The sequence below is a fragment of the Actinomyces denticolens genome (assembly GCF_002072185.1).
Taxonomy (GTDB): Bacteria; Actinomycetota; Actinomycetes; order Actinomycetales; family Actinomycetaceae; genus Actinomyces; species Actinomyces denticolens.
The window spans coordinates 1-57,671 of the sequence record NZ_MVIW01000017.1 but is presented as its reverse complement, the minus strand read 5'-3'; the positions used below and the strand labels follow the sequence as shown (position 1 = coordinate 57,671).

The 57,671-nt window shown below is 72.6% G+C and carries 41 protein-coding genes, 2 tRNA genes and 1 pseudogene (1 of these 44 running past the window's edge); 34 read left to right on the top strand and 10 right to left on the bottom strand.

Going from position 1 to position 57,671, the window contains the following annotated elements:
* Positions 1-99 carry the 5' end (the start) of a leucyl aminopeptidase gene (locus B1H55_RS06535; protein ID WP_073454174.1) on the bottom strand. Its footprint begins 1,446 nt before the window's first position, so 99 of the gene's 1,545 nt are visible here — the first part of the coding sequence; the start codon lies at positions 97-99; the stop codon falls past the left edge of the window.
* A 187-nt stretch (positions 100-286) separates the two neighbouring features.
* Between B1H55_RS06535 and B1H55_RS06530 the strand changes: the two genes are divergently transcribed.
* Complete coding sequence (locus B1H55_RS06530; protein WP_073454176.1) at positions 287-802, top strand: hypothetical protein; 516 nt, start codon at positions 287-289, stop codon at positions 800-802.
* Between the two features lie 42 nt (positions 803-844).
* Here the strand turns inward: B1H55_RS06530 and B1H55_RS06525 are convergent, their stop codons facing one another.
* Both B1H55_RS06525 and B1H55_RS06520 read right to left on the bottom strand, forming a co-directional pair.
* Positions 845-2,836 (bottom strand): chloride channel protein, encoded by a 1,992-nt coding sequence (locus B1H55_RS06525; protein WP_080461648.1) that lies wholly within the window; start codon positions 2,834-2,836, stop codon positions 845-847.
* Positions 2,833-4,845, bottom strand: a complete 2,013-nt coding sequence (locus tag B1H55_RS06520) for an alpha/beta hydrolase family protein (RefSeq protein ID WP_080461647.1) — start codon at positions 4,843-4,845, stop codon at positions 2,833-2,835. Before B1H55_RS06520 ends, B1H55_RS06525 begins: the two co-directional genes overlap by 4 nt.
* Positions 4,846-5,107: 262 nt before the next feature.
* Between B1H55_RS06520 and dxs the strand changes: the two genes are divergently transcribed.
* The 5 genes from dxs (at position 5,108) to B1H55_RS06495 (ending at position 12,243) form a co-directional block, all read left to right on the top strand.
* A complete protein-coding gene (dxs, locus tag B1H55_RS06515; RefSeq protein WP_231952537.1) occupies positions 5,108-7,162 on the top strand; it encodes a 1-deoxy-D-xylulose-5-phosphate synthase in 2,055 nt (684 codons plus the stop codon).
* Positions 7,163-7,507: 345 nt separating this feature from the next.
* Positions 7,508-9,625: a pyruvate formate lyase family protein gene (locus tag B1H55_RS06510; protein ID WP_073454182.1), complete on the top strand. Its 2,118-nt coding sequence runs from the start codon at positions 7,508-7,510 to the stop codon at positions 9,623-9,625.
* Positions 9,626-9,692: 67 nt separating this feature from the next.
* Entirely contained in the window at positions 9,693-9,938 is a 246-nt protein-coding gene (grcA2, locus tag B1H55_RS06505) for an autonomous glycyl radical cofactor GrcA2 (RefSeq protein ID WP_017178723.1), read from the top strand.
* 21 nt (positions 9,939-9,959) lie between these two features.
* Entirely contained in the window at positions 9,960-10,838 is an 879-nt protein-coding gene (gene pflA / locus B1H55_RS06500; RefSeq protein ID WP_073454184.1) for a pyruvate formate-lyase-activating protein, read from the top strand.
* Positions 10,839-11,067: 229 nt separating this feature from the next.
* The gene (locus tag B1H55_RS06495) at positions 11,068-12,243 is read left to right on the top strand and encodes a lipid II:glycine glycyltransferase FemX (protein WP_231952536.1); all 1,176 of its coding nucleotides are present in this window, start codon (positions 11,068-11,070) and stop codon (positions 12,241-12,243) included.
* Between the two features lie 26 nt (positions 12,244-12,269).
* On the opposite strand, the gene B1H55_RS06490 is transcribed toward B1H55_RS06495, so the two are convergent.
* The 5 genes from B1H55_RS06490 to glgX form a co-directional block, all read right to left on the bottom strand.
* Positions 12,270-13,511 (bottom strand): HRDC domain-containing protein, encoded by a 1,242-nt coding sequence (locus B1H55_RS06490; protein ID WP_231952534.1) that lies wholly within the window; start codon positions 13,509-13,511, stop codon positions 12,270-12,272.
* Between the two features lie 44 nt (positions 13,512-13,555).
* A complete protein-coding gene (locus B1H55_RS06485; protein WP_096519583.1) occupies positions 13,556-14,113 on the bottom strand; it encodes a DUF3000 domain-containing protein in 558 nt (185 codons plus the stop codon).
* A 787-nt stretch (positions 14,114-14,900) separates the two neighbouring features.
* A complete protein-coding gene (gene treZ, locus B1H55_RS06480; RefSeq protein ID WP_080461646.1) occupies positions 14,901-16,715 on the bottom strand; it encodes a malto-oligosyltrehalose trehalohydrolase in 1,815 nt (604 codons plus the stop codon).
* Positions 16,712-19,423, bottom strand: a complete 2,712-nt coding sequence (gene treY, locus B1H55_RS06475; protein ID WP_080461645.1) for a malto-oligosyltrehalose synthase — start codon at positions 19,421-19,423, stop codon at positions 16,712-16,714. Before treY ends, treZ begins: the two co-directional genes overlap by 4 nt.
* A gap of 65 nt (positions 19,424-19,488) precedes the next feature.
* Positions 19,489-21,843 carry a glycogen debranching protein GlgX gene (gene glgX, locus B1H55_RS06470; protein WP_231952531.1) on the bottom strand — a complete coding sequence of 785 codons (2,355 nt, stop codon included), beginning with the start codon at positions 21,841-21,843 and terminating at the stop codon, positions 19,489-19,491.
* Between the two features lie 166 nt (positions 21,844-22,009).
* Here glgX and B1H55_RS06465 point away from each other — a divergent pair.
* The 21 genes from B1H55_RS06465 (at position 22,010) to B1H55_RS06365 (ending at position 43,104) form a co-directional block, all read left to right on the top strand.
* Positions 22,010-22,082, top strand: a tRNA-Gly gene (locus tag B1H55_RS06465).
* 1 nt (position 22,083) lies between these two features.
* A tRNA-Val gene (locus B1H55_RS06460) sits at positions 22,084-22,155 on the top strand.
* A gap of 209 nt (positions 22,156-22,364) precedes the next feature.
* Complete coding sequence (locus B1H55_RS06455; RefSeq protein ID WP_077241040.1) at positions 22,365-23,603, top strand: carboxylate--amine ligase; 1,239 nt, start codon at positions 22,365-22,367, stop codon at positions 23,601-23,603.
* A 76-nt stretch (positions 23,604-23,679) separates the two neighbouring features.
* The gene (locus B1H55_RS06450; RefSeq protein ID WP_073454198.1) at positions 23,680-24,744 is read left to right on the top strand and encodes a lipid II:glycine glycyltransferase FemX; all 1,065 of its coding nucleotides are present in this window, start codon (positions 23,680-23,682) and stop codon (positions 24,742-24,744) included.
* A 79-nt stretch (positions 24,745-24,823) separates the two neighbouring features.
* Complete coding sequence (gene thrS / locus B1H55_RS06445) at positions 24,824-26,881, top strand: threonine--tRNA ligase (RefSeq protein ID WP_077241041.1); 2,058 nt, start codon at positions 24,824-24,826, stop codon at positions 26,879-26,881.
* Entirely contained in the window at positions 26,874-27,485 is a 612-nt protein-coding gene (locus B1H55_RS06440; RefSeq protein WP_073454202.1) for an HIT family protein, read from the top strand. The genes thrS and B1H55_RS06440 overlap by 8 nt, the downstream gene beginning before the upstream one ends.
* A 54-nt stretch (positions 27,486-27,539) precedes the next feature.
* The gene (pgsA, locus tag B1H55_RS06435; protein WP_077241042.1) at positions 27,540-28,190 is read left to right on the top strand and encodes a phosphatidylinositol phosphate synthase; all 651 of its coding nucleotides are present in this window, start codon (positions 27,540-27,542) and stop codon (positions 28,188-28,190) included.
* Positions 28,187-29,191, top strand: coding sequence for a phosphatidylinositol mannoside acyltransferase (locus B1H55_RS06430; RefSeq protein ID WP_073454206.1), 1,005 nt, complete (start codon positions 28,187-28,189; stop codon positions 29,189-29,191). The genes pgsA and B1H55_RS06430 overlap by 4 nt, the downstream gene beginning before the upstream one ends.
* Positions 29,188-30,369: a glycosyltransferase family 4 protein gene (locus tag B1H55_RS06425; protein WP_077241043.1), complete on the top strand. Its 1,182-nt coding sequence runs from the start codon at positions 29,188-29,190 to the stop codon at positions 30,367-30,369. The genes B1H55_RS06430 and B1H55_RS06425 overlap by 4 nt, the downstream gene beginning before the upstream one ends.
* A gap of 11 nt (positions 30,370-30,380) precedes the next feature.
* Positions 30,381-31,013 carry a hypothetical protein gene (locus B1H55_RS06420; RefSeq protein ID WP_077241044.1) on the top strand — a complete coding sequence of 211 codons (633 nt, stop codon included), beginning with the start codon at positions 30,381-30,383 and terminating at the stop codon, positions 31,011-31,013.
* Positions 31,010-32,209, top strand: coding sequence for a PrsW family intramembrane metalloprotease (locus B1H55_RS06415; protein ID WP_096519467.1), 1,200 nt, complete (start codon positions 31,010-31,012; stop codon positions 32,207-32,209). Before B1H55_RS06420 ends, B1H55_RS06415 begins: the two co-directional genes overlap by 4 nt.
* A gap of 24 nt (positions 32,210-32,233) precedes the next feature.
* On the top strand, positions 32,234-32,914 hold the full coding sequence (locus B1H55_RS06410) for an NUDIX hydrolase (protein WP_073454212.1): 681 nt from the start codon (positions 32,234-32,236) through the stop codon (positions 32,912-32,914).
* Between the two features lie 196 nt (positions 32,915-33,110).
* Positions 33,111-33,875, top strand: a complete 765-nt coding sequence (locus B1H55_RS06405) for a YebC/PmpR family DNA-binding transcriptional regulator (RefSeq protein ID WP_073454214.1) — start codon at positions 33,111-33,113, stop codon at positions 33,873-33,875.
* A gap of 80 nt (positions 33,876-33,955) precedes the next feature.
* Entirely contained in the window at positions 33,956-34,558 is a 603-nt protein-coding gene (locus B1H55_RS06400; RefSeq protein WP_073454269.1) for a crossover junction endodeoxyribonuclease RuvC, read from the top strand.
* 64 nt (positions 34,559-34,622) lie between these two features.
* Entirely contained in the window at positions 34,623-35,258 is a 636-nt protein-coding gene (ruvA, locus tag B1H55_RS06395) for a Holliday junction branch migration protein RuvA (protein WP_080461644.1), read from the top strand.
* A 4-nt stretch (positions 35,259-35,262) separates the two neighbouring features.
* Complete coding sequence (gene ruvB, locus B1H55_RS06390) at positions 35,263-36,282, top strand: Holliday junction branch migration DNA helicase RuvB (RefSeq protein ID WP_077241148.1); 1,020 nt, start codon at positions 35,263-35,265, stop codon at positions 36,280-36,282.
* 252 nt (positions 36,283-36,534) lie between these two features.
* Positions 36,535-36,894 (top strand): preprotein translocase subunit YajC, encoded by a 360-nt coding sequence (locus B1H55_RS06385; protein WP_073454218.1) that lies wholly within the window; start codon positions 36,535-36,537, stop codon positions 36,892-36,894.
* A gap of 102 nt (positions 36,895-36,996) precedes the next feature.
* Positions 36,997-38,967 (top strand): protein translocase subunit SecD, encoded by a 1,971-nt coding sequence (secD, locus tag B1H55_RS06380; protein WP_077241045.1) that lies wholly within the window; start codon positions 36,997-36,999, stop codon positions 38,965-38,967.
* Complete coding sequence (gene secF / locus B1H55_RS06375; protein WP_077241046.1) at positions 38,964-40,067, top strand: protein translocase subunit SecF; 1,104 nt, start codon at positions 38,964-38,966, stop codon at positions 40,065-40,067. Before secD ends, secF begins: the two co-directional genes overlap by 4 nt.
* On the top strand, positions 40,064-40,609 hold the full coding sequence (locus tag B1H55_RS06370; protein WP_073454225.1) for an adenine phosphoribosyltransferase: 546 nt from the start codon (positions 40,064-40,066) through the stop codon (positions 40,607-40,609). The genes secF and B1H55_RS06370 overlap by 4 nt, the downstream gene beginning before the upstream one ends.
* A gap of 125 nt (positions 40,610-40,734) precedes the next feature.
* Positions 40,735-43,104, top strand: a complete 2,370-nt coding sequence (locus tag B1H55_RS06365) for a RelA/SpoT family protein (protein ID WP_077241047.1) — start codon at positions 40,735-40,737, stop codon at positions 43,102-43,104.
* A gap of 770 nt (positions 43,105-43,874) precedes the next feature.
* Here the strand turns inward: B1H55_RS06365 and B1H55_RS06355 are convergent.
* Positions 43,875-45,443 (bottom strand): DUF349 domain-containing protein, encoded by a 1,569-nt coding sequence (locus B1H55_RS06355; RefSeq protein ID WP_077241048.1) that lies wholly within the window; start codon positions 45,441-45,443, stop codon positions 43,875-43,877.
* Between the two features lie 396 nt (positions 45,444-45,839).
* Here B1H55_RS06355 and B1H55_RS06350 point away from each other — a divergent pair, with 396 nt between their 5' ends.
* The 6 genes from B1H55_RS06350 to B1H55_RS06325 all read left to right on the top strand — a co-directional run bounded on the left by B1H55_RS06350 (position 45,840) and on the right by B1H55_RS06325 (position 52,978).
* Positions 45,840-46,418, top strand: coding sequence for a hypothetical protein (locus B1H55_RS06350; RefSeq protein ID WP_073454234.1), 579 nt, complete (start codon positions 45,840-45,842; stop codon positions 46,416-46,418).
* 21 nt (positions 46,419-46,439) lie between these two features.
* Positions 46,440-47,105: an RES family NAD+ phosphorylase gene (locus tag B1H55_RS06345; RefSeq protein ID WP_077241049.1), complete on the top strand. Its 666-nt coding sequence runs from the start codon at positions 46,440-46,442 to the stop codon at positions 47,103-47,105.
* A gap of 114 nt (positions 47,106-47,219) precedes the next feature.
* Positions 47,220-48,047, top strand: coding sequence for an MBL fold metallo-hydrolase (locus B1H55_RS06340; RefSeq protein WP_073454238.1), 828 nt, complete (start codon positions 47,220-47,222; stop codon positions 48,045-48,047).
* 34 nt (positions 48,048-48,081) lie between these two features.
* On the top strand, positions 48,082-49,485 hold the full coding sequence (gene hisS / locus B1H55_RS06335; protein WP_077241050.1) for a histidine--tRNA ligase: 1,404 nt from the start codon (positions 48,082-48,084) through the stop codon (positions 49,483-49,485).
* 8 nt (positions 49,486-49,493) lie between these two features.
* Positions 49,494-51,302 carry a dynamin family protein gene (locus B1H55_RS06330; RefSeq protein ID WP_080461643.1) on the top strand — a complete coding sequence of 603 codons (1,809 nt, stop codon included), beginning with the start codon at positions 49,494-49,496 and terminating at the stop codon, positions 51,300-51,302.
* Positions 51,299-52,978 carry a GTPase gene (locus B1H55_RS06325; RefSeq protein WP_080461642.1) on the top strand — a complete coding sequence of 560 codons (1,680 nt, stop codon included), beginning with the start codon at positions 51,299-51,301 and terminating at the stop codon, positions 52,976-52,978. The genes B1H55_RS06330 and B1H55_RS06325 overlap by 4 nt, the downstream gene beginning before the upstream one ends.
* A 126-nt stretch (positions 52,979-53,104) precedes the next feature.
* Here the strand turns inward: B1H55_RS06325 and B1H55_RS06320 are convergent, their stop codons facing one another.
* A complete protein-coding gene (locus B1H55_RS06320; protein ID WP_073454241.1) occupies positions 53,105-55,615 on the bottom strand; it encodes a DEAD/DEAH box helicase in 2,511 nt (836 codons plus the stop codon).
* Positions 55,616-56,254: 639 nt separating this feature from the next.
* On the opposite strand from B1H55_RS06320, the pseudogene B1H55_RS06315 reads away from it, so the two are divergent.
* Positions 56,255-57,671 (top strand): annotated as a pseudogene (locus B1H55_RS06315) (hypothetical protein); the annotation flags it as partial.

Genomic DNA, 57,671 nt, shown 5'->3' with positions numbered 1-57,671 from the left:
GCTGGGAGCGCCCCCGCCGGTCGGAGACTCGGCCGCGAGGACGAGGACGTCGGCGTCGATCCCCGCCGCGGGCGCTGGTGCGATGTGGAGAGTGCTCACGGATGGAGATGGTATGCCCGGTGGTACCGTCATGGTGCCGAAGGGGCTCTCGCGGCGCGGCAGCCCCTGAGCCGCCCGGCGAGCGCCGGACGGCCGGCGGCGCGGGTCGGGCCGATCGGGCCGGGCAGTGCCCGTGCCCCCAGCCGCGACCCACCGCGCCCGACGCGGATGAGCACGAAGGAGCACGATGGACGATCGCCCCGAGGTCCGATCGACGGAGGACCGTCGTCGACCCGCGCGAGGCCTGAGCCGCATTCTCGTGGGCGTCACGGCGGTCTTCGGCCTGGCGGTGCTCTGGCCCGCCCTCGTCTCCCTCATCCGGCATCCCGATCAGGCGCCCGTCCTGGACTCGATCGATGCCGTTGCCGGTGGTCTCTACCTCATGCTCGCGGTGTGCATGGCCCACAACGGCCGCCGGATGCGGATGATCGGCTGGGTCTGCCTGGGCGGGCTGCTCACCGGCGCGATGCTGCTGGGGCTGCTCACGATCACGGGGACCGCGCCGGAGCTCGAGGCCTCCTTCCTGGCCCACGGGGGGCGCGGGCACGGTTATCTCCCCCTCGTGCTGCCCGTGATCGCGGCGATCTGGATGTGGATGAGCGATCCCCGGCGCATCGTCGTCCACGCGGAGATGATCACCGACCTGGCCTCCGCCCGCTCGGACAAGGCCGGCAGGGGCCGCTCCAGCGGCGGGGCGGAGTAGACGGGGCCGCCCACTGGACGGGGCCGCCCACGGCCGACCGGTTCACCGGTGGCGGTCCCGCCACCGCGCCTGGACGCGCGACCCCAGCGAGGTCCGCAGCCGCGAGGCCTCGAGGGCGGCGTGCTGGTGGCGGTAGAGGCGCCGCACCATCTCGTCCTGGTCCACCCAGCCCAGCAGCACCCGATCGCCCCTGTCGTCCCGGGCGGCCCCCGTTCGCAGCCGGCCGGGGCCCGCCCCCGGAGCGCCCGCCTCGACCACCGGCAGACCGGAGGCCCTGGAGTCGACGAGCGCCTTCAGGACCGCCGTCGTGCCGCTCGAGACGTCGATGACCTCTTGATCGAGTGGCAGTTCGCCGACCGTCCGGGGCGCCTGGCCCCGACGCTCCTCCAGGGCCGCCTGAGCCAGCGCCACGGCGCTGACGCAGCCGAGCAGGCGCCGGTGGGCGGCTGCTGGGCCCGGACCGCCATCGCCGCCTCCCGCGCCCCCGCCCGCGGCGCCCGGCCCCTCGGCATCGTCAGGGGCCCCGGCGTCGGCCACGACGGGCAGGCTCGTGCTCCCCGAGGCCCGTACGACCCTGGCCGCCCGGGCCAGGGACGTCGAGGCCGTGAGAACCGCGGGGGGCTCGTGCATGAGGTCGCGGGCGGTCGCCCGGCCGACGATCGTCGCGTCGACCGGATCGTCGATGTCCTCGCCCCGGCGCCGCAGCTCCTCGGTGTAGATCGTGGTGCGGGTGAGGAACCTGCTGGTGACCGTCGCGATCGCCACGGCGAGCATGAGTGGGCTGAGCAGGCCGTACTGACCGGTCATCTCGATGATGAGGATGACGGCGGTCAGCGGGGCCCTCGCCGATCCGGTGAACACCGCCCCCATGCCGACCACGCCGAACACGGCGACGCCGGTGGGGGTGGGCGCCACGAGGGAGCCGAGCCATGCGCCGAGGGTCCCGCCGATGAGGAGCGAGGGCGCGAACACGCCCCCCACGAAGCCCACGCCCATCGTGAGCGAGGTGGCCGCGATCTTCGCCGCGGTCAGGGCGAGGAGGGCCGTCGTCGTGTACTCGTTGTCCAGGGCCCGGCCCAGGACGGCGGATGATTCCCCGTACATCTCCGGGATGGCCAGGAGCAGCGCCCCGAGGGCGAGGCCGCCGACGGCCGGGCGCGCCCACTGCGGCAGGCGCATCGCGTCGAGGAGATCGCGGCACCCGTCTGCGGCCAGGAAGCGGCAGCGGGAGAAGGCGATGCCCACCAGGCCGCCCAGTGCGCCCAGGAGCGCGACCCAGCCGAGCTGGGCGTCGCCGTCGAGGGACAGCGAGGGCAGCGACAGGGACAGGGTCGTGCCCAGGAGGTGGTGGGACAGGACGGAGGAGGACACCGAGGCCAGCACAACGAACGCGAAGGCATCCACCGTGAAGTCCACGAGGATGACCTCCATGGCGAAGAAGGCGCCGGCCAGGGGCGCGTTGAAGGCCGAGGCGATGCCCGCGGCCGTTCCCGCCGCGGTGAGCATCCGGGCCGATCTCACGGGCAGCCCCAGGGCGCGCCCGACGACGCTGCCGGCCGAGGCGCCGAGCTCGGCGATCGGCCCCTCGGGACCGACCGCCCCGCCGCCCCCGATGGTCAGGATCGCCGCTCCTGTCGAGGCGAGCGCCGGGACGGGCGCCACGGTGCCATCGCCGCGCCGCGCCGACCAGATGACCCCGCCGACGCCGTGGCCCGTCGTCGTGCGCCCGAGGACCGCCATGAGCGGGCCCACGAGCGCGCCGGAGATGACCGGGGCCAGGAGCACGAACCATCGTCCGGCGAAGGAGAGGAGGCCCTGGGAGGGGCCCATGGCCTCGGTGTAGTCCTCGGCCCCGGTGAGGAGACGGGTCCAGGAGTCGATGCCGATGCGGAACAGGACCGCGCCGCCCCCCGAGACGAGCCCGACGACGACCGCCAGGGCGAGCAGCCCCGAGCGGTGGTAGCGCAGGAGGCGCAGGGCGGCCCCCCTGGCGCGCACGGCAGTGGCGGCGCCCCCTGGCGCGGGCGGCGTCATTCCCCGCGGGGCGCGAGGTTCTCCACCGCGATGGGCGTGGCCTCGTCGTCCCGGGCGATGCCCCACACCTGGCTGTAGAAGGACAGCTCGTCGGCCAGGGCCTTGCGGATGTTCGCGCCCAGGCGGAAGCCGTGGCCCTCGCCCTGGAAGACCTCGAGGGCCACCGGCAGGCCCTTGGCGCGCGCCGCTTCGAACATGGAGGTGGCCTGATCGGCCGGGACGATGGAGTCGTTCGAGCCCTGCAGCAGCAGGAGGGGCGCGTGGATGGAGTCCACGTGGTTGATGGGGGAGCGCTCGGCCAGCAGGGGATCATCGATGCCGTCCGCCCCGATGAGCTCCTGGACGTAGTGCGACTCGAACTTGTGGGTCTCCTGGATGAGCATCCGCAGGTCGGCGACGCCGTAGAGCGAGGTCGCCGCGGAGAACACATCGGAGCGGGTGATCGCCGAGAGCACGGTGAACCCTCCGGCCGACGAGCCGCGCACCGCGACCCTGGAGCCGTCGACCCGGCCCGCCTCGATGAGGTGGCGGGCGCCGGCGACGACGTCCTCGACCTCGCCCACGCCCCAGGCGCCGTTGAGGGCCCGGCGGAAGGCGCGCCCGTAGCCGGTCGAGCCGCGGTAGTTGACCTCCAGGTAGGCGAAGCCGCGGGACGTCCAGTACTGCACCTTGAGGTCGTAGACCGAGCGGGACATGGCGGACGGGCCGCCGTGCACCTGGACGATGAGCGGGGGCAGCTCGTCCTCGGGGCCCGCGTGCTCCACCGAGGCCGGGGGGTAGAAGAAGCCATGGGCGGTCACGCCGTCGGAGGAGGGCCACGAGATCGTCTCCGGCAGGGACACGCCGCGCTCGGCGGGCCCGAAATCGCTCGAGCCGCGCAGCACGGCCACCTCGCCGCCGGAGATCTCGATGATCCCCGGCAGCTCGCGCTCGTTGCCCGCCAGCATGACGACCCGGCCGTCGGTGGCGGCCACATTGCCCAGGGGCTGCCAGCCGGTCGCCCACTCCTCGAGCTCGCCATTGGCCAATTTGATGGTGCCCAGGTGCCACACGGAGTCCCTCGTCCACGAGGCGATGAGGCGCTCGCCGTCGAGGACGTCGAAGGAGTGGGGCCCCAGCTGCCAGGCCGGCTGGGTGAAGGTCGCGTCCGTGGGGTGCAGGGGACGGGTCCGCAGCCGCTCGCTCCAGCCGGTCCGCGCGGTTCCGCGCCGGGGGAACCCCTCCGTGCGGTACAGGTTCCAGAAGCCGGAGGCGTCCGAGACGTGGATGAGCTCGCACTCCTCCGTCCAGCGCGGCTCGGCGGCCCCGTGCCCATCGCCGCCGCCGACCAGCGCCTGCTCGCCCAGGGTCCCGTCGGGCAGCAGGTCGCCCACGTGCAGGGCGGCGTTGTCCCAGGGCATCCACGGGTGGTCCCAGGACAGCCAGGCGAGGTGGCGCCCGTCGGGCGAGAGCGTGGGGGAGGAGACGAAGTCGGTCCCCGACACGATCGTGCGCACCGGGGCGTCGTCGCGCGCGGCCGAGCCGTCCAGAGGGATGGCGACCAGCGTGTTGATGGCCCTGCCCTCGCCGCGGTGGTCCTCGCGCACGGCGTAGACGAGGCCGCGCTCGGTGTCGATCTCCAGATCCCCGTGGCGCACGTCGCCGTAGATCGTCAGGGGGACCAGGCCGCGCAGTCTGTGCGCGACGTCGAAGCGGTAGAGGCGCCCGTCGCCCGCGTGGGAGACCACGATGATCCCGGAGTCGACGGCGTAGGCGCGCCCGCCGTACTCGTGCACCCGGGTGCGCGCGTCGACCAGCTCGTCGCCGGGGGTCAGGGGCAGGACCTCCCCGATGCGGCCCGCGCCGTCGCGGCGCAGCAGCACCTGGCGGCCGGAGTCGGTGGCGCGCCGCTCCACCCAGTAGGTGTCGGGGCCATCGACGCGCACCTGCGAGAGGTTGATCGTGCGGCTGGTGATCGTTCCGGGCGAGATGGGCGAGGGCCAACTGCCATAGGGCGCGATCGTGGTCATGCTTCCTCCTCGAGGGCGGCGATGGTCGGCGTGCGGGCGCGTGCCGGCGCGCTCCGGGCGCAGTGCGGGGCCCTGGGGAGCGGGGCCCTGGGGCCTGCGCCGGTCCCGGGCCAAGACTACGTGCTCGTCGGCACCGCGCGCGATGGCGCGCAGGCGCATCGACGGCGCCTATGCTTGCCACGCCGCCGCGGGGGCCCGCCCACCACCGGCCAGGCTGATCATCACCACCCATCCGCCGTCGAGTTCCTGGAGGTCCGTGGCAATGACACCTCCGACACCCCCGTCGTCCCAGCGCGATCGGGCGCGCCGGGCGGGCGCCGGCGAGGACCCCGCGCCGGCCCCGCTGCTCGCCTCGATCCGCGGGCCCGAGGACCTGCGCAGGCTGACCTCCGACCAACTCGTCCAGCTCGCCGCCCAGATCCGCGCCTACCTCGTCACCAGCGTCTCGCGGACGGGCGGGCACCTCGGGCCCAACCTCGGCGTTGTCGAGCTGACGATCGCCCTGCACCGGACCTTCCGCTCCCCGGCCGACTCCCTCATCTTCGACACCGGGCACCAGGCCTATGTCCACAAACTGCTCACGGGGCGCCAGGACTTCTCGGCGCTGCGCTCGCGCGGGGGGCTGTCGGGATACCCGGACCGCGGGGAGTCCGCCCATGACGTTGTGGAGAACTCCCACGCCTCCACCGCGCTGTCATGGGCGGACGGCATCGCCCGGGCCAACAGGATTCGGGGCCACGAGGACCGGCACGTCGTCGCCATCATCGGCGACGGGGCGATGACGGGAGGGATGGCCTGGGAGGCCCTCGACAACATCGCGGACTCGGGGGACAAGCACCTCGTCATCGTCGTCAACGACAACGGCCGCTCCTACGCCCCGACCATCGGCGGGCTCGCCCACCACCTCGACGCCCTGCGCACCAACCCCGGCTACGAGCGCATGCTGTCCGGGATCAAGCGCGGCCTGCTGGCGCAGGGGGCCCCGGGCCGCGCCGCCTTCGACGCCCTCCACGGCCTCAAGGCCGGCATCAAGGACGTCCTGGTCCCCTCGGCGTTCTTCGAGGACCTGGGGATCAAGTACACCGGTCCGGTGGACGGCCACGACATCACCGCACTGGAGTTCGCGCTGACCCGGGCCAGGGAGTACTCCGAGCCCGTCATCGTCCACGTCATCACCGAGAAGGGCCGCGGCTACACCCCCGCCGAGGAGGACGTGGCCGATCGCTTCCACGCCGTGGGGCGCATCCACCCCGAGACCGGCCTGCCCGTCGTGCCCTCCGCCTTCGGATGGACCGCCGTCTTCGCGGAGGAGATCCTCGCGCTGGCCCGCCGCGACGAGCGGATCGTGGGGATCACCGCCGCCATGCAGCAGCCGGTGGGCCTCCAGCCGCTGGCCGATGCCATGCCGGAGCGGGTCATGGACGTGGGCATCGCCGAGCAGCACGCGCTCACCGCCAGCGCCGGCATGGCCTTCGCCGGGCTGCACCCCGTCGTGTCGCTGTACGCGACCTTCCTCAACCGGGCCTTCGACCAGGTGCTCATGGACGTCGGCCTGCACCGGGCCGGGGTGACGATCATGCTCGACCGGGCGGGTCTGACGGGCAACGACGGCGCGAGCCACAACGGCATGTGGGACATGGCGCTGCTGGGCCACGTGCCCGGGCTGCGCCTGGCCGCGCCCCGCGACGAGGCCTCTCTGCGCACGTGCGTGCGCGAGGCGGTGGGCGTCGACGACGGCCCGACGGTCGTGAGGTATCCCAAGGGGGCGCTGCCCGCCCCGCTGCCCGCAGTGCGGACGCTCGAGGGGGATGACGGCGCCTTCGGCCAGGTCGATCTGCTCCTGGAGCACCGGGCGGGCGGCGATGCCGGCCGGACCGCCGGTGAGGGGGCGGGCCGGTCGCCCGGCGCCCCGGCCCTCATCGTCGGCGTGGGCGCCATGGCGCCGGCCGCGCTGGCCGCCGGCCGCGCGCTGGCCGCAGAGGGCCGTGACGTGATCGTCGCCTCTCCTCGGTGGGTGATCCCCGTCCCGAGCGCCCTGACCGAGTTGGCCCTGACGGCCGGTCGCGTCGTGGTGGCAGAGGACGGGCTGGTCGACGGCGGTATCGGTTCGCAGTTGCGCGACGCGATGGATGACGCCCTCGACGTCCTGACCGCCGGGGGCGGGGGCGACTCCCGGGGTGCGGCCCCGGCGCCGCCCCCGACCACGCGGATAGGGGTGCCGAGGCGGTTCGTGCGGACCTGCGACCGGGCCGCCCTCCTGGAGGAGTTCTCCATGACCGCCGAGGGCGTCGCCGCGGCGGTCCGTGCGCGGCGCTGACCGGGGCCGCCGACGCCCTGCCCAGGAGGGCTCGGATCATGGGACGGGTGTCCTATTGTGCTCATGCGCCCGCGCTATGCGCCCTTGCGGGGACGGGTGAAGACCGCAGGCTATCCGATGTCTGACGGTGTGGACCGGAACAATGTCCCCATGGGACTAAAGGCCTAAATTAGAGTGGTCTAGAACGCTGTGTGAGTCATCGCACCGACGAGGCCCCGATCGTCTTGGCCGCGCCGGGGCCGAAGGGCCTACGCTTGGGGTGACGGCGCAACGATGTACCGCCACGCCTCACGAGGGCGACGACATAGCCGGGCGGGACCGCCGCCCACATACAGGAGGACACGGATGACAACTGAGGTCACTTCATCCACCACCGCGGAGGGCACCCGGACCGACGCGTGGGAGGGATTCGCCACCGGCCCGTGGACCGAGGACATCGACGTCCGCGACTTCATCCAGCGCAACTACACCCCCTACGACGGCGACTCCTCATTCCTCGCCGGCGCCACGGACAAGACCCTTCGCCTGTGGAACACCCTGGAGGAGAAGTACCTCAAGGAGGAGCGCAAGGTCCGCATCCTCGACGTCGACACCCACACCCCCAGTGACATCGACGCCTTCGCCCCCGGTTACATCTCCGAGGACGACGACGTCATCGTCGGCCTCCAGACCGACTCCCCGCTCAAGCGCGCCATGATGCCCAACGGCGGCTGGAGGATGGTGGCCCAGGCCATCAAGGAGGCCGGCAAGGAGGTCGACCCGGAGGTCGCCAAGATCTTCACCCGCTACCGCAAAACCCACAACGACGCGGTCTTCGACATCTACACCCCGCGCATCCGCGCCGCGCGCTCCAGCCACATCATCACCGGCCTGCCCGACGCCTACGGCCGCGGTCGCATCATCGGCGACTACCGCCGCGTGGCCCTCTACGGCGTCGACCGCCTCATCGAGCTCAAGGAGATCGCCAAGGACAAGGTCGCCGACCAGCCCTTCTCCGAGCACTGGGCCCGCTACCGCGAGGAGCACTCCGAGCAGATCAAGGCCCTCAAGAAGCTCAAGAAGATGGCGGCCGACTACGGCTTCGACATCTCCGGCCCGGCCAAGAACGCCCACGAGGCAGTGCAGTGGACGTACTTCGCCTACCTCGCCTCGGTGAAGTCCCAGGACGGCGCCGCCATGTCCATCGGCCGGCTCTCCGCCTTCCTCGACTGCTTCTTCGAGCGCGACCTCAAGGCCGGCGTCATCGACGAGGCCCGCGCCCAGGAGCTCATCGACAACATCGTCATGAAGCTGCGCATCACGCGCTTCCTGCGCACCACCGACTACGACCAGATCTTCTCCGGCGACCCCTACTGGGCGACCTGGTCCGACGCCGGCTTCTCCGACGACAACCGCCACATGGTCACCAAGACCTCCTTCCGCCTCCTCCAGACGCTGGTGAACCTCGGCCCCGCCCCGGAGCCCAACATCACCATCTTCTGGGATGAGAAGCTCCCCAAGGGCTACAAGGACTTCTGCGCCTACATCTCCATCACGACCTCCTCCATCCAGTACGAGGCCGATGAGCAGATCCGCGAGCACTGGGGCGACGACGCCGCCATCGCCTGCTGCGTCTCCCCGATGCGCGTGGGCAAGCAGATGCAGTTCTTCGGCGCCCGCGTCAACTCCGCCAAGGCGCTCCTGTACGCCATCAACGGCGGTCGCGACGAGATGACCGGCAAGCAGGTCGTCACCGGCCTGCCCGGCATCGAGGGCGATGGCCCCCTGGACTTCGACGAGGTCTGGGACAAGTACGAGAAGATGCTCGACTGGGTCGTCGCCACCTACGTGGAGGCCCTCAACATCATCCACATGTGCCACGACCGCTACGCCTACGAGGCCATCGAGATGGCGCTGCACGACTCCGACATCGTGCGCACCATGGGCTGCGGCATCGCGGGCCTGTCGATCGTCGCCGACTCCCTGAGCGCCATCAAGTACGCCAAGGTCACCCCGGTGCGCGATGAGACCGGCCTCGTCGTCGACTACGTCACCGAGGGCGACTTCCCGATCTACGGCAACGACGACGACCGCGCCGACGACATCGCCGCCACCGTGGTCCACACGATCATGTCCAAGATCAAGGCGCAGCCCATGTACCGCGACGCGATCCCGACCCAGTCCGTGCTGACGATCACCTCGAACGTCGTCTACGGCAAGGCCACCGGCTCCTTCCCGTCCGGCCACAAGAAGGGCACCCCCTTCTCCCCGGGCGCGAACCCGGAGAACGGCATGGACACGCACGGCATGGTCGCCTCCATGCTCTCCGTCGGCAAGCTCGACTACAACGACGCCCTCGACGGCATCTCACTGACCAACACCATCACCCCGCAGGGCCTGGGCCGCACGCTCGACGAGCGCGTCTCCAACCTCGTGGGCATCCTCGACGCCGGCTTCGTCCCGGACGACTGCGCCGAGGTCTGATCGCACCGCGCGATCCCCTGGACCATCACGGCTCAGAACACAACTCACCACACAGAAAGGGGCAGACATGCCCACCTACGAAGAGCGCCTCGAGTCCATGAAGGCGCAGCGCCAGGACAACGGCGGCGTCAAGGGCCTCTACCACGCCAACATCAACGTCCTGGACCGCAACACCCTTGAGGACGCGATGGAGCACCCGGAGAACTACCCGAACCTCACGGTCCGCGTCTCCGGCTACGCCGTCAACTTCGTCAAGCTGACGCGCGAGCAGCAGCTGGACGTCCTCAACCGCACCTTCCACGCCGGCGCCTGATCCGGCCGGGGCGGGGCTCAGATGACTGAGACCATGGCCCCCGCGACGCCGGGCGGCCGGGACCAGGATTTCCTGGCCCCGGCCGCCCGTCTGCGCGGGGCGGGCATCGGCGGGCTCGAAGAGCTCACCGACATTCAGCGCTCGGAGCGACTCGCGCGCATGCGCGAGGGGACTCTGGGCTCCATCCACTCCTGGGAGCTCGTCACAGCGGTGGATGGTCCCGGCACGAGGATGACCATCTTCCTCAACGGCTGCCCGCTGCGCTGCCTCTACTGCCACAACCCGGACACCTTCCTCATGAAGGACGGCGAACCGGTCGAGGCCGATGAGCTCCTGCGGCGCATGAAGCGCTACAGGAACGTCTTCAGGGCCTCGGGCGGCGGCATCACCCTCTCCGGCGGCGAGGTCCTCATGCAGCCCGCCTTCGCGGCGCGCCTCCTGGCCGGCGCCAAGGCGATGGGGATTCACACCTGCATCGACACCTCCGGCTATCTCGGACGCAACGCCACCGACGAGATGCTCGACAATGTCGACCTCGTGCTCCTCGACGTCAAGAGCGGGGATGAGGAGACCTACAAGAGGGTCACCGGCCGGGAGCTCGCCCCGACGATCGACTTCGGCGACCGCCTGGCCGCCAAGGGCATTGAGATCTGGGCCCGGTTCGTCCTCGTCCCCGGTCTGACGGATGATCCGGGGAATGTGGAGAATGTCGCGCGGATCATCGAGCGCTGGGGCTCCGTGGTCAGCCGCGTCGAGGTGCTGCCCTTCCACCAGATGGGCACCGACAAATGGGATGCGCTGAGGTTGGAGTACAAGCTGCGCGACACGCGTCCCCCCGAGCCCGAGCTCGTGGAGTCCACGCGCGCGATCTTCCGCTCCCACGGATTCACCGTGCACTGAGGATCGGGCGCCCCTCGGCCCCCGGAGGGGGCTCACAGGATCGGTCAAGGTACGGCACAGGGCCCCATCATGTGATGCTCTTACCGTTCCTCCCGGCAGCCGGTGGTCCGCCCGGCGCCCTACCGCGCCGGGCAGCATCTCCAGGCGCGGATCGGCGGTTGCTCCGACTCGTACCGAACCCGCCCCCCCCGCCGGGGTGAGAAGAGGCCTCACCATGCTCTCCACGTCCGTGAATCCGCCTGCGCGCCCGGGCTCACTGGAGCAGATCGACTGGGAGGCCTTCCGGCTCGCGGCCAGTGAGGCCGGGCAGACGCTCCCCATCGAGCAGACCGAGGTCTGGGACCGCTTCGACCTCGCCCAGGACGGAAGGCAGCCTTGGGGTCGGCTCGTCTACCGCGACGTCGACGGGCGGGACCGGGCCCTCATCTCGCTGACCCGTATGCAGGTTCGCGGCTTCCCCTACCTGTGGGCCCGGCACGCTCCCGTCTGGCTGGGGCCCGCGCCCACGGCGGCCGAGGAGGCCGACCTGCGAGGGCGGCTCGTCCGCCATGTCCGCCATGCCGATCCCTCGACGGTGTTCGTGCGCATGCACGCCTCGTTCGTCGGCGAGGACTGCCACGAGCTCCTGCAGACCATGACCTACGACCGCACCGTCATCCTCGACCTCGACCGCCCCACCGATGAGGACCTCCTGGCGAGCTTCAAAGCCCGGGGCCGCAGGGATGTGCGCAAGGCCCTGCGCAATGAGGCGATGCGCTTCGCCGATGAGACCGGCCGCGCCCAGGAGGCCTTCACCGAGCTCTACGAGGTGCTCCTCGAGACCGGGGAGCGCGATGGGTTCCGGCCGGCTCCCGAGCAGACCTACCGGACGATGCTGGCCGCTCTCGGCCCCGAGCACGCCCGGCTCTACGTGGGCCGCGACGGGGAGGGGCGGGTGCTCGCATGGTCGATCGTCACGGTGTACGGCGACGGCGCCATGCGCTACTACGCCGCCTCCTCCTCGCAGGGCCGGAGGCTGCGGGCCGCCGACGCCCTGCTCTACCGCGAGGCCTGTTGGCTGCGCGCCGAGGGCGTCACCCGCTACGACCTCATGGGAGTGGACTCGGAGCGCGTTCCCGAGCTCGCCGGTGTGCGGGAGTTCAAGAGCAAATTCACCCAGAGCGGCCCCGTCGACGTGCCCGGCGCCTGGGACATCCCGGTCAAGCCCTCCGTGTACAAGACCCTCGCCATGGCGCTGGGCGCCAAGCGGGCCGTGCGATCGGCCATGAGCCCCGTGCGCCGCCGGATCTCGACGACGTCCATGCGGGGCCTCCGAGCGCCATCACCGCGGCCGGGGCAGTGCCCGGCCCGATCCTCGCTCTCCGGTGGGCGCCCCGCCCCGGCCCTCACGCGCACCCGGGGATGATGAGGCGGCCGAGCCCGATCGGGGGCCTAGACGGCTCGGCGCAGCGCTCGGGACAGGGGATCGGCGCACTGCTCGACCTGCCAGGGCCGGGCGTCGAGATCCTCCAGGCGCGCCGCCACGGACTCCGGGTCGATCGCCGGATGGCCTCCCCGGGCCATCTCATGGCCGAGGTCCCAGGCGAGGCGGCGCTGCGATTCGGGAGCGAGGAGCAGCTCCTGGGGCACGCGGATCCGCTCGCCGTGCGCCCGTACGCAGGAGCGGACGACGTCGAGGAGCCGCGCGGCCTCGGGGTGGCGGCGCGCCCATGAGCGCGGCTGGGGCAGCTCGCCGGGCGCGAGCGGGGAGCGCAGCGGTGGGAGCTCCTCGTCGGGAAGGCTGAGTGCCCGCTCCACCGCCCGCCACCACACCTCGGAGTGCTGGCGCGCCTGGCGGGAGGAGAAGTCCTTGAGCGCGAAGAGCTTGCGCCGCGAGGTCGGGCAGGCGATCGCCGCGGAGACCACGGCGCGGTGGGAAAGGATCTTCGACGGCGTCCGATCGAGCTCGGCGGCGAGGTCCTCCCGGGCGGTCCAGACCTCCCGCAGCACCGCCAGCGAGCGCCTGGAGCGGACGGCGGTTCCCGCGCGCGGCGTCCTGCGCCAGGGGTCGGTCTTCGGCGGTCTGGGGCCGCGCGTCCGCACCGCCTCGAACTCCTGCATGGCCCACTCGAGTTTCCCCGCGTCGGCCAGCTCGGCGGCGAGGGCCTCCCTCAGCTCGGCGAGGAACTCGACGTCGAGGGCGGCGTAGACGAGCCAGGAGTCCGGCAGGGGGCGGGTGGACCAGTCGGCGGCCGCGTGGTCCTTGGCCAGCCTCAGGCCGAGCGTCTCCTCGATGACCGCGCCGAGGCCCACGTGCTCGCGGCCGAGCAGCCTGGCCGCGAGCTCGGTGTCGAAGACCTCCCGGGGGGTCAGTCCCACATCGGCCAGGCAGGGCAGGTCCTGGTCGGCCGCGTGCATGATCCACTCGGGCCCGTCCAGGGCCGCGGCGAGGGCGTCGAGGGGCCCGGCCGAGACCGGGTCGACCAGGACGGTTCCGGCGCCGGCGCGCCGCAGTTGGATGAGATAGGCGTCCTGGCCGTAGCGGAAGCCCGATGCCCTCTCGGCGTCGACGGCGATGGGTCCTGCGCCCCCCGCGATCGCGGAAGCGGCCAGCGCCAGCGCCCCGGGGGAGTCCGTCAGTGGGGGAAGCCCTTCGGCGGGTCGCCGGTAGGGGACGACCTCATCGGCGGGCACCGGCTCCTCGGTCGTTCCGAATCGGCTGACCGGTACGGCCCGCCTCACCGGGCCCATCCCGCGAGGGCGAGCATGGGGAAGGCCATTTCGGGCTCATGCCCCGCGGCCGCGTGGAGCGCCTGGTACCAGGCGGCCAGGTGCGGGGCGAGGTCGGTGGTGGATGGCGACCAGGAGGCTCGGATCTCCGCGTGCGCGCAGGAGTCGGTGAGCTCCAGGCCGCCGAAGGTCTCGGAGACCACTCTGGTGACGGTTCCCACGAGGGCGCGGTGGCCGGCGCCGGCCTCGTCGAGGGCATCGGACAGCCACGTCCAGGCCGCATGGCCCAGGAGCGGGTCGGAGCTGACCTCGTCGTCGATCCGGGAGCGCACCATGACGACGACGCGCAGGTCGCCGCCCCAGGCGGCCTGCCCCGCGGGATCGTGCAGGACGATGAAGCGGCCGGAGGCCACCGGCGTGCCGGAGTCGGTCTCCTCCGTCTCCGCCGACAGGGCTGCGGCATAGGGGGCGAGCCGACGGGGCGCGGGAACCTCCTCCAGGATGAGGCCGCGGGGCCGGTCGGCCCCCCTCATCGACAGGAGCACCGCTTCGAATAGCTCAGGGATCTGCGCGGCCGCCTCCGGGGACGAGGCAGGACCGTTCGTGTCGTTCACGGCCTCAGGGTACCGGCGCTCAGGCCGAGCCCGTGCTGCCACGCCGCAAGAAGCCGTAGCCGGGGGCGCCTCAGGTTCCTATGACGGCGGATCGCGGCGCATCCGGCTCGGGGATGCGGGGAGGCCCGGCGCGAACCAGTGGGCGCATGTCGGTCTTAGCGGGATTGTCAGGCCTCACCGCCGTGGCGCGTCCCGCCGGCATAGGCGCTTTGTTCGTGCGCGAATAAGCATGCGATCCCTCTCGCCAGTCCTCCGGTCCCCGGCGGCTCGGGTCCTACTAGCCGTGAATTATCTGAACGGGATGATTCTGCTGCGGTCCTCGGTGGCTCGGGTCCTTCCCCGCTGCGCCCTCGTCCCCGGGGTACCGTCTCGGCCCGGGGAAACCGTCTCGGCCCGACGCTGCGCCCTCAAACTGCGAGAATGAGGGCGCAACGCCGAGCTGAGACGGTATGTGCGGGCTGAGACGGTATGTGCGGGTCGAGGTGGACGCGCTGCGGGCCATGGGCGCGCAGTGAGTGGGCCGCGGCTCCTGAGGATGACACGACGGTTGCGCCCGCATCGCACAGGTTCGTCACGGTCGCTCATGCCGAAAGGATCATCGTGATAGACGATGGTGCGGTGGTCAGCGTCGGCGCCCATGCGGAACTGATGCGGATATGCGCGTTATCGTGAGATGTATGAGGCTGAGATCCTGTGAGCTGTTCCCATGGATGCGGGTATGGGGGAGGGCGTGCGGCGATCAGCGCCGGGCGATGAGCGTCTGGCCCGCCGCGAGGACGCCCGGGCGGCGCGAGCCGACGCCCGCCTCCCCGGGCTCCCACGAGGCGAGGGCCTCACCATGATCCGGCGCCGGGCGCTCCTGGCCGGACAGGTTGACCGCGACGATCACGTCGTCGTAGGCCACCGTGATGACGCCGTCGGCGTCCTCGACCCCGGGCCATTGCCGGCGCTGCGACCATTCCAGCGCGCGGCGCAGCGCGATCAGGCGGGTGAACCAGTCCAGCATCCGCGTGTGCTCCGGCGCGCCGGGCTCGTCCCAGTCCAGGCGCGAGGCGGCCACCGTCGATGGCGACTGCGGGTCCGGGATGTCCTCGGACGACCAGCCGAAGTCAGCGAACTCCCGCTTGCGCCCCTGGCTCACGCCCGCTGCCAGAGCGGGGTCGTCGTGGTCGGTGAAGAACTGGAAGGGGCGTCGCGTGCCCCACTCCTCGCCCATGAACAGCATCGGCGTGTAGGGGCTGAGCAGTACGAGTGCCGCCTGCCCCGCCAGCGCGTCATCGCCCAGCGAGGCGGCCGGCCGGTCCCCGACGGCCCTATTGCCGACCTGGTCGTGGTTGGAGGAGAAGACGACGAAGCGCCGGGGGTCCGTGCCCTCCGGGACCGGCGCGCCCCACGGGCGCCCCCGGAAGCTCGACCACGACCCGTCGTGGAGGAAGGCGCGGGAGTACGCCTTCAGCCAGGCTCCCGGGGCGGCGAAGTCGGCGTAGTAGCCCTGGGACTCGCCGGTGAGACGGGCGTGCAGGGCGTGGTGGACGTCGTCGGCCCACTGGGCGGTCATGCCCAGCGAGGGCACGCGCGCGGGCGGTGGCTCATCGGTGGGGGTGATGACGCCGACGTCGTTGAGATCGGACTCGGCGATGAGGCTCAGCGGTCGGCCGAGCTCCCCGGACAGCGCCGCGACGGCGTCGGACAGCTCGGCGAGCACATGGCGGGGGGAGTCGTCGACGATGGCGTGGATCGCGTCGAGGCGCAGGGCATCGACGTGGAAGTCCCTCAGCCAGCGCAGGGCCGCGTCGATGACATAGGCGCGCACCTGCTCACCGCCGGCCTGGTCGAAGTTGACGGCCTCGCCCCAGGGCGTGTGGTGCGCGGCGGTGAAGTAGGGGCCGAAGGCGCCCAGGTAGTTCCCCGAGGGGCCGAGGTGGTTGTAGACGACGTCCAGGCACACGGCGATCCCCTCGCGGTGCGCGGCGTCGACGAAGCGCGCCAGGGCCTCGGGCCCGCCGTAGGGCTCGTGGACCGCCCACAGGCTCACGCCATCGTAGCCCCAGCCCGAGGCACCCGGCGACGGCGCCAGCGGCATGAGCTCGACCATGTCCACCCCGAGCCGGACCAGGTGCCCCAGCCGCGCCGCCGCGGCGTCGAGCGTCCCATCGGGCGTGAACGTCCCCACGTGCAACTCGTAGATGACCGCGCCGCGCGCGTCCCGGCCGCGCCACCCGTCGTCGGTCCACAGACCCGCCCGCGCCGAGGGATCCACGTAACGCGAGAGGCCGTGGACGCCATAGGGCTGGCGGGCACTGCGCGGATCGGGGAGGTCGGGGGAGCCGTCGACCCGGAAGGCGTAGTCCGTGCCGGGGTCGAGCGCGCGGGGGCTCACCCACCAGCCGTCGCCGACGCGCTCCATGGGCAGCGCCCGCCCGGTGGCCGGCAGGCTCAGCTCCACTTCGGCGGCACCGGGCGCCCACACCGGGACCCGCTCGCCGATGGGCAGGGCGGGGCTCTTCCAGGGGCGGCGCGCGCCCGCGGCGGGGGTCCTTCCCGCGCCGGTCACGGCCGGGCCTCCCCCCGCCCGTGGGCCCGCGCCCCCTCGGCCGAATCACCGGCTCCCCCCTCATCCGCGGCCGCGGGGGAGGCCTGGCGGGCCAGGACGACGACGGGCGCATCACCCATGAGATCGGCCAGGGGGAGCGTGCCCCCACCGGTCCGGGCATCGGTGGTCACCGAGCACCACTGCCCCTCGGGCAGGACGATGGAGTGCTCGCGCCAGCCCCCGAGGGTCGCCAGGCGCCTGCCCAGGCGCCGCACGACGACGATGACATCCTCCTCGCCGTCGAGCGTGCGGGCGAAGGCGAAGGCGTGGGATGTGGTCACGGGGATCGCCCGGTAGCCGGAGCGCGACCCGACGAAGGTCTCGGGGCGGCTCCTGCGCAGGCGCAGAAGCGCGGCGGTCAGGGCGAGCTTCTCCTCATCCAGGCCGCGCGCGGGGGTGCCGGAGTCCAGGTGGGACAGCATCCGCTCCAGGCCGGCCTCGCCGCGGTAGTCCACCGGTCGGCGGTTGTCCGGGTCGACGAGACTGGTTCGGGTGATCTCCGAGCCCTGGTAGACGTCGGCCACGCCGAGCCAGGTCAGGGCGAGGGCCTTGTTCGCCAGGATGATCGCGCGGGTCTCGCGGGCGGTGAGCGAGGCGAAGGCCTCGATCTGCTCGGCGACGGCGGGATCGGTGAGCAGGTGGGCGGCGTAGCCGGTGAGCGCCTCCTCGCGGGCGGTGTCCGGACTGGTCCACGTGGTCCAGGTCTTCTGCTCCCGGGAGGCCTTGATGAGGTAGGCCGTCAGCCGCTCGGGGGTCATCGGGTCAGCGCTGCCGGGGGCCCAGGTGCCCCACAGCACCTGCCACAGGAGGAGTTCGCTGCGCCCGTCGAGGTCCATGGGCCGAGCCTCGGCGGTCAGGAGGCGCAGCCGGCGGACGAGGTCGGTCCACTCGTCGGCGTAGGAGGCCAGGACGTCGAGGCGCGCGCGCACGTCCTCCCCGCGCTTGGTGTCGTGGGTGGTGGAGGTGACCATGGTGGCGGGCCAGGTGGCCTGGGCGCGCTCGGCCCAGGCATGGGCCTCATCGGGGTCCAGGGCGAAGCCGGAGGGGTTCCCGCCGACCTCGGTCAGGCTGGTCAGATGCATCCAGCGGTAGAAGGCGGTGTCTTCGACTCCCTTGGCGGTCACCGCCCCGCAGACCTGCTGGAAGCGGACGATGGCCTCGGCGCGCAGTGGGGAGTCGGACATTCCCTCGCTTCCCACGGGCTCGCCGAGCAGGAGTGCGACGACGAGATCGAGGGTCTCGGCCTGGTCCTCCTCCAGCCGCTCACGGGCGCGCTCGGCGGAGGCGCGCAGGACGGCGGCCTGCTCGGGGTCGGCCGGGTGCCCGGGAACGATGTAGGCCCGGTAGCGGTCCGCGGCCACGAGCAGCTCGACGAGGCAGGCGTGCAGGTCGCGCAGGGTGTGGTCGCGCAGGCGCACGTCCAGGGAGGTGAGGCGGTCGAGGATGTCCGCGAGCCGGTAGACCTCCGCGGCCAGGGAGCCGCCGATGACCTCCCGCTTGGCGGTCTCGACGACGCGCGGGTAGTCGATCGGCCCCTCACCGGCGAGCTCGTGCATGAGCATGCCCAGGCGCGCCGAGCCCGCGGGATCGACCTGCAACTGGTCGATGCGCCAGGCGGCGTCGTAGCCCGTCGTGCCGGCGACCGGCCATGAGGGGGGAAGGGACTCATCGGGCGCCAGGATCTTCTCCGCGGCGATCCACGCCTGGCCGGTGGCCTCGCTCAGGCGCGCCAGGTAGCCGCCGGGGTCGGCCAGGCCATCGGGGTGGTCCACACGCAGCGCGTCGATCGTGCCGTTCCCGATGAGCTCGGTGATGAGCGCGTGCGAGCCCTCGAAGACGACCGGGTCCTCCACGCGGATGGCGGCGAGCGTGCCGACGTCGAAGAAGCGGCGGTAGTTCGTCTCCTCATCGCCGACCTTCCAGTAGGCCAGGCGGTAGAACTGCTGCTCGACGAGCACGGCCATGGGCAGGGACTCGGTGCCCTCGGCGACTGGGAAGACGTGGTCGAAGTAGCGCAGCACCCACTGCTCGCCCCGCTCGGGCTCGGTGGGCACGACGATCCGCTCCAGGCGCAGCTCGTCGTCGGCCAGGACGCGGCCGATGCGCGCTCCCAGGATCGGCATGAGGATCGGCTCATCGACCGACACGTCGAACCAGTGCGCGTAGGGGGACTCGGGGCCATCGCGCAGAACCGACCACAGGGGCAGATTGGACCAGCCGGGAGTGGGAACGGCCATGTGGTTGGGGACGATGTCGACGACGACGCCCAGACCCGCCTCGTGGGCGGCGCCGGCCAGGCGCTCCAGCCCCTCCCTGCCCCCCATGGGCTCGGAGATGCGGGTGTGGTCGACGACGTCGTAGCCGTGGGTGGAGCCGGGCGCGGCCTGGAGGATGGGCGAGAGGTAGAGGTCGGTGATGCCGAGGTCGACCAGGTAGGGCAGGAGGGCCCGGGCGGTGTCGAAGTCCAGGTCCGCGCCCAGCTGGAGGCGGTAGGTGCTCACGGGGGCGCGCCGTCCCTCGCCCGGCAGGTGGCCGGACCAGGGGGCGTAGCCGGTCTGCGGCGCCGCCTGCGCGGGGGAGGGGGTGCCGCCGGTCGGCGCGGGGCCCGCGGGGGGCCGGCGCGGGTCGGCGTGGTCCGGGGAGGTGGTCGAGGTGCGGTGATCGGTCATGCTCTCGGTCCTCCTGGGGGTCAGGACTGCCTCATGGGGTGGTCAGGGCGGTTGCCCGGACCGTATCAGGAACGCCTCGGGCCCGTGCGGGCGGAGCCTCCCCGCTCCTGCGGCTCCGGGCCCTGGTCCGCCTGCTCGTCGGAGACGAGGAAGAGGATCGAATGCGCCTCGACGACGACCTGCTGGCCGGCCCGCAGCGCCCCGGGGTGCACCTCGTCCGTGGCGGGCGCCGTGTCGAGGGCGATCCTCCAGGCCGGCGCGTGGTCGGCGTCGGGGATGGTGAAGGTGATGTCCTCCCCGGCGGCGTTGATGAGGATGAGGATGGAGTCGTCGACGATCCGCTGGCCGCGCTCGTCGGGCTCGGCGATGGCCTCGCCGTTGAGGAAGACGGCCATGGCGCGGGCGTACCAGGTCGCCCAGTCCTCGTCGGTCATGCGCGCCCCGGAGGGGCCGAGCCACTCGATCTCGCCCATGTCCGATTCGCCGCCGTGGCCCGCGGCCCCGGAGAAGAATCGACGACGGCGCAGTACGGGGTGCTCCTGGCGCAGGCGGATCATGTCCGAGGTGAACCGCAGGAGCTCGCGGGCCTCGCCGTCGAGGTCCCAGTGGACCCAGGTCAGCTCGTTGTCCTGGCAGTAGGCGTTGTTGTTGCCGTTCTGGGTGCGGCCCATCTCGTCGCCGTGGCAGATCATGGGCACGCCCTGGCTGAAGAGGATGGTGGCCAGGAAGTTGCGTGCCTGGCGACTGCGCAGCTCCAGGACGGCCGGGTCATCCGTGGGGCCCTCCGCACCGCAGTTCCACGAGCGGTTGGCGTTGTCGCCGTCGGCGCCGCCCTCCCCGTTGGCCTCGTTGTGCTTGTCGTTGTAGGACACGAGGTCGCGCAGGGTGAAGCCGTCGTGCGCGGTGACGAAGTTGACGCTGGCCACCGGCGTGCGGCCGGAGTTCTGGTAGAGGTCGGAGGATCCGGTGATCCGCGAGGCGAAGTTGCCCAGGGTGGAGGGCTCGCCCCGCCAGAAGTCCCTGACCGTGTCCCGGTAGCGGCCGTTCCACTCGCTCCACAGGGCGGGGAAGCCGCCGACGTTGTAGCCGCCGTCACCCACGTCCCAGGGCTCGGCGATGAGCTTGACCTGGGAGAGCACGGGGTCCTGGTGGATGATGTCGAAGAACGCGCTGAGCTTGTCGACCTCGTGGAACTGACGGGCGAGAGTGGAGGCCAGGTCGAAGCGGAAGCCGTCGACGTGCATCTCGGTGACCCAGTAGCGCAGCGAGTCCATGATCATCTGCAGAACCGCCGGGGAGCGCATGAGCAGGGAGTTGCCGGTGCCCGTGGTGTCGAAGTAGTGCTCCTGGGAGCCGTCGACGAGCCGGTAGTAGGCGGCATTGTCGATGCCCTTGAAGGACAGCGTGGGGCCCATGTGGTTGCCCTCGGCCGTGTGGTTGTACACGACGTCGAGGATCACCTCGATATCGGCCTCGTGGAAGGCCTTGACCATGGACTTGAACTCCTGGACCTGCTGACCGGCCTCGCCGTAGGCGGCGTAGGCGTTGTGCGGGGCGAAGAAGCCGATGGTGTTGTAGCCCCAGTAGTTCGACAGGCCCTTCTCCTGCAGGTGCGTGTCGTTGACGAACTGGTGGACGGGCATGAGCTCGATCGCCGTGATGCCCAGTGCCTTGAGGTGGTCGATGACGGGGCGCTGCGCCAGGCCCGCGTAGGTGCCGCGCAGCTCGGCGGGGATCTCCGGGTGCAGCTCGGTCATGCCCTTGACATGGGCCTCGTAGATGATCGTCTCGTGGTAGGGGTGGGCCGGCGGGCGGTCGTGGCCCCAGTCGAAGAAGGGGGAGATGACGATCGAGCGCATCGTGGCGGGCGCGGAGTCGGACTCGTTGCGGGTGTCGGGGGCGTCGAAGTTGTAGGAGTACAGGCTGGGGGAGGGGGACACCTGGCCTGAGATCGCCTTGGCGTAGGGGTCCAGGAGGAGCTTGGAGGGGTCGCAGCGGTGGCCCGAGCCGGGATCGTAGGGGCCGTGGACGCGGTAGCCGTAGACCTGGCCGGGGTAGACCGAGGGCAGGTAGCCGTGCCAGACGCCGGCGTCCACCTCGGTCAGGGGCACGCGGGTCTCGGTCCCGGCGTCGTCGAAGAGGCACAGGTCGACGCCGGAGGCGACGGAGGAGAACAGTGCGAAGTTGGTGCCGGAGCCGTCGAAGGTGGCGCCCAGCGGCGCGGGCCGACCCGGCCAGACGATCGGTGCGTCGGCGGATGCGGCGGGGGCGGTGTCGGGCTTCGCGGGCTCGGGGGAGGGGGCGAGGGGGTCGGCGAGTGCCTCGGGAGCGGGGGGTGCCGCAGGCTCAGGGGACGACGGCTCGGTCGCCGTCGGCAGTGGCGCGCGAGTCGGTTGGGGGGTGCCCGTGCTGGTGTCCATATGCGATACCTTGCCATGGCGCGGCGTCCAGGAGCGGGACCTTGCGGCTTGACGACGCGCGTGAGACGGCGTGACGGAGGTCATGCGCCGGGCGGACGGGGCGGATTTGGCAAGGCCGTGCGGCCCCTGCTACGTTTCTGCCCGCGCCGTGATGCGGTGCGAGCATGCGGATGTGGCTCAGTTGGTAGAGCATCACCTTGCCAAGGTGAGGGTCGCGGGTTCGAGTCCCGTCATCCGCTCGGGCGATTGGCGCAGCGGTAGCGCGCTTCCCTGACACGGAAGAGGTCACTGGTTCGAACCCAGTATCGCCCACTCCTCACGACTCCACCCAGGCCCGGGCGGCGCCCCGGGCCTTCGCTCACCGCAGCGCCGCCTCCCTCATCGCTCTCACGTGCTCATGCGGCTCGGGTACGGCTAGGCTGGCCCCGGTGGGGACACGGCGCCCGTCCCGCCGGCCCTGAACCACGGGCGCGGAGCCCGCTCCAACGGCCCCGCCCACACGATCCCCAGGAGGACCACGGATGACCGCACGGCACGAGCGGATCCTGCCCGTCGTCATCGGCGGTGACATCGGCGTCTACGCCATCGCCCGCCAGCTGCACGAGGCCACCGGTCGGCGGGTCACCGTCCTGGCCAATGCGCCCATCGGCGCCATCCGGCGCTCCACCTACATCGACACCGCGCCCTTGCCAGCCCATGCCACCCGGGACGAGATCCGCGACGCCCTGACCGGCCTGGCGGCCGGGCGCGAGCCCCGCAGCGCCGTCGTCATGGCCAACACCGACGCCATGGCGACCATCCTGGCCTCCCTGCGGAGCGACCTCGAGCCGGTCTACGCCGTGCCCTTCCCGGACGTCGACGTCATCGACCGCGTCTCCGACAAGGGCGCCTTCGGCCGCATCTGCGACGAGGCCGGCGTGCGCAGCCCCCGGCAGGTCGTCGTCGACTTCTCGGGCGCCGACGCCCCCGATTGGGCCGCCCCCGCCATCGGCATCCCCTTCCCGCTCGTGGCCAAAGCGGCCGTGGGCGCCGCCTACGACGCCGTCGAGTTCCCCGGCAAGCGCAAGATCTGGTTCATCGACAGTGCCGCCGAACTCGACTCCCTGTGGGCCGACCTGCGCGAGGCCGGCTTCCGCTCCACCTTCGTCGTCCAGGAGCTCATCGCCGGCGACAACACGGCCATGCGCTCCATCACCGCCTACGTCGGCTCCGACGGCACCGTCAGGCTCATCGGCTCGGCGCGCGTCCTCCTGGAGGACCACGCCCCCACGATGATCGGCAACCCCGTCGCCATGATCACCGAGGCCTTCCCCGAGCTGTGGGCCGGCGCCGAGCGCATCCTCACCGCCGCCGACTACCGCGGCTTCGCCAACTTCGACGTCAAGATCGACCCCGCCACCGGCGAGCCCGTCTTCTTCGAGATCAACCCGCGCATCGGCCGCAACTCCTTCTACATGACGGCGGCCGGTGCCAATCCCATGGTCCCCATGCTCGCCGACCTCATCGACGGCGCGCCCCTGCCCCGCAAGGAGGTCACCGAGGAGATCCTCTACTCCCTGGTGCCTACGCGCCTGCTGCTGCGCTACGTCCGCGACGACGCCCTGGCCGCCCGGGTCCGCTCGCTCGCCCCCGGCGCGGACCCCCTGCGCGATCGCGCCGACCGCTCCCTGGTGCGCGCCGCCCTCGTCGAGGCCCAGCGCCTCAACCACTACCGGAAGTTCAAGCGCTACTACCCTGAGCCCACAGACCTGTCCTACTGACGCGCGGCCCGGCGTCCCGGCGCCGACCGCGCGGCCCCACCCCGTTCCCTGACCAACCCGCGCGAGGAGCACGACGATGACCAGCAACGATCACCCCGCCATCGGGCGCCCCGAGACTCTCAGGCGAGTCGATGGGCGCGAGATGCGCCTGGCCATCGGCAACACGCCGGTGAGCATCGAGCAGACCGAGGCCTGGGAGCGCTACGAGGCCTCCCAGGGCCACGCCCTGTGGGGCCGGTACCTCTACGTCGGTGAGGACGGCAAGCCCGTGGCCGCCATCGCCATCTACGCCGACACCATCGGCGGGCGCCCCTTCCTGTGGGCCAAGCACGGTCCCACCTGGCTCAAGGAGCAGTCCCCCGAGCGCGAGGCCCACCTGCGCGAGCTCCTGCGCGCCGAGATCCGCCGGCGCGACCGCGCGATCCCCTTCCTGCGCATGCACGCCCGCTACAGCGCCCCGGACCTCCACGAGCTGCTCAACACCATCACCTACGACCGCACCTTCATCATCGACCTCACCCCGCGCACGCCCGACGCCATCGCCGCCGCCATGCCCAAGGACGGGCGCCGCGCCGTCAAGCGCGCCCAGCGCGTGGCCGACGAGGCCGGCTGCACCATCAGCGACGAGACGGGCCTGGAGCGCGGCGAGTTCGCCGCCGTCTACGAGGTCCTCGCCGAGACCGCCCGGCGCGACGGCTTCCGCCCCCACCCCGCCGACGTCTACTGGTCCATGCTCACCTCGCTCGGCCCCGAGCACGCCCGGCTCTTCGTGCTGCGCCGCGACGGCGTCCCGCACTGCTGGGACCTCATCACCACATCCGGCAAGGACGCGACCGCCTACTACGGAGCATCCTCCACCGAATCCCGGCGCTTCCGCGGCGCCGAGGCCCTCGACTGGTGGGCCGCCCGGACCCTCGCCGAGGAGGGCTACCGCGGCCTGGACCTCATGGGCGCCGACTCGCCCCGCGTGCCCGAGCTCTACCAGGTCGGCATGTACAAGAAGCGCTACGCCAAGCACCCCACCGAGGTCGACGGCGCCTGGGACGTGCCCGTCAACCGGGCCATGTACGCCGCGCTGCGCGCAGCCAAGACCGGCAAGGGCGCCTACAAGGCCCTTCGCGGGCGTCTCGGCCGGCACTGAGAAGTTCGAGCACTCTGCGTAGACTGCACCGCGTGCCGTCCGCGGCGCGCCCCGCACTCACCAAGCCAAGGAGATCGCAGTGCCCTCCCAGATCCCGCAGACCATCGACGTGACCATCGACGGCGCCGCCCGCGCCATCGCGGCGGGGACGACGGGCACCGAGCTCTTCGCCGAGGAGGCTCGGCTCGGCGCGGTCGCCATGCGGGTCGACGGCGAGCCCTGGGACCTGGCTCGCGAGATCCCCGCCGGCGCCACCGTCGAGCCCATCGCGCTGGACTCCGAGGACGGCCTGGCCATCCTGCGCCACAGCGCCACCCACGTCATGGCCCAGGCCGTCCAGGAGATCTTCCCAGACGTCAACCTCGGCATCGGCCCCTTCATCACCGACGGCTTCTACTACGACTTCGGGGGGATCGACGCCGTCACCCCCGAGCTCATGCGCGAGATCGAGAAGCGCATGAAGCGCATCGTCAAGGAGGGGCAGCGCTTCGTCCGCCGCGACATCTCCGAGGCCGAGGGCCGCGCCGAGCTCGCCGACCAGCCCTACAAGCTCGAGCTCATCACCACCAAGGGCGCCGGCGCAGAGTCCGCCTCCGTGGAGGTCGGCTCGGGCGGCCTGACCATGTACGACAATGTCCGCCGCGACGGCACGGTGGCCTGGAAGGACCTGTGCCGGGGCCCCCACCTGCCCAGCACCAGGCTCATCGGCAACGGCTTCGCCCTGACCAAGTCGTCCTCCGCCTACTGGAAGGGCGACCAGTCCGGCGACTCCCTCCAGCGCATCTACGGCACCGCCTGGGCCTCCAAGGAGGACCTGACCGCCTACCAGGAGCGCATCAAGGAGGCCGAGCGGCGCGACCACCGCAAGCTCGGCGCCGAGCTCGACCTCTTCTCCTTCCCCGAGGAGATCGGCCCGGGCCTCGTCGTCTTCCATCCCAAGGGGGCGATGCTGCGCCACGAGATCGAGAGCCACGTCATCGACCGCCACCGCGAGTACGGCTTCGAATTCGTCCACACCCCCGAGATCTCCAAGGGCGGGCTCTTCCACACCTCGGGCCACCTGCCCTACTACGCGGACACCATGTTCCCGCCCATGCTCGCCGACGAGGAGCGCGACGCGGAGGGCAGCATCACCAAGGCCGGCCAGGAGTACTACCTCAAGGCCATGAACTGCCCCATGCACAACCTCATCTTCCGCTCCCGCGGCCGCTCCTACCGCGAGCTCCCGCTGCGGTTCTTCGAGATGGGGCACGACTACCGCTACGAGAAGTCCGGCGTCGTCCACGGCCTGACCCGCATGCGCGGCTTCACCCAGGACGACTCCCACACCTACTGCACCGCCGAGCAGGCGGCCGAGGAGATCAAGGCCCAGATCGCCTTCTTCATCTCCATCCTCAAGGACTTCGGGCTCACCGACTTCCACCTCGAGCTGTCGACCCGCGACGAGGACGGCGCCAAGAAGGACAAGTTCATCGGCTCCGACGAGGACTGGGAGACGGCCACTCGGGCACTGGCCGAGGCCTGCGAGGCCTCCGGGCTCGAGATCGTCCCCGACCCCGGCGGCGCCGCCTTCTACGGCCCCAAGGTCTCCGTGCAGGTCAAGGACGCCATCGGCCGCACCTGGCAGATGTCCACCGTCCAGTACGACTTCAACCAGCCCGAGCGCTTCGACCTGGAGTACACCGCCGCCGACGGCACCCACCAGCGCCCCATCATGCTGCACTCGGCCAAGCTCGGCAGTGTCGAGCGCTTCATCGGCGTGCTCACCGAGCACTACGCCGGCGCCTTCCCCGCCTGGCTGGCCCCGGTCCAGGCCCGGCTCATCCCCGTGGCCGAGGCCTTCGACGACTACGTCGACGGTATCGCCGACGCGCTGCGCGCCGCCGGGGTGCGCGTCGAGGTCGACCACTCCGATGACCGCTTCGGCAAGAAGATCCGCAACGCCGCCAAGGACAAGATCCCCTTCACGCTCATCGCCGGCGGCGACGACGCCGAGGCCGGCGCCGTCTCCTTCCGCTTCCGGGGCGGCGACCAGGTCAACGGCGTGCCCGTGGACGACGCCGTCGCCCACATCCGCCGGGTCATCGCCGAGCGCCTCAACGACCCGGCCGACGAGAGGCTCGTCGCCCATGAGTGACGACGCCACGCCCGCCGTCGCGACAGCGCTCTCCGAGCGGGCCGGGATCGAGGACCCTCCCTACCACGAGGGGGCGCCCGGAGCCTTCCAGCGCCTGTGGACGCCCCATCGCATGGTGTACATCGGCGGGGCCGACAAGCCCAAGGACTCCACGCCGGGCCAGTGCCCCTTCTGCGCCGCCCCCGGGCGGGGCGACGAGGACTCGCTCATCGTCCACCGCGGCGAGCGCGCCTACGTCATCATGAACCTCTACCCCTACAACACGGGGCACCTCCTCATCTGCCCCTATCGGCACATCTCGGAGCTGACCGAGGCCACCGACGCCGAGCGCGTGGAGATCATCCAGCTCTCCGCCCGCTCCATGGAGGTCCTGCGCGAGGTGTGCCACCCGCAGGGGTTCAACCTCGGCATGAACGCCGGCGAGACCGGGGGAGCGGGCATCGCCGCGCACCTGCACCAGCACGTCGTGCCCCGCTGGACCGGTGATGCCAACTTCATGCCGATCATCGGGCGGACCAAGCCCGTCCCGCAGCTCCTGGGGGACCAGCGCGACATGATCGCCGGCGCCTGGGACTCCGCGCCCGCGACGCCCCGCGAGCCCTGACCGGCGCGGCGCCGGCAGCCCCACACCCCACTGACACGAGACACGAGGCAGCCCATGCTCGGAAACCACGGCAGAGGCCTGACAAAGGCCCTGTTCACCAGGCCGGCCCTGCTCCTGGCCAAGGCCGGGATCACCCCCAACATGCTCACCGTTGCCGGGACCGCCGCCTCCATCACCGCGGCCGTCCTCACCATCCCCCAGGGCCGCTTCATCCTCGGCCCCCTCCTGCTGACCTGCCTGCTCGTGGCCGACTCCTTCGATGGCATCCTCGCCCGCGCCACGGGCGCCTCCTCAGCCTTCGGGGCCTTCCTCGACTCCACCATGGACCGCCTCGCCGACGGCGCCGTCTTCGGCTCGCTCGCCATGTGGGCCGCCACGCACCTGGAGCCCGGGCCCCTGAGGACCTGGACGATCGCCCTGGCCCTGGCGGCGGTTGTGCTCGGCGCGGCCGTTCCCTACGCCCGCGCCCGCGCCGAGTCCGTGGGCGCGAAGGCCTCCGTGGGCATCGCCGAGCGCACTGACCGCCTCGTCGCCATCGGCCTGGCCGTGCTCGCCGTGGGCCTGGGCGCCCCCCAGTGGGTCATCACCGCGGGGCTCGCGCTCGTCACCACGGCCTCCCTCATCACGGTCGTCCAGAGGGTCCTCACCGTTCGGGCCCAGCTCGCCGGCGTGCCCGCGGGCGGCAGCGCGGGAGCCGCCGGGTGAGGCGGCCCCGCGTCGAGGACGCCTACCGCCTCGCCTGGCGGGGCGCCAGGCGCCTGCCCACCGGCCTCGGCTACGCCCTCGCCCACGCCGCCGGCGACGCGCTGTGGGCCCGCCAGCGCGTGCTGCCCTCCCGAGGCGGCGGGGTGGGCCAGCTCGAGCGCAACCTGGCCAGGATCATGCCCGTCGGCACCCCGCGGCGCCGGATCCGCGCGCTGTCCCGCGCCGGAATGCGCTCCTACATGCGCTACTTCTACGAGGCCTTCGCCCTGCCCGGCGTCGGCCAGGAGCGCATCCGCGCCCGTGTCCGGGCCGACCTGCCCCCCACGCTGCGCGAGGACCTCCAGGGTGGCAGCGTCGTCCTGGCGCTCGCCCACATGGGCAACTGGGACCTGGCCGGCGCCTGGGCCTCGTCCGAGCTCGTCGGCGTGCTCACCGTCGCCGAGCGCCTGGAGCCCGCCGATCTCTTCGACCAGTTCGTCAGCTTCCGCACATCGCTCGGCATGCGCGTCATCGGGCAGGGGCATGGCGAGAGGGTCTTCGAGCCGCTCGTCGCCGCGGCCGGAGAGCAGCGCCGCCTCGTCGCCCTCCTGGCGGACAGGGACCTGTCGTCGGCGGGCATCGAGGCGGATCTCCTCGGCCACACGATCCGCGTGGCCGCCGGGCCCGCCGCCCTGGCGCACCGCCTCGGTCTGCCGCTGTATGCCACCGCCATCCACTACGAGCGCCTCAGCGGCGAGCGCCGTCGCCGCGCCGGGGGGCGATGGGGCATCGTCCTCACCCTCGTCAAGGTGCCCGCCCCCCGGGGCGGGGAGGACGCTCGGGGCGACGGCGATGCCCGCGAGCTCATCACCGCCTGGACGAGGGCGTGGGTGGCGGCCCTCGCCCCCAGCCTTGCCGCTCATCCCGAGGACTGGCATATGCTCCAACCCGTCTACGACGCTGACCTCGACCACGAGCGCCTGGCCAGGCGCCACGCCCGGGAGCAGGAGGGACCCGCATGAGGATCGGACTCGTCTGCCCCTATTCCATGGACGCCCACGGAGGGGTCCAGGCCCATGTCATGGACCTGGCCACCGAGCTCATCAGCCGCGGCTACGACGTCGGCGCGCTGGCGCCCGCCTCGGAGGACGTCGAGCTGCCCGACTGGATGACCTCCGCCGGGGACTCCGTCGCCATCCCCTACAACGGGTCCGTGGCCCGCCTCAGCTTCGGGGCGCGCGTGGCCCGCCGGGTGCGGCGCTGGCTGGCCGACGGCCAGTACGACCTGCTCCACATCCACGAGCCGATCACGCCGAGCATCGGGATGCTCGCTCTCCAGTCGGCCACGTGCCCGGTCGTGGGCACCTTCCACGCCGCCATGGACCGCTCGCTGGCCCGGGGCCTGCTCTCCCCGATGGCCACCCCCCTCATGGAGCGCATCACCGCTCGCATCGCCGTGTCCGAGGAGGCCCGGCGCACCCTCATCCAGTACCACGGCGGCGACGCCGTCGTCATCCCCAACGGCGTCAACGTCGCCCCCTTCGCCTCCGCACCCAAGGACGACCCGCGCTTCGCGGGCGCCCACGGGGCCCCCACGATCTCCTTCCTCGGACGGCTCGACGAGCCCCGCAAGGGGCTGGCCGTGCTCGCCGGCGCCATCCCCGCCGTCCTCGATGCCGTCCCGGGCGCGCGCTTCCTCATCGCCGGGCGCGGCCAGGCCGAGGAGCAGCGGCGCGAACTCGCCCGATTCGGGGGCGCCATCACCTTCCTCGGCGGGGTGAGCGACGAGGACAAGGCCGCCATGCTCGCCTCGGCCACCTGCTACGTCGCCCCGCAGACCGGCGGGGAGTCCTTCGGCATCGTCCTCGTCGAGGCCATGGCCGCCGGCACCCGGGTCGTCGCCTCCGACCTGACCGCCTTCTCCGACGTCCTCCAGGGCGGCCGGCTCGGCGCGCTGTTCACCAATGGCGACAGCGCCGCCCTCGCCCGGGCCATCATCGACACCCTCACCCAGGACGAGGCCGCCGATGCCCGCCGACGCGCCGCCGCTGAGGCCGTCGGCCGCTACGACTGGGCCCGGGTCACCGACGCCGTCCTCGACGTCTACGACATGGCGCTGTCCACCGCCCACACCCGAATCACCGTCGCCCCGGGCCAGCGCACCGCGCTCGGGCGCCTGAGAGACGCCCTCGACGATTGAGAAGGATCCCCATGAACGGACTCGAGTCCATCCTCCTGCCGGTCATCGCCATCCTGCTCCTCATGCTGGTGCTCGGCTGGAGGCTCTACGCGATCGCCGTGAGGGTCGACCGCCTCCACCGGCAGGTCCTCGGCGCCCGCGCCACGCTCGAGAAGCACCTGGCCTACAGGGCGCAGGCCGCCGTCGACCTCGGCTCAACGGGACTGCTCGACGCCGCCTCGGCGATGCTCCTCCAGCGCGCCGCCCATGAGGCGCTCGACTGCGAGCACCCGATCGTCCCCGACGGACTCGACCCCCTCGACACCTCCGGGCGCAGGGCGGCGCCCGCCGCCGGCGCCCCGGGGCGCTCCCGGGCCGCCGTCGAATCAGACCTCTCCCGGGTGATCCGCGCCGCCGTCGATGCCGAGGCCAGGGCCGAACTGCGCGGCACCGAGCTGGGCACCGAGGCCGTCGACCGCCTCGAGCGGGCCGGTGCGCGCGTCGTCCTGGCCCGCCGCTTCCACAACACGCACGTCGCCGAGGCCCGCAGGCTGCGCTCCACCCCCGCGGTGCGCCTGCTGCGGCTGGCCGGGTGCGCCCCGATGCCCAGCGCCTTCGACATCGATGACGACATCGAGCCATCCCCTGATCAGGAGGCATCATGACCGCACCCGGAAGCTCTGGATGGGCGCCGCGCGCAGGCTACCGGCGCTCGGCCTGGGCCCCCCGCCCCACACGTCACGAGGACGTTTTCGCCTCCCCCTCCGCCCCCGACTGGGCCGATCCCGTCGCCATGCGCCGCGCGCGCCGGCGCCGCGTCGTCGTCGGCCTGATCGTGGCGGCCGGCGTTATCGGCGCCGGCATCATGCTCTACGTGCTGGCCTCCATCGCAACCAGCGGCTCCAGCCTCGTCCAGATGACCCTCCTCGCCCTCGTGCCGCTGGCCATCGTCCTGACCACCGTGTGGTGGATCGACCGCTGGGAGCCGGAGCCGCTCGGGATGCTCCTGCTGGCCTTCCTGTGGGGAGTCGGCGTGTCCACGGTGATCTCCATGGTGGCCAACACCAGTGCCACCATCCTCCTGGCCGGCGCCACCAACGACTTCCAGTACGTCAGCGCCGTCATCACCGCGCCCGTCGTCGAGGAGAGCACCAAGGGGCTGGGCGTGCTCCTCATCTTCCTGCTCTCGCGGCGCTCCTTCAACGGCGCCGTCGACGGCATCGTCTACGCGGCCGTCGTGGCCGCCGGCTTCGCCTTCTCCGAGAACATCCTCTACTTCCTGCAGAACCAGGACAATCTCGCCCGCACCTTCGTGCTGCGGGGCATCATGTCGCCGTTCGCGCACATCATGTTCACCTCCTGCACCGGCGTGGCGATCGGCGCCTCGGCCAGGATGCGCTCGCGCCTGGCCTGGCTGTGGACCACCCCGATGGGCCTGGCCGGGGCGATCTGCCTGCACGCCTTCTGGAACGGCGCGCTGTCGAGCAACCTCACGCTCTACTTCATCGTCGAGGTCCCCCTGTTCATCGCCTCCATCGCCGTCGTCCTGGCCCTGCGCTGGCGCGAGAGGCTCCGGATGCGCGCGAGGCTGCGCGAGTACGGGCAGGCCGGCTGGTACCACGAGGCCGAGGTCACCATGCTCACCACATCCGCCGGGCGCCGGGCCGCGCGCAGGTGGGCCAGGAGGCGCGGCCCGAACGCCAAGCGGGCCATGCGCGACTTCCAGGCCGCCTCCGTCCAACTGGCCAATCTGCGTCAGGGCGCCATGGAGGGGCACTCCGCGGGCGACTTCGCCGCTTCCGAGAAGGCCCTCCTCGGCCGCGTCGTGGACTCGCGCGCCGTCTACATGGGGCAGCGCTGAGATGGCCGTCGCGGAGGGGCCCGCATGATCCCGTCGGCCCCGCGGGCGCCGCGGCGTCGAGCGGCGGGCCTCGCCCCCGATGGGCGAGACCCCGCCCGGGTGCCCGCCGACTGGCGGGATCTGCTCGACGCCGACGAGTGGCGCCTGGGACCCGAGGGCCTGCCCTTCCGGCGCGCCGCCCGCGTCATCGCCCTGCGCGACGACCCCGAGCCGGGGATCCTCCTCGTACTGGGCCATGACTTCGCCGACCCCGCCCACGCCTGGGCCTTCACGCCCGGCGGCGGCATCGCCGACGGCGAGGGGCCCCGCGAGGCCGCCATCCGCGAGCTCCGGGAGGAGACCGGCATCCGCCTGGCGGCCGATCGGCTCATCGGGCCCGTCGTCGAGCGCACCAGCCTCTTCCACTTCAACCTCGTCACCTGCCGCCAGGACGAGGTGATGTACCTCGCCCGCCTGGAGCGCGACGACACCGCCGCCCTCGAGGGGCCCCGCGGCGAGCTCGACCGCGCCGGGTGGACCGACCAGGAGCGCGAAGTCCTCGACTCCCTGCGCTGGTGGGGCCTGGACGAGCTCGACGCCGCCGCCGGCAACGGCATGACCGTCTACCCCGAGGCCCTGCCCGGACTGGCCCGGCGGCTCATGGAGGGATGGGACGGCGTCGTCCGATCCATCGGCGAGTCGGCGGCGGGCGACGAGGAGCGGTGATCCGACGGTGATGGGCGGTGGGGGACGACGGCCGTCCCGGGCCCGTCACCTGTCGGCCCGCCCGCCCACGGCGGGCGCATCCGGATCCGGTCCCGCGCCCGCGCTAGGATGTGCCCGGTTCGCCGCGCCCGCTCGCGGCACGTCAGAGACATCGAGCCCGGACGCCGAGCCCGTCCGCTACTGCCGAGGAGAACACATGTCGGGTCACTCCAAGTGGGCCACCACGAAGCACAAGAAGGCCGCCATCGACGCCAAGCGCGGCAAGCTGTTCGCACGCCTCATCAAGAACATCGAGGTCGCCGCCCGCACCGGTGGCGGTGATCCCGCCGGCAACCCAACCCTCTTCGACGCCATCCAGAAGGCCAAGAAGAACTCCGTCCCCGCCGACAACATCACCCGCGCCGTCAAGCGCGGCAGCGGCGAGGAGGCCGGCGGCGCCGACTGGCAGACCATCATGTACGAGGGCTACGGCCCCGCCGGTGTCGCTTTCCTCGTCGAGTGCCTCACCGACAACCGCAACCGGGCCGCCTCCGATGTGCGCGTCGCCTTCACCCGCACCGGCGGTTCGCTGGCGGACCCCGGCTCGGTGGCCTACAACTTCACCCGCAAGGGCGTCGTCGAGATCGCCAAGGCCGACGGCATCGACGAGGACACGATCCTCATGGCCGTGCTCGACGCCGGGGCCGAGGAGGTCATCGAGGGCACCGACTCCTTCGAGGTCATCTCCGAGCCCCAGGACCTCATCGCCGTGCGCACGGCCGTCACCGGGGCCGGGATGGACTACGACTCCGCCGAGTCGCAGTTCGTCGCGGGCACGAGGATCGAGGTCGATGCCGACGGCGCCCGCAAGGTCCTGCGCCTCGTCGACGCCCTCGAGGACCTCGACGACGTCCAGAACGTCTACACCTCGGTGGACATCTCCGCCGAGGTCGCCGCCGAGCTCGAGGCGGACGAGGACTGAGCGCCACGGCCGGCGCCTCCCCGGGCGCGCGACGGCGCGCCTCCGGCCGCGCCGTCGTCGCCCAGCAGCGCGTCCTGGGCATCGACCCCGGGCTCACGCGCTGCGGGCTCGGCTGCGTGGACATCGATGCGCGCCGCCGCGTCCGGCTCGTCGAGGTCGGCGTGGTGCGCACCCCGCCCGCTCAGAGCCCCGAGCTGCGGATCCTGGCCATCGCCGAGGCCCTCGATGACTGGATCGCGCGGCTGGGGCCCAGTGCGCTGAGCGTCGAGAGGGTCTTCGCCCAGGACAACCTGCGCTCCGTCATCGGCGTCGCCCAGGTCATGGGCGTGGTCATGCTCGCCGGAGCCCGCGCCGGGATCGAGGTCGCCCAGCACACGCCGAGCGAGGCCAAGGCGGCCGTCACCGGGTCGGGGGTGGCGGGCAAGGCGCAGGTCCAGGCCATGGTGGCGCGCATCCTCGGGCTGTCCGAGCCCCCTAGGCCCGCCGACGCCGCCGACGCCCTCGCCCAGGCCATCTGCCACGGCTGGCGCGGCGGGGGCACGGGCGCGGACGGCGCCACCGAGATGGTCTCCGCCGGGGGAGCGGTGCGCGCCAGCGCCCGGACACCCGCCCAGCGCCAGTGGGCGGCCGCCCAGGCCGCGGCCCGCCGCACCGGCGCCGTCGATCCCCGCCACGCCAGATGAGCGCGGGGCCCGCGCCGCGCGGCCCTGCTACTATCCGAACAATTGTTCGAAGGGAGTCACGCCTATGATCGCCTCGCTGCGCGGCACCGTCGCCGCGGTCTCGCTGACCTCGGCGGTGATCGAGACCGGGGGGGTGGGCATGGCCGTCCTCGCCACCCCCACCACCCTGTCCTCATTGCGCGTGGGCGCCGAGGCCCTCCTGCACACCGAGCTCATCGTGCGCGAGGACTCCCTGACCCTCTACGGATTCGCCGACGCCGACGAGCGCGACTGCTTCCGCGTCCTGCTCGGGGCCAAGGGCGTGGGCGCCAAGCTCGCCCTGGCCATGCTCGCCGTCCACACGCCCGACGCCCTGCGCCGCGCCATCGCCGCCGAGGACATCGCCGCCCTCAAACGAGTCCCCGGCCTGGGCCCCAAGGGCGCGCAGAGGGTCATCATCGACGTCGGCGACAAGCTCGGGCCCCCTCTCGGTCAGGATCCCCCGGCGGAGGACGCCGCGCGGGGCGGGACCGCCGCCGAGGGCGGCGAGCCCCATCCGGATGTCGTCGCAGCGCTCATCCAGCTCGGCTGGAACGAGACGAGCGCCCGCGAGGCCGTCCTCGCCGTCGAGCCCGGCCTCGCGGGCGCGGGACAGGCCCCGGCCGTCCCCGAGATCCTGCGCGCGGCCCTGAGGTGGCTGGGCGGTGGCCGCCGTGGCTGAGGGCATGCCCGGCCGCTTCGTGAGCGGCGAGGCCGATGAGGCCGAGCGCGCCGCCGAGGCGGCCCTGCGCCCCAAGCGCCTGGAGGACTTCACCGGCCAGGAGGTCGTGCGCGGCCAGCTCTCCGTGGTGCTGCGCGCGGCCCTCGCCCGCGGCGCGGCCCCGGATCACGTGCTCCTGTCGGGCCCGCCCGGTCTGGGCAAGACGACGCTCGCCATGATCATCGCAGCCGAGGTCGGAGGATCGCTGCGGCTGACCTCCGGCCCCGCCATCCAGCACGCGGGGGACCTCGCGGCGATCCTGTCCTCCCTGGAGGAGGGCGATGTCCTCTTCATCGACGAGATCCACCGCCTGGCCCGCACCGCCGAGGAGATGCTCTACCTGGCGATGGAGGACTACCGGGTCGACGTCGTCGTCGGCAAGGGCCCGGGCGCCACCTCCATTCCCCTGGCCCTGCCGCCGTTCACCGTCGTCGGCGCCACCACCCGGGCGGGACTCCTCCCCGCGCCGCTGCGCGATCGCTTCGGCTTCACCGGCCATCTCGACTACTACGCGCCGGGGGATCTGGCGCGGATCCTCAAGCGCTCCGCCGGCTTGCTCGGCGTGGGCCTGGAGCCCGAGGCCGCCTCCGAGCTGGCCGGCCGCTCCCGGGGCACGCCCCGCATCGCCAACCGGCTCCTGCGGCGCGTCCAGGACTGGGCCCAGGTCCACGGGACGCCCGGGCGTCTCGACCTTCGGGCCGCCCGGGCCGCGCTGGAGGTCTTCGAGGTCGACGCCCTGGGCCTGGATCGCCTCGACCGGCAGGTTCTGGAGGCCCTGTGCTCCCGATTCGGCGGCGGCCCGGTGGGCCTGACGACGCTCGCGGTGAGCGTGGGGGAGGAGCCGGAGACGGTCGAGACCGTGGCCGAGCCCTACCTCGTCCGCGAAGGCCTCGTGGTGCGCACGCCCCGGGGCCGCGCCGCGACTCCCGCCGCCTACGCGCATCTCGGCCTAGAGCCCCCCGCCGAGGGCGCCCTGTTCGTCTGAGCGCCCCGCGGTCTCCACCGGCCCCCTGCCGGGCGGTCCGTCCCGGGAGGAAGAGCACAGTCGGGCCACGGGGCGATCACGCGCGGGTCTCGGCCCGAGCCGCCCCGGCCCGAACGGGGCGCGTGTCACAGCGCAGTCGGGGTTTCTGCCTCCCCGTCGCCCCCGGCGGTGACCTAGACTCGGTGCGGTTTGCCCCACGTCGGGGCGTCGTCGCCGCAGGAGCTGCGGATCACTCTCGGAACTGGAGTCCCTATGTCCATCATGATCATGCTCGCCGCGTTCCTCATCATCATGTGGCTGTTCAGCGGCTTCGCCCGCCGCCAGCAGCAGAAGATGCTCGCCGAGCAGGACCGGCGCCGCGAGGAGGCCCTCGTGGCGGGCACCTGGGTGCGCACCACCGGCGGCTTCTACGGTCAGGTGGTCGATGTCGACGGCGACGTCGTCGTGCTCGCCACCCAGCTGGGCGACGAGTCCCTGTGGAACAAGAAAGCCATCGTCTGCGCCGAGGAGCCCCCGTTCGCCTCCGCCGGCGAGGACGATGCCACCGCCGGCGACGCGGCCGAGGTCATCGCCGAGCAGGGCGCCGCCGACTCGGAGGCCACCGAGTCCTGAGCCCGACAACGCCCGGCGCCGCCCACTCCCCAGGGCCCACCGGGCGCCTCCCTCACCCCACGCATCCTGCCGCCCAGGCGGCTACCTGATGAAAGGGACCCCGTGCCCACCAAGAAGACCAAGCGCCCCGGAGCCAGGATCCTCCTCCTGCTGCTCATCCTCGCCGTCGGCTTCGGCGCCCTCGCCTTCGGCTCGGCGACCAAGCGCACCACCATGACCCCGGGCCTCGCCCTCGATCTCGAGGGCGGCACTCAGATCATCCTCACCCCGACGACGACCGACGGCTCGGAGATCTCCGACGAGGACGTCAACCAGGCGATCGAGGTCATCCGCCAGCGCGTCGACGCCTCCGGCGTGGCCGAGGCGCAGATCTCCCGCCAGGGCGGGCAGAACATCGTCGTGGCACTGCCCGGGACCCCGAGCGAGGCGACCCTCGACCTCGTGCGCAAGGCGGCGGTCCTCTACTTCCGACCCGTCATTCGCATCATCCAGGGCAACGCCACGCAGATCGCCGAGCAGCGGAACCAGCTGGCCGCCCAGCAGAATCAGGCCGCCCCGGCGGCGCCGACGGACGCGGCCGCCACCGACGCCGCGTCCGCCCCGAGCGCCGACCCGTCCGCCTCGCCCACCATCCCGACGACCACGCCCGAGCAGGTGGCCACCCAGGCCGCCGACGTCAACGGCGACGGCACCATCAGCGAGGATCCGCTGCCGGCCACCAGCGATGACAACTCCTCGGACGCGTGGATCACCGAGAAGATGATCTACGACGCCACCATGCTCGACTGCACCGCCCCGGAGAACCTCACCGGCGAGGCCCAGGACCCCTCCAAGGCCGTCATCTCCTGCGACAAGCAGGGCAACGGCACCGCATACATCCTCGGCCCCGCCGACATCGCCGGCACCGACATCGCCACCGCCGTCTCCGGCACCGAGACCACCGAGCACGGGGGGACCACCAACAACTGGGGCGTATCCGTCGAGTTCAACTCCACGGGAACGGACCAGTTCGCCGCGGTCTCCGAGCGCCTCCTGGCCTACCGCGACGCCGCCAGGGCCGCGCAGCGCCCCGCAGGCGCCAACGGTGCGCCGACCAGCACCACCGATTCCCAGAAGGCCCGGTTCGCCATCGTCCTGGACGGCCTGACGATCATGTCCTCCGGCTTCCGCGACTCCGTCACCTCGCCGATCACCGATGGCCGCGTGCGCATCGACATCGGCCAGGGAGGGGAGGCCCGGGCCCAGTCCAACACGCTGGCCAACCAGCTCTCCTTCGGTGCGCTGCCCATCAACTTCACCGTCCAGTCCGAGCAGCAGATCTCGGCGACCCTGGGAACCGAGCAGCTGCGCAACGGCCTCATCGCCGGGTTCATCGGATTCCTCCTCATCATCGTCTACCTCGCCTGGCAGTACCGGGGCCTCTCCCTCGTCGCCGTGGCCTCCCTCATCATCGCGGCGGTGGGCACCTACCTCGTCATCGCGCTGCTGAGCTGGTTCATCGGCTACCGCCTGTCGCTGGCCGGCGTGGCCGGGCTCATCATCTCCATCGGCATCACGATGGACTCCTTCATCATCTACTTCGAGCGGGTCCGCGATGAGGTCCGCAACGGCCGCACCCTCATCGCCGCCGTCGACGAGGGCTGGAAGCACGCGCGCCAGACCATCGTCGTCTCCGACGCCGTCAACCTCGTCGCCTCGGTGGTCCTCTACGTCCTGGCGGTCGGCGGCGTGCAGGGCTTCGCCTTCACCCTCGGCGTGACCACCGTCGTCGACCTCGCCGTCATCTTCGGCTTCACCCACCCGCTCATGGTGTGGATCCTGCGCTTCCGCTTCTTCGGCGAGGGGCACCGGCTCTCCGGCCTCGACCCCGAGCACCTCGGAGCCCGCTCGCTCGCCACCTACGGCAAGGGCCGCGACGCGCTCATCGAGGGCGCCGCCGGCTCCCTGGCCCGGCGCAAGGCCCTCGCCCGGCGCGGTGGGTCCGGCGGGGCCGCCGACGGCCGTGCCGCGATCGAGGGGGACGACGCCGTCGACTCCCAGGCCCACGATGGGAAGGACGGTGAGTCGAAGTGAAGAACCTCGCCACTCTCGGAAACGAGCTCTACTCCGGCAAGACCTCGATCCCCTTCATCGCCAAGCGGCGCATCTGGTACACGATCGCCGCGATCATCGTCATCGCCTCCGCGGCGCTGCTCGGCACCGTGGGGCTCAACCCCGGCATCGACTTCAAGGGCGGCTCGGAAGTGACCATCACCGGTCTGACCGCGCCTGCCGAGGGCCCGGCCAACACCGTCCTGTCCGACCAGGGCCGCTCCGCGGGCTCGACGGTCACCAAGCTCGGCTCCTCCTCGGTGCGCGTACAGACCACCGCGCTGGACAAGGCGGATCTCGACGCCCTGTCCAGCGGCCTGGCCGATGCCTACGGGGTCGACGCGGGCAGCGTCTCCTCGACGACCATCGGCCCGACCTGGTCCTCCGACGTCACGAACAAGGCCATCCGGGGCCTCCTGCTGTTCTTCCTGCTCGTCGGCGGCCTCATCTGGATCTACTTCCGCACGTGGAAGATGGCGGTCGCGGCCCTGCTCGCCCTGGCCCACGACATCATCATCACCGTCGGCATCTACGCCCTGACGGGATTCGAGGTCACTCCCGCCACGATCATCGGTGTGCTCACGATCCTGGGATACTCCCTCTACGACACGGTGGTCGTCTTCGACAAGATCCGCGAGAACACCGCCTCCTTCACCGCGCAGACCCGCTCCACCTACGCCGAGCTGGCCAACCTCGCGGTCAACCAGACGTTCGTCCGCTCCGTCAACACCTCGATCGTCGGCGTGCTGCCCGTGGCCTCGCTGCTGTTCGTCGGCGCCTTCATCCTGGGCGCCGGCACGCTGCGCGACATCGCCCTCACCCTCTTCATCGGCATGATCGGCGGCACGCTCTCCTCGATCTTCCTGGCCACGCCGCTCCTGGTCGACCTGCGGCGCCGGGAGAAGGGCGTGCGCGAGCAGGCCGAGCGCGTCGAGCGGGCCCGCAGGAGCCGCATCGAGGCCGCCGGCGACGACGAGGGCGCCGTCGAGGCGATCCTGGCCGCCCCCAAGGCCTCGCCCCTCACCCCCGGCCACCACCTCGGACAGGCCGCCCAGCCCAAGAGGAGGAAGAAGCGCCCATGAGCGTTCCCCCATCCCTGCCCGCCGCGCTCACCCGGCTCGTGGCCGACAACCTCCGGGAGATCCCCGACTTCCCCGAGCCCGGGGTCCTCTTCCGGGACATCACTCCGCTGCTGGCCAACGGCCCGGCCTTCGCCGAGCTCATCGACGGCCTCGCCGAGCACTACCGGGGGCGGATCGACGCCGTCGCCGGCCTGGAGTCGCGCGGCTTCATCCTCGCCGCGCCCCTGGCCGTGAGGCTGGGCATCGGGATGCTCACCGTGCGCAAGGGGGGCAAGCTCCCCGGGCCCGTCATCGGCGTCGACTACGCCCTGGAGTACGGCACGGCCCGCATGGAGCTGCGCCCCGAGACCGTGCGGGAGGGGGACAGGATCCTCATCATCGACGACGTCCTGGCCACTGGCGGGACCGCCGCCGCCTCCATCGAGCTCGTCGAGCGCGCCGGGGGCGGTGTCGAGGCGATCTGCATGCTCCTGGAGCTCGCCGACCTGGGCGGCAGGGCCCACCTGGGCGGGCGGGACGTCGACGCCGTCGTCGTCTACTGACGCCCGGCTCCCAGCTCCACTGCTCGGTGCTGGGAGCGGCCGGGCGGGGCCGGCCCGGGCTCTCGAACGGGCCTCAAGGCATCGGATGTCCGATGCGTGGCTCCCCGCGCGGCTATGATGCTGCAATGACCGAGACCAAGGGCGCCACGGACGCGGGGCACGACGCGATCGTGCCCGGCTCCCGCGTCCGCAGCCGCCTCGCCTGGTTCGGCTCCCGGGGGCATTCGACGCCGCCCGCCATCGACCCGCTCCTGCGGGCACTGCGTGCCAACCACCCCAAGGCGGACACCGGTCTCATCGTGCGCGCCTACGAGGTCGCCGAGAAGGCCCATAAGGGCCAGATGCGCAAGTCGGGGGAGCCCTACATCACCCATCCCGTGGCCGTGGCGACCATCCTCGCCGAGCTCGGCATGACGCCCCAGACCCTCGCCGCCGCTCTCCTGCACGACACGGTGGAGGACACCGACTACACCCTGGACAAGCTGCGCGCGGACTTCGGCGATGAGATCGCCCTGCTCGTCGACGGCGTCACCAAGCTCGACAAGCTCCAGTACGGCGAGGCGGCGCAGGCCGAGACGGTGCGCAAGATGATCATCGCGATGTCCCGCGATATCCGCGTGCTGCTGATCAAGCTGGGCGACCGCCTCCACAACGCCCGCACCTGGAAGTACGTCTCCGCCGAGAGCGCCGCCCGCAAGGCCAAGGAGACGCTCGAGATCTACGCGCCCCTGGCCCACCGGCTCGGGATGAACACCATCAAATGGGAGCTCGAGGACCGCTCTTTCAAAGCCCTCTACCCCGGCGTCTACGACGAGATCGAGCGCATGGTCGCGGAGAGGGCCCCTGCGCGTGAGGAGTACCTGCGCCAGGTCCGCCTGCGGATCGAGGAGGATCTGCGGGTCAACAAGATCAAGGGGACCGTCACCGGCCGACCGAAGCACTTCTACTCGATCTACCAGAAGATGATCGTGCGGGGGAAGGACTTCGACGACATCTACGACCTCGTCGCCCTGCGCGTCATCGTGGACTCGGTGCGGGACTGCTACGCGGTCCTCGGCGCCCTCCACTCCCGTTGGACCCCGATGAGCGGGCGCTTCAAGGATTACATCGCCGTCCCCAAGTTCAACCTCTACCAGTCCCTGCACACCACGGTGCTCGGGCCCGGGGGCAAGCCCGTCGAGATCCAGATCCGCACCGCGGAGATGCACCGCATGGCGGAGTACGGCGTCGCCGCGCACTGGAAGTACAAGGAGGACCCCAACGCCAGCGGGCCCGCCCCGGGCGGGGCGGGCGTCGAGGACGGCGGCGAGATGGGCTGGCTGCGCCAGCTCGTCGACTGGCAGAAGGAGACCCAGGACCCCGCCGAGTTCCTCGATTCCCTGCGCTTCGAGATGGCCGGCTCACAGGTCTACGTCTTCACGCCCAAGGGGGACGTCCTGTCCCTGCCCAGCGGCTCCACGGCCGTCGACTTCGCCTACGCCGTCCACACGGAGGTCGGGCACCGCACCGTCGGCGCCCGGGTCAACGGGCGTCTCGTGCCCCTGGACACCCGCCTGGAGAACGGCGACACCGTCGAGGTGTTCACCTCCAAGGCGGCCAATGCCGGCCCGTCGCGGGACTGGCTCAGCTTCGTGGGCTCCACGCGGGCCCGCAACAAGATCCGCGCCTGGTTCTCCAAGGAGCGCCGCGAGGAGGCCATTGAGGAGGGCAAGTCCGCGATCGCTCGGGCGATGCGCAAGAAGGACCTCCCGATTCAGCGCCTCATGAGCCACGACTCCCTCACGGATGTCGCCAAGAGCCTCGACAAGGTCGATATCGACGGGCTCTACGCCGCGGTCGGGGAGGGGCACATCTCCGCCCAGCACGTCGTGGAAACCCTGGTGACCGCCATGGGCGGCGAGGCCGGCACCGAGGAGACCCTCGCCGAGGGCGTCCTGCCCACGCGGGCCTCCACCTCCGCCGGCCACCGTCGCAGCGGGGACTCGGGGGTCGTTGTCGAGGGCATGGACGCCGACGACGTCTACGTCAAGCTCGCCCGTTGCTGCACGCCCATGCCGGGGGACCCGATCGTCGGCTTCATCACCCGGGGCTCCGGGCTCTCCGTGCACCGGGCGGACTGTCAGAACGTCGCCCAGCTCCAGCGCGAGCCCGAGCGGATGCTGCCCGTCTCCTGGGCCGAGCACGCCCACTCGGTCTACCTGGTGCAGCTGGAGGTCGAGGCCCTCGATCGCGGCGGCCTCCTGGCCGATGTCACCCGCGTCCTGGCGGACAACCACGTCAACATGATCTCAGCGACGATCTCCACATCCAGGGACCGCGTGGTCACAGGGCGCTTCGTAGTCGAGCTCGCCGCGGCGAGCCACCTCGACCACACACTCGCCTCCCTGCGCCGGATCGACGGCGTCTACGAGGCCCGCCGCACCACCTCGGGCACTCGGAACCACGGCGCTCGAGCCGCGGCGGGCGGTCGGCGGGACGCCTCCGCGCCGCAGTAGGCCGGCGCGCTCCGGGAACGCGCCCTCGATGCTCAGGATGAGCCGTTGGGCGCGGGGGCGGCCGCGCGCCGCCCCGCCGCGGCAGTGCCCCAGGGCCAGGAGCAGTCCGCGGCGGGTCGCCCCGGCGTCGTAGGCCGCCAGGATCGCCTCGACCGCCCGGGTCGGCGGCGCGGTCCTCGCCACATCGACGGCGGCGCGCTCCAGGGTGGCGCACTCCACGCCCGCCAGGATCACCCGGTCCTCGGAGGGCAGCGACATGCGGTGGGAGTCGAGGCCCCGCCACCCGCCGGGCCTCTCGGCGCCCGCTACGGACAGGATCTCGGGCGGCCCGAGCCCCGTGTGCACCCAGAGCGCGCTGGGGCCGCAGACCAGGTTGCCCCGCGGGACATGAGGAGCCAGAGCCCGGGCGCGCAGTGGGGGAGAGTCGAGCAGGTCACTGGGGTAGTGGCCGCCCAGGAGCGGGGTGAGCAGCTCGTCATCGAGCCCGTGGCAGCGCAGCACCCGCATGTCCTGCGGCGGGAGGGCGCCGAGGGCCGGTTCGATGGGTCGGGGGCGCAGCCATGCGAGAGCCGCGCGGGCGGGGACGTGAGGATGCCTGGCCATAGGACCATGCTGGGCCCGCGCGGGGCGCCGCGGAAGAGGACTCGGAGGATCTGTGGATAACCGGGGCCGTGGGCCTCGCACGGATGGCGGCCGGGCGGGACGGATGATGCCCGGCACCGATCGAGGTGCCGGGCATCATCCGGTTGCTGGGGCGTCGCGCGTCCGGATCAGGCCTGGGCCGAGCGCAGGACCTGGTCGAGCCAGGCGCGGCGGGCGGTGAGCGCCGCCTCGGCCTCCGCGACCTTCTTGGCGTCCCCCGCGGCCTGGGCGGCGGCGAGGTCCTTCTCGAGCTCGGCGATCGAGTCCTGCAGCTGGCCGGCCAGGCCCTCGGCGCGGGCCTTGGTCTCCGGGTCGGTCCGGCGCCATTCGGCGTTCTCCGCCTCGCGGATCGCGTCCTCGACGGCGCGCATGCGCCCCTCGATCCGGCGCACGGCCGAGCGCGGCACGCGCCCCGCCTCCTCCCAGGCGTCCTGGATGGGGCGCAGGGCCTTCTTGGCGGCCTTGATGTCCTTGATCGGCAGGAGGGCCTCAGCCCTGGCCACGAGGGCCTCCTTGGTCTTGAGGTTCTCCGCGAACTCGGCGTCCACGGCTTCGTCCTTCGCCTTGCGGGCGTCGAAGAAGACCTGCTGGGCGGCGCGGAAGCGCGCCCACAGGGCGTCGTCCTCCTTGCGCGAGGCGCGGCCGGCCTTCTTCCACTCGTCCATGAGCCCGCGGTACTTGGCGGAGGTGCCCGCCCAGTCCGTGGAGCCCGAGAGCTCCTCGGCCCGCTTGATGAGGGCTTCCTTGGCGGCCTTGACCTGCGACTGCTTGGCGTCGAGCTCGGAGAAGAACTGGCGGCGGTGGCGGTCGAAGGCGGTGCGGGCGTGGCTGAAGCGCTTCCACAGGGCGTCCTCGGTGGGGCGGTCCAGGCGCGGCCCGCGACGCTGGGCCTCCTTCCACTTCTCCAGGAGGGCGCGCAGCTCGGCGCCGGAGTTCTTCCATTGGGTGCGCGCCGGGTCCTGCCCACTGATCTCCTCGGCGCGCTCGACGATGGCGGTGCGGTCCTTGAGGGCCTGCTCCTTGGCGGCGGCGCGCTCGGCGGCGACGGCTTCGCGGCGCTCCGCGGCGACCCCGCGCAGGGCGGAGAAACGGGCGCGCAGCCCATCGAGATCCCCGACGGCGGCAGGCTCGACGAGCGAGGCCTCGATCGAGGCGATCGTCGTATCGATGTCGTGGATGGAGAGCTGCGGCAGGCGCGTGGCGAAGAGGTCGATCGTCGCCTTGAGGTCGAGGTAGCGCCGCACGTAGAAGGCCATGGCCTCGGCGATCGGGGCATCCGGGAACTGGCCGACCTCGCGCTCGACGCCGCCGTCCTGGACGTAGACCCTGCCCTCGCCGTCGACACGGCCCCACTTGGCGGCGTCCATGGCCTCCTCGGGGTCGATCGGCGCCTCATTCGCCACTGCGGGCGAGGGCCGGTCCGCCGTCGCGGGCTCTTCCGCGCCCTCGGGCTCCTCCGTCTTCTCAGCGAGTGGCTCAGGGGCCTGGGCGGGCTCCTCGGGGGCCTGGGACGGCGTCGACTCTGACGGCGCCTCAGTGCTCTCAGTGCCGGCGCTGTCGGCGGGCTCGATGGTCTCGGCGACCGCGGGGCCGGTCTGCGCCGCGGCGCTCGTGGTCTCGGTGGTGGCGGAGGCCTGCTCCGACTCGGACGTGGCGGTGGGCTCCAGCTCGGGGGAGGGCTGCGTCTGCTCAGTCACGTTGTGCTCCTTCGTGGTTGACGGGGCGAGGGAGGATCCTGATCCCTGTTCCGTTCGCGCCCGGCCTCAGCGGCCGGGTGGTGGTGCGCTGGCCCGGGAGGCGCCAGCAAGCCGAGCCTACCCGCAACATCCCCGAAGTCCGAGCCCTGACCGCCCTGGATCGCGGATGAGGGCGGCAGGATCCCCCGAGCGCGACTGCCGCGCCGCTCCAGGCCTCGATCCCGATCGATAGCATGCTCCTGATCTGCTGCAAGCCATCGGGCATGATCCGGAGGCGGGTCGGGCGCGGGAGGACCTATGGCGCATCTGGGCGCAACTGTGTAGAATTAGTTGCGCAATCCGAGGGACCGCAGAGAACCGCGGGTGTCGCGGACCGGTGGGGAATGGAGGTGCCGGATGACTCTCACCATCGCGGATGTCTACGCCGAGCAGGGCCTCGATTTCGATGAGGAGGCTTACGCCCGTCAACTGCGGGAGATGCTCCGCCGCTCACCCAGGGCCATGGCGGTAGGAGAGACGATGCTGGCCGACCTCGTGGAGCACGGCGGCCTGAGCGACCCCGCCCGCCTGCGGGTCGTGGCCGGGGGGCGCTCCGCGCGATTGGCCGCGGGCCATGCCGAGATGGTCGTGAGCCGGACCCTCGAGCTCACGCTCTCGGCCGCGCAGGCCGCGCAGGAGCTGGGCATCAGCCCTTCCAGGCTGTCCCACCGCGCCGCCTCCACCCCTCTGGCCTCCACGGTGGTGGGCGGGCGCAAGCGCTACTGGCGCTGGCAGTTCGCCGCTGGGCGGGCGCTGCCCCACCTGGGGGAGGTCGTCTCGAGGCTGCCGGGGGACCTGGCGGGAATCGACGTCGCCACCATCATGACCTCGTCGGACGAGTCCCTGGGCGGCCACAGCCCCGTGGACCACCTCCTGCTCGGAGGCGACGCCGAGCCCGTCGTCGCGCTCCTCGACGCCGCCGCCCGCGCCGCCTGAGCGCCTCGACATCGCGCGCCCATGCCCCTCGACGCCCCGAAGAACCCCAGTCGCCCGCCGCGCCCCCTGGTGATCACGCCGGAGGACATCCGCCTCCATCAGGGGCTGCTGTGGCGCATCCACCGCACGGCGGGCGAGCACCCGTCGGCCTGGAACGACTTCCGCTCCTACGGCCCCCTGACCACCATGCGCTGGGACCCCCATCCCGGGAGCGTCGGGGAGCACCCCGGGCACGGCGTGCTCTACACCGCCACGGATCTGCGCACGGCTGTGGCCGAGGTCTTCCAGACCCAGCGCCGGGTCGATCCCATGGGGGCGGGCATCGCCGCGACCACCTTCGCCCCCGTCCGTCCGCTGCGGCTCCTGGCGCTCCTCGCCGAGGACTCGCCCTGGCTGCTGCGCAACGGGGCCAGTCATTCCCTCATGGCGGCTCCCCGGGACACCTGCCGGGCCTGGGCCCGGGAGATCGCGCGGGCCGAGCCCGCCGACGGCCAGGGCCCGGTGGATGGGCTGTGGGCGGAATCCACGATGACGGGTCGCCCCATGGTGGTGCTCTTCGAGCGGGCCGCCTCCGCCCTGCCCGAGGGGCCCCGGGCCAGCGCCCTTCTCGCAGCGCCCGTCATGATGGCGGCGCTGTCGGACATCAGCGCCTCTCTCGGCTGGGAGTTCGCCTGGCCGACGGCGTAGGCACTGAGTGATCGGCCGCGTTACCGGTCCCGGTGCGATGATCGGCCGAGCCATCGCCCCACCGCCCGGGCGGTCGGACGCGCGGGCCCCACGGAGTGGCATTAGCCTGGGCGCATGATCCTCGAGCGCACGATCGCACCCGTCTTCGCCGCCAACTGCTACGTGCTCGCCCCCGCCCCCGGGGCCCCGGCCCTCGTCGTCGACCCGGGAGCGGGATCCGTGCGGGGTGCGATGGCCCTGCTCCGCTCCAACCGCCTCACCCTCGGCGCGATCCTCCTCACTCACGGGCACGCCGACCACGTGTGGGACGCCGCTGCCCTGATCGAGGCCGCCCGCGACGAGGGGGTCCTCTCCATCGCCGACCCTCTCGCCCCGGCCGCCTCCGTTCCCGTCTACGTCCCGCAGCCCGACCTCCACCGCCTCGACGACCCCGACGCCATGACCGGCATCACCGCTCACGGCATGACCTTCGCCGACATGGCGGGAACGCCCTGGGTCCGGCCCGCCGACATCCGCGCCTTCCCCGATGAGGGCTTCGGCGCCGCCTTCGAGGTCATCCCCGGCCTCGCCCTCCAGGCCATCCCCGCCCCCGGCCACACCGAAGGCTCCACGCTCTTCTTCTTCAACTCCCGACTGGCGGACAACTACCTCCTCACCGAGGCCGAGGTCATCGACGACGACCCCAGCCACGCCGATGAGGAGCACGACTACCTCATGGCGCTGGCCGGCGACGTCATCTTCAAGGGCTCGGTGGGCCGCGCCGACCTGCCCGGCGGCGACCAGGTCCAGACCTGGGCGACCCTTCGCCTCCTGGCCAGCGCCGTCTCCCCCCAGACCATCCTCCTGCCCGGGCACGGGGCGGTGACCACCATGGAGCACGAGCACCACGGCAACCCCTATCTCGCCGAGGCCAGGATCCGTGGTGGCGATCGCAACGCCTGACACGCCCCCCACCCGGCGAGCGGGCCGTGACACAATGCCCGCCATGGCATCGAGCGTCCAGGCGCGTCAGGCGCAATCATCCCTGTCCGGATTCCCCGAGTGGCTCCCCGCGGGCCGCATCGTCGAGCAGTCCTTCCTGGACGCCCTGCGCACCACCTTCGAGCTGCACGGCTTCTCCGGCATCGAGACCCGCGCCGTCGAGCCCCTGGCCGAGCTCGCCCGCAAGGGCGAGACCTCCAAGGAGGTCTACCTCCTCAGCCGCCTCCAGGCCGACCCCGCCGACTCCGAGGAGGCCGACCCCGCCAAGCGCCTCGGCCTCCACTTCGACCTCACCGTCCCCTTCGCCCGCTACGTCCTCGACAACGCGGGCACCCTCACCTTCCCCTTCAAGCGCTACCAGATCCAGAAGGTGTGGCGCGGCGAGCGCCCCCAGGACGGCCGTTTCCGGGAGTTCATCCAGGCCGACATCGACATCGTCGGCGACGGCGCCCTCCCACTGCACAACGACGTCGAGATCCCGCTCATCATGCACGAGGCCCTGGCCGCGCTGCCCATCCCGCCGGTGACGATCCACGTGTCCAACAGGAAGGTCGCCCAGGGGTTCTACCAGTCCATCGGCGTGGGCGACGATGAGCTCATCGAGGTGCTGCGCATCGTCGACAAGCTCGACAAGATCGGCCGCGACGCCGTCGCCGCCGAGCTCACCGAGGCGGTCGGGCTGAGCGCCGACCAGGCCGACCGCGCCCTCGACCTCGCCACCATCACCGGGACCAGCCCCAGGGCCATCGACGCCGCCGTGCGCACCGCCCTGGGCGAGGCAGCCCCCTCCGAGATGCTCCTCGAGGGCCTGGCCGAGCTCGCCGGCCTCCTCGATACCGCCAACCTGCGCAGGCCCGGCGCGATCGTCGCCGACCTCAAGATCGCCCGCGGCCTCGACTACTACACCGGCACCGTCTACGAGTCCTTCATGACCGGTCACGAGGACCTCGGCTCGGTGTGCTCCGGCGGGCGCTACGACTCCCTGGCCTCCAACGGCAAGCGCACCTTCCCAGGGGTGGGCATCTCGATCGGCGTGTCCCGCCTCCTCGCCCGCGTCATCGGCGCGGGCCTCATCGAGGTCACCCGTGCCGTGCCCACCGCCGTGCTCGTGGCCGTCACCGACGAGGCCCACCGCGCCGACTCCGACGCCGTCGCCGACCTCCTGCGCAAGCGCGGGATCCCAGCCGACGTCGCCCCCAACGCCGCCAAGTTCGGCAAGCAGATCCGCTTCGCCGACAAGCGCGGCATCCCCTACGTCTGGTTCCCCGGCGCCCCCGGGGAGGGCGACTCCGTCAAGGACATCCGCTCAGGGGAACAGGTCACCGCCGACGCCTCCACCTGGCAGTGCCCAGAGGCGGACCTCGCCCCCCGCCTCATCGCCCCCGGCGGCCGGGCCTGAGGCACGTCATGGCCCCCGCCCGCACGCCGCCCGGAGAATCCACCCCCTCCAGCGATCCAGGAGCACCCGCCGCCACCGCCGCGCTGGGAGGGCTGAGGGCGAGGCTGGGCTCGATCGACCTGCCCTACGCGCTGCCCGGCGCCGAGCGGGCGGCCGAGCGCGCGGCCCGGGTCGCCGACCAACTCGGCGATTACATCCTTCCCCGCCTCGCCAGCATCGACGCCCCACTGCTCGCCGTGGTCGGCGGCTCGACGGGTGCCGGGAAATCCACCCTCGTGTCCTCCCTCATCCGCAGGCGCGTCGCCGCGGCCTCAGCCATCCGCCCGACCACGCGCCGCCCCATGCTCCTCCACGCCCCCGCAGACGAGGCCTGGTTCGCCGATGATCGCGTCCTGGGCTCCCTGGCCCGCCTGCGCGTGCCCGAGGACGCCCCCGCCAGCGTGCCGATCACCCCCGCAGACGGCGACGCCCCCGCCTCCTGGAGGGAGCTGGAGGTCCGCTCCTGCCGCGAGCTGCCCCCGGGACTCGCGCTCCTGGACGCCCCCGACGTCGACTCCGTCGTCGACGAGAACCGCGAGCTCGCCGCCACCCTCCTCGCCTCCGCCGACCTGTGGGTCTTCGTCACCACGGCGGCCCGCTACGCCGACGCCGTCCCCTGGCAGCATCTGCGGGCCGCCGCCGAGCGGGACATCGTCGTCGCCGTCGTCCTCGACCGCGTCCCCGACGGCGCCGCTGCCGCCGTCGAGGCCGACCTGCGGCGCCGCCTCGCCTCCGCCGGACTCTCCACGTCCCCCGTCATCACCATCCCCGAGACTCCTCTGGACGCCGAGGGCCTCCTGCCCGTCCCGCTCATCGCCCCCCTGCGGGACTGGCTCACCACCCTGGCCGCCGACGCCGAGGCCCGCCGCGACGTCGCCCGACGGACGCTCGCCGGGGCCCTGGGCAGCGTCCTGGCGCAGATCGAGCTGCTGGCCGGCGAGCTCGACGCCCAGACCCAGGAGCGCCACGAGCTCGCCGAGGCGGCCATCACCGCCCACGCCGAGGCCGCCCAGCGGATCAACGCCGCCTGCGCCGACGGATCCATGCTGCGCGGCGAGGTCCTGGCCCGCTGGCAGGAGTACGTCGGCGCCTCCGGGATGCTCAAGGGACTCGAGAGCCAGGTCGGGCGCCTCCGCGATCGCCTCAGCGCCGCCCTGCGGGGCCGGCCCGGCCCCGCCCGGCGCGTCGAGGACGCCATCGAGTCCTCCCTGGCCACCCTCATCGTCGCCGAGGCCCAGCGCGCCTCGATCGCCACCGAGCGGGCCTGGCAGCGCGCCGGCACCGCGGCTCCCGCCCTGGACACCGTTCGCGAGCTCCTCCCCGGCCAGGAGGCCCTTACCGATCGGGCCACCGTCCTCGTCCACGAGTGGCAGGGAGAGCTCCTCAGCCTCGTGCGGGCCGAGGGCGCCGACAAGCGCCTGACCGCCCGGCTCATCTCGCTCGGCGTCAACGGGGTCGGGGTGGCCCTCATGATCGTCGTCTTCGCCCACACCGGGGGCCTGACCGGGGGAGAGGTCGGCATCGCCGGGGGCACCGCCCTCGTCGCCCAGCGGCTCCTCGAGGCGGTCTTCGGCGACCAGGCCATGCGCGCCATGGCCGAGCGCGCGCGCACCGACCTGGCGGCCCGGGTCCGGGCGCTCCTCGACGAGCGGGCCTCGCTCCTGGCCTCCGCCCTGCGCCGGCCCTCACCCACGGGTTCCGAGCTGAGGCGGGCCGCGCGCGCCGCCGCCTCCGCTCTCGAGACCGCCGGCGGCGTCACCGGAGAGGACCGCTCATGAGCGGGGCCGTGTCCGAGCCCGCCAGGCGCCCCGCGCGTGAGAGCCCCGCGGCCCGGAGCCTCGCGGAGGCACTCGGGGTGCTCGGGAGGATCATCGAGCTCGGCGACGGCCTCGGCCTCGGAGAGGAGCTCGACGAGACCCGCGAGATCGTCGCGCGCGCGGGAGCGCGGGCCTCACTGGCACCGGGGAGCACCGTCATCGCCCTGGCCGGAGCGACCGGTTCGGGCAAGTCCTCCCTCCTCAACGCGCTCGCCGGGGAGCCCATCGCCCGGACCGCCGTCACCAGGCCCACCACCACCCGCCCCCTCGCCGTCCTGCCGGGCGGGCGCGCCGATGACGAGGCCTCCGCGCTGCTGGACTGGCTCGGCGTCGATGAGCGCGTAGTCGCGCCGCGGGCAGGGGCGATCCCCGCCGATGCGATCATCCTCGACCTGCCCGACGTCGACTCCGACGCACCCGAGCACAGGCTCATCGCCGAGCGCATGGCCGCCCAGGTCGACGCCCTCGTGTGGGTGCTCGATCCCGAGAAGTACGCCGACGCCGTCCTCCACAAGGACTTCATCGCACCCATGGCCGCCCATGCGGAGGTCACCCTCGTGGTCCTCAACCAGGCCGACCGCCTCGATGCCGCCTCACGCGAGCAGGTGAGCGCCGACCTGCGCCGCCTCCTGGCCCGTGAGGGCCTGGCCGGCCTCGATCCGCTCCTGGTCTCCGCCCGCACCGGTGAGGGGATCGACGCACTGGGAGGCGCCCTGGAGCGCATCGCCCGGGCGCGTACAGCCTCGGCCATCCGGCTGCGGGCCGATGCGCGCCGGGCGGCCGCCCGGTTGCGCGAGCGCGTCGGGGGCGGTGGGGCCGGGGTGCCGATCGACGGTCGGCGCCTCGCCGAGGCGGCCTCCCGCGCCGCTGGCGCCGAGGTCGTCGCCAGCGCCGTTCGCGCGGCCACGATCCACCGAGGGGCGCTGCGGGTGGGGTGGCCGCCTGTGCGGTGGATCCGCCGCTTCCGGACGGACCCACTGCGCGCGCTCCACCTGCGGGCCGCCTCCCCCTCCGGCTCGACCGGGACGGGGGAGGACCCCATGGTCGTCGACGCCGTCGCGCGAACCTCCCTGCCCGAGCCGAGCCCCGTGGCCGCGGGGCTCCTGCGCACCGAGGCGCACCGCCTCGCCGCGGACGCCAGTGCCCACCTGCCGGGGGCGGCCCGGGACGCCATGCTCCAGCGCATGGATGAGCGCGCCGAGGTGATCGGCCGTGAGCTCGACGCAGCCATCGCCCGTGCTGACCTGGGGATGCGCGCCCCTCGCTGGTGGTCGGCCGCCTCCGTCCTCCAGTGGCTCGCCCTGGCCGCGGCGGTCGCCGGGGGCGCCTGGCTGGTCGCCCTGCGGGGCATGCGGGACCTGCTGCTCATCACCGTCGACCCGCCGCGCTGGGGCCTCATCCCCTGGCCGGTCGTCCTACTGGCGGCGGGCCTGGCGCTCGGCGCCCTGCTGGGGATCATCGGCGAGGCAGTCGTGCGGGCGGGCGCCAAGCGGCGCGCGGCGAGGGCCGGGAAGCGGCTGCGCGAGGCGACGGACGCCGTCGTCGCCTCACGGCTCATCGAGCCCCTGCGCGCCGAGCGCGAGCGCTGGGACGAACTGGGCGCGATAGCCGCAGACCTCAGTCGGCGCGAGCGCTGACCGGTCTCGACCAGCGCTGACCCGCGCATGCCGGGGCTCTCCAACCCCGGGGGCCGGGACGCGGATCGCCCCCGGCCGGAGCACCGGCCGGGGGCGATCACGCCTTATCACTCTGAGCGCGGGCGCTCAGGAGTCATCGCGCCGCGAGCCCCAGGAACCGCGGTTGTCCCGGTTCCCGCGGTAGCCGCCGCCGCGGTTGCCCCCGAAGCGGTTGCCCCCGCGGTCGTCGCGCCCGGAGCGGTAGCCGCGGTCGTCCCGGAAGCCCGAGTCACGACCGCTGCGGTCCTCCCATCGACGGCCACCGCGATCGTCCCGGTACCCGCCGCGGCGGTCATCGTAGCGACCGCGGTAGCCGCCGTCGCGGTCCCCGCGCTCATCGCGGCCGCGGTAGCCGCGATCACCGCGGTCCTCCCAGCGGCGCCCGCCACGATCGCCGTGCTCCCCCCGGCCGCCGCGGAAGCCGCGGTCGTCCCGCTCCCCGCGTCGGCCGCGGTCATTGGGGCCGGACCAGCCGTGGCCCGGGCCCTCGTCGGGGCGGATGCGCAGCTCGCGCCCGGAGAAGGTCGCGTGCCGCATGGCCTCGAGCTGGTCCTCGCTCAACGGCGCGTGGATGGTAACGAGGGAGAAGGACTGCAGGATGTCGATCTTGCCGATGTCAGAGCCGGAGATGCCTCCCTCGTTGGCCAGGGCCCCCACGATCGCCCCGGGCATGACCCGGTCGCGGTGGCCGACCTCGACCCGGTAGACGGTGCCGGGGCCCTCGTGCTCCCGGCGCCCGCCGCGCGCGGCGCCGGGCTTGCCCTCGGGGCGCTCGCGACGGCGGCCCTCGCGGCCGCCCTCGAAGCTGGCCGAGACGAACGCCCCCTCGTCGTCGACACTCACCTCGCGGCGCTCACGGCCGCGGCGGGGACGCTCGTCGTCGTGACGGCGCTGCGGTCCCTCATCCCCCACCGCGAGGGCGAGCAGCGTGGCCGCGAGCTCCTCGGCGTCGATATCGAGCTCGGCGGTGGTGTCGGCGATGAGCGGGGTGTACATGCCCAGGCGTCCGCGCTCGTGGCGGGCGGCGGCCCTGGCCAGGAGCTTGCGGGCGCGGTGCGCGGAGACGTCGGCGGGGGAGGGCAGGGTGATCTCCTCCAGACGCGTGCCGGTCAGGCGCTCGATCTGCCGGAGCTTGCTCTTCTCCTTGGGGGTGAGGAAGGTGACGGCCTCGCCGTGGCGGCCGGCGCGGCCGGTGCGTCCGATGCGGTGGACGTAGGCCTCTGCCTCGCGGGGAACGTCGAAGTTGACGACGAGCCCGATGCGGTCCACGTCCAGGCCGCGGGCCGCCACATCGGTGGCCACGAGGACGTCGAGGGTGCCGGCGCGCAGTCGCTCGACGAGCCGCTCGCGCTCGCGCTGGGGGACGTCGCCGGAGATCGCGGCGGCCTGGATGCCCCGCCCGGCCAGCTCGATGGCGACGTCCTCAGCGGTGGACTTGGTGCGCACGAAGACGATGGCGGCCTCCGCCTCGGTGACCGCCAGGACGCGGGAGACCGCGCCGATCTTGTGGCGGAAGGGGACCACCGCGTAGGTCTGGTGGACGGTGTCGACGGTGGAGGACTGGCGGGAGACCTCGATGCGCGCGGGGTCGACGAGGTGCTCGGCCGCCACCCGCTCGATGGCGGGCGGCATGGTGGCGGAGAACAGCGCGGTACGGCGCTCGGAGGGCAGGGAGGCGGCGATGGTCTCCACATCCTCGGCGAAGCCCATGCGCAGCATCTCATCGGCCTCGTCGAGCACGAAGTACTTCACCGCGTCCAGGACGAGCGCGCCCTTGTCGATGAGATCGATGATGCGGCCGGGCGTGCCGACGACGACCTGCGCGCCGGACTTGAGGGCGCCGATCTGGGGGCCGTAGGGGGCGCCTCCGTAGACGGCGACGACGTCGAGGCCGCGCGAGCGCGACGCCATGTCCGTGATCGCGTCGGCCGACTGGAGGGCGAGCTCCCGGGTGGGGGCCAGCACGAGGGCCTGGACCTGGCCGCCACGGGCGTCGACGGCGTCGAGGAGCGGCAGGCCGAACGCTGCGGTCTTGCCCGTGCCGGTCTGGGCCACGCCGACGACGTCGCGCCCGTCCAGGAGGACCGGGATGGCCTCGCGCTGGATGGGGGTGGGGGTCTTGTAACCCATGTCGGTGACCGCTTTGAGCAGGTCGGCGGGCAGCCCGAGGTCGGCGAAGGTCACCTCGGCCCGCGCGTCGCCACCGGCGCGGGCGGCGTCCTCGGGCTCGTCATCGTCATCGCCGGAGGGCTCGAATGGCGCGTGACCGTCGACCTCCTCCTCATCGATGTCGGCACCGTCATCCGCGTGCTCGGCCTCGTCGGGCGCGTCGTCCTCGGGGTCGGACTCGGGCCGGGCGCGGTCGACGTCGTCCTCCTCGTCCTCGTGCTCGACATCCTCGGGGTCCTCGGGGGTGTCGGAGGAGGCGGGGGTGTCGAAGGAGGGCGCGGAGGCGGAGGAGTCGGCTGAGACGGCCGTGCCGGTGGCGCTGGTCATCGCCGCGGCCGGCGAGGCGATCCCCTCCCCGGTGGCGCTGAAGAGTGCGTCGAGGCCGAGCGGCTCGCGCTCATCGGAGGCGGACGGGTTCTGAGTAGTCATTGAGTTCTTCCCGGGTTCTGGCCATGCGGCCCTCGCGGAGTGTGGGGGAGTGCCGATCGGCCTCCGCTCTTGCCGCACCTGGCCCACCACACTCGCCCGCCGGCGCCCGCCGCCCGAAGGCACGGATGCGCTGAGGGCTTGACGCACAGACTCACGGGAACACTCACTCGCGCCGCTCCCCATAGCGCTGCCGGCCCCCGGTGGGGTCGATCGCCGCGACGCGGCCGAGCCCGGGAACACCCGGGAATGCTTGGGGAGGAGTGCGGGAGCCCCGAACGGGGTTCTCAGGACGCGGATCGCTCCTGGACACAGCCTAGATGAGGCGGGGAGGCGCTCTGAGACGCGCCGCAGCAGGTCACAAGTGATATAGGTCTCAAGAGTGGGCCTTAAGTCCGGTTGCGCCGAGCCTCACCTGCGAGTATGTGCGGACCACTCGGCGGGCGAAATGGCTGGTCGATGACGATTCGCTGACGATTGGCCCTCGTTTGGGACTCGATATGCCGCAGGATCATGCGACTGGTGCGGTGCGGACGATAGTATGTGGTTGTATCCACATGACCGCAGCCCCGAGCGGTCTTGACGTTCCCGGGCCCGTCGGAGACGGCGGTCCCGCCTGAGACAGGAAGCGCACCCGCCGAGATGTCCCGATCCCTGTGCCGTCCGGGCCTCGAGCCCCCCCGCGCCGCGATGGTTCTACCCGCGGCGCTGGGCATCGTCCTCACCGCGGGCCTCGGCCTCGGCTCCATCGCCGTGAGCCCGACCGCCGGAGCCGATGAGCTCAGTCCGAAGACCGCTCAGACCTCCGAGGCGGTCCCTGCCGCCGCGGATGGCGCTGAGGCCTCCATCCCCCGGGTCACCCGCCCCGTCGACGAGATCGTCGATCATCCCGGGGGTGCCGCTGAGGAGTTCGCCGATGGCCCGGCGGGGCCTGCGGGGGTCGCAGAGGCTGCGGAGCCCGTGGAGGTTGCGGAGGCTGCGGCCGATCCCGATGCCGAGGTGGAGCCCGTCGCACCGGAGGTGCTCATCGAGCCGGCGGATCCGGCCCCGGCCCCCATGGGGGCGCCGCAGATCAACATCCTCCCCCGCGGCACGGCGGCGCCGAGTCTGAAGCCGGTCCCGAGCCCCACGGAGGCGCCGCGAGTCGAGATCCTCCCCGATCGGACACCCGCTCCCGAGGCCACGACGTCGGCCCCGAGCGAGCCCCCGACGCCCGCACCCACGTCTCCCTCCGCGGCTCCGAGCGCGGCGCCCTCCCCGAGCGCCTTCGCCTCGCCGTCGCCGTCGGCGTCCGTTGAGCCGACTTCCTCCCCGTCGGCCGCCCCGAGCGCGTCCGCCACCGCGACGCCCTCCGTCTCGCCGACGGCATCCCCATCCGCCACGGCCAACGGGGCCCCCGAGGCATCGCCCTCCGCCGCTCCTTCCGCCTCTCCCAGCGCGAGTGCCGCCCCCTCCCCGACGGCCAGCCCGAGCGCCACGGCGTCCCCCAAGGCCATCACCGGGAAACCCGAGGTCAAGCTCGGCGACGAGGGCCCGCTCGGCACGACGGCGCTCGCCTTCAAGGGCTCGAACTGGGCCGACGCCAAGGGCAACGCCCTCAATGGCACCGTCAACATGACGGTGACCCTGTACGGGGCGGGGGGCGCGATCAACCGCACGGCCACGATCCCGGTGAAGATGGAGAACGGCGTGTTCTCCACCATGATCGACGCCGAGTCCCTCTTCGATCTGACCACGAAGGATCTTGTGGACAACGGGAGGTTCCGCCTGCGGGTCTCCTCACCCGATGGCGGCCGGGTCGAGACGAGGCTGTTCTCCTTCGTCCCGGGGGTCAAGCCCGCTCCTCAGCCGACCAATGCGCCGACGCCCACGACGCGGCCGAGCGCCCCCGCCCCGAGCGCCGGGCCCACTGCCCCGGCGCCGAGCGCCGACCCCGAGCCCGCCCCCACGGCGGAGCCGAGCACGGCCCCGACCACGCAGCCCGTGCCCCCAGTGCCGAGCGCTGAGCCCACGGCCCCCGCCCCGAGCGCTGAGCCCACGGCCCCCGCCCCGAGCGCCG

Excerpts from the sequence above, each read along its gene's own strand:
- B1H55_RS06385 (WP_073454218.1), top strand. The coding sequence starts at position 36,535 with ATGTCCATCATGATCATGCTCGCCGCGTTCCTCATCATCATGTGGCTG.
- B1H55_RS06425 (WP_077241043.1), top strand. The coding sequence starts at position 29,188 with ATGAGGATCGGACTCGTCTGCCCCTATTCCATGGACGCCCACGGAGGG.
- pflA (WP_073454184.1), top strand. The coding sequence starts at position 9,960 with ATGACTGAGACCATGGCCCCCGCGACGCCGGGCGGCCGGGACCAGGAT.
- B1H55_RS06440 (WP_073454202.1), top strand. The coding sequence starts at position 26,874 with ATGAGTGACGACGCCACGCCCGCCGTCGCGACAGCGCTCTCCGAGCGG.
- glgX (WP_231952531.1), bottom strand. The coding sequence starts at position 21,843 with ATGGACACCAGCACGGGCACCCCCCAACCGACTCGCGCGCCACTGCCG.
- grcA2 (WP_017178723.1), top strand. The coding sequence starts at position 9,693 with ATGCCCACCTACGAAGAGCGCCTCGAGTCCATGAAGGCGCAGCGCCAG.
- B1H55_RS06530 (WP_073454176.1), top strand. The coding sequence starts at position 287 with ATGGACGATCGCCCCGAGGTCCGATCGACGGAGGACCGTCGTCGACCC.
- B1H55_RS06330 (WP_080461643.1), top strand. The coding sequence starts at position 49,494 with ATGGCCCCCGCCCGCACGCCGCCCGGAGAATCCACCCCCTCCAGCGAT.
- B1H55_RS06415 (WP_096519467.1), top strand. The coding sequence starts at position 31,010 with ATGACCGCACCCGGAAGCTCTGGATGGGCGCCGCGCGCAGGCTACCGG.
- B1H55_RS06320 (WP_073454241.1), bottom strand. The coding sequence starts at position 55,615 with ATGACTACTCAGAACCCGTCCGCCTCCGATGAGCGCGAGCCGCTCGGC.
- hisS (WP_077241050.1), top strand. The coding sequence starts at position 48,082 with ATGCCCGCCATGGCATCGAGCGTCCAGGCGCGTCAGGCGCAATCATCC.
- ruvB (WP_077241148.1), top strand. The coding sequence starts at position 35,263 with ATGCCCGGCCGCTTCGTGAGCGGCGAGGCCGATGAGGCCGAGCGCGCC.
- B1H55_RS06510 (WP_073454182.1), top strand. The coding sequence starts at position 7,508 with ATGACAACTGAGGTCACTTCATCCACCACCGCGGAGGGCACCCGGACC.
- B1H55_RS06370 (WP_073454225.1), top strand. The coding sequence starts at position 40,064 with ATGAGCGTTCCCCCATCCCTGCCCGCCGCGCTCACCCGGCTCGTGGCC.
- ruvA (WP_080461644.1), top strand. The coding sequence starts at position 34,623 with ATGATCGCCTCGCTGCGCGGCACCGTCGCCGCGGTCTCGCTGACCTCG.
- B1H55_RS06350 (WP_073454234.1), top strand. The coding sequence starts at position 45,840 with ATGACTCTCACCATCGCGGATGTCTACGCCGAGCAGGGCCTCGATTTC.
- dxs (WP_231952537.1), top strand. The coding sequence starts at position 5,108 with ATGACACCTCCGACACCCCCGTCGTCCCAGCGCGATCGGGCGCGCCGG.
- treY (WP_080461645.1), bottom strand. The coding sequence starts at position 19,423 with ATGACCGATCACCGCACCTCGACCACCTCCCCGGACCACGCCGACCCG.
- B1H55_RS06410 (WP_073454212.1), top strand. The coding sequence starts at position 32,234 with ATGATCCCGTCGGCCCCGCGGGCGCCGCGGCGTCGAGCGGCGGGCCTC.
- B1H55_RS06340 (WP_073454238.1), top strand. The coding sequence starts at position 47,220 with ATGATCCTCGAGCGCACGATCGCACCCGTCTTCGCCGCCAACTGCTAC.
- B1H55_RS06525 (WP_080461648.1), bottom strand. The coding sequence starts at position 2,836 with ATGACGCCGCCCGCGCCAGGGGGCGCCGCCACTGCCGTGCGCGCCAGG.
- B1H55_RS06455 (WP_077241040.1), top strand. The coding sequence starts at position 22,365 with ATGACCGCACGGCACGAGCGGATCCTGCCCGTCGTCATCGGCGGTGAC.
- B1H55_RS06345 (WP_077241049.1), top strand. The coding sequence starts at position 46,440 with ATGCCCCTCGACGCCCCGAAGAACCCCAGTCGCCCGCCGCGCCCCCTG.
- B1H55_RS06520 (WP_080461647.1), bottom strand. The coding sequence starts at position 4,845 with ATGACCACGATCGCGCCCTATGGCAGTTGGCCCTCGCCCATCTCGCCC.
- B1H55_RS06325 (WP_080461642.1), top strand. The coding sequence starts at position 51,299 with ATGAGCGGGGCCGTGTCCGAGCCCGCCAGGCGCCCCGCGCGTGAGAGC.
- B1H55_RS06365 (WP_077241047.1), top strand. The coding sequence starts at position 40,735 with ATGACCGAGACCAAGGGCGCCACGGACGCGGGGCACGACGCGATCGTG.
- B1H55_RS06405 (WP_073454214.1), top strand. The coding sequence starts at position 33,111 with ATGTCGGGTCACTCCAAGTGGGCCACCACGAAGCACAAGAAGGCCGCC.
- B1H55_RS06420 (WP_077241044.1), top strand. The coding sequence starts at position 30,381 with ATGAACGGACTCGAGTCCATCCTCCTGCCGGTCATCGCCATCCTGCTC.
- B1H55_RS06450 (WP_073454198.1), top strand. The coding sequence starts at position 23,680 with ATGACCAGCAACGATCACCCCGCCATCGGGCGCCCCGAGACTCTCAGG.
- pgsA (WP_077241042.1), top strand. The coding sequence starts at position 27,540 with ATGCTCGGAAACCACGGCAGAGGCCTGACAAAGGCCCTGTTCACCAGG.